Source organism: Mucilaginibacter sp. GW821-FHT07G05 (assembly GCF_059418565.1).
The window spans coordinates 1-57,671 of record NZ_JBWKQC010000009.1 but is presented as its reverse complement, the minus strand read 5'-3'; the positions used below and the strand labels follow the sequence as shown (position 1 = coordinate 57,671).

Annotated in this window: 47 protein-coding genes and 5 tRNA genes (1 of these 52 running past the window's edge); 9 read left to right on the top strand and 43 right to left on the bottom strand. The window is 42.2% G+C overall.

Going from position 1 to position 57,671, the window contains the following annotated elements:
- Positions 1 to 379, bottom strand: partial view of a polysaccharide biosynthesis/export family protein gene (locus AC07NA_RS20520; RefSeq protein WP_494899354.1) — the 5' end (the start) only. It extends 404 nt beyond the left edge of the window; the window shows 379 of its 783 coding nt (coding positions 1–379); the start codon lies at positions 377 to 379; its stop codon lies beyond the left edge, outside the window.
- A 572-nt stretch (positions 380 to 951) separates the two neighbouring features.
- On the opposite strand from AC07NA_RS20520, the gene AC07NA_RS20515 reads away from it, so the two are divergent.
- The 4 genes from AC07NA_RS20515 (at position 952) to AC07NA_RS20500 (ending at position 4,848) form a co-directional block, all read left to right on the top strand.
- Entirely contained in the window at positions 952 to 2,115 is a 1,164-nt protein-coding gene (locus AC07NA_RS20515; RefSeq protein ID WP_494899353.1) for a glycosyltransferase, read from the top strand.
- A 39-nt stretch (positions 2,116 to 2,154) separates the two neighbouring features.
- The gene (locus tag AC07NA_RS20510; RefSeq protein WP_494899352.1) at positions 2,155 to 3,180 is read left to right on the top strand and encodes a glycosyltransferase family 4 protein; all 1,026 of its coding nucleotides are present in this window, start codon (positions 2,155 to 2,157) and stop codon (positions 3,178 to 3,180) included.
- A gap of 18 nt (positions 3,181 to 3,198) precedes the next feature.
- Positions 3,199 to 4,347, top strand: a complete 1,149-nt coding sequence (locus AC07NA_RS20505; RefSeq protein WP_494899351.1) for a glycosyltransferase family 4 protein — start codon at positions 3,199 to 3,201, stop codon at positions 4,345 to 4,347.
- A 69-nt stretch (positions 4,348 to 4,416) separates the two neighbouring features.
- The gene (locus AC07NA_RS20500) at positions 4,417 to 4,848 is read left to right on the top strand and encodes a universal stress protein (RefSeq protein ID WP_494899350.1); all 432 of its coding nucleotides are present in this window, start codon (positions 4,417 to 4,419) and stop codon (positions 4,846 to 4,848) included.
- A gap of 60 nt (positions 4,849 to 4,908) precedes the next feature.
- On the opposite strand, the gene AC07NA_RS20495 is transcribed toward AC07NA_RS20500, so the two are convergent.
- Positions 4,909 to 6,318 (bottom strand): UDP-glucose 6-dehydrogenase, encoded by a 1,410-nt coding sequence (locus tag AC07NA_RS20495; protein ID WP_494899349.1) that lies wholly within the window; start codon positions 6,316 to 6,318, stop codon positions 4,909 to 4,911.
- A 440-nt stretch (positions 6,319 to 6,758) separates the two neighbouring features.
- Here AC07NA_RS20495 and AC07NA_RS20490 point away from each other — a divergent pair, with 440 nt between their 5' ends.
- Entirely contained in the window at positions 6,759 to 7,841 is a 1,083-nt protein-coding gene (locus AC07NA_RS20490; protein ID WP_494899348.1) for an endonuclease/exonuclease/phosphatase family protein, read from the top strand.
- Between the two features lie 115 nt (positions 7,842 to 7,956).
- On the opposite strand, the gene rpoC is transcribed toward AC07NA_RS20490, so the two are convergent.
- The 20 genes from rpoC to AC07NA_RS20390 all read right to left on the bottom strand — a co-directional run bounded on the left by rpoC (position 7,957) and on the right by AC07NA_RS20390 (position 28,048).
- The gene (gene rpoC, locus AC07NA_RS20485) at positions 7,957 to 12,246 is read right to left on the bottom strand and encodes a DNA-directed RNA polymerase subunit beta' (RefSeq protein WP_494899347.1); all 4,290 of its coding nucleotides are present in this window, start codon (positions 12,244 to 12,246) and stop codon (positions 7,957 to 7,959) included.
- 103 nt (positions 12,247 to 12,349) lie between these two features.
- Positions 12,350 to 16,153, bottom strand: a complete 3,804-nt coding sequence (gene rpoB / locus AC07NA_RS20480; RefSeq protein WP_345212650.1) for a DNA-directed RNA polymerase subunit beta — start codon at positions 16,151 to 16,153, stop codon at positions 12,350 to 12,352.
- Between the two features lie 147 nt (positions 16,154 to 16,300).
- Positions 16,301 to 16,684, bottom strand: coding sequence for a 50S ribosomal protein L7/L12 (gene rplL / locus AC07NA_RS20475; RefSeq protein ID WP_345212649.1), 384 nt, complete (start codon positions 16,682 to 16,684; stop codon positions 16,301 to 16,303).
- 57 nt (positions 16,685 to 16,741) lie between these two features.
- Positions 16,742 to 17,260, bottom strand: a complete 519-nt coding sequence (rplJ, locus tag AC07NA_RS20470) for a 50S ribosomal protein L10 (RefSeq protein ID WP_345212648.1) — start codon at positions 17,258 to 17,260, stop codon at positions 16,742 to 16,744.
- A gap of 2 nt (positions 17,261 to 17,262) precedes the next feature.
- Entirely contained in the window at positions 17,263 to 17,961 is a 699-nt protein-coding gene (gene rplA / locus AC07NA_RS20465) for a 50S ribosomal protein L1 (protein ID WP_345212647.1), read from the bottom strand.
- A gap of 23 nt (positions 17,962 to 17,984) precedes the next feature.
- On the bottom strand, positions 17,985 to 18,428 hold the full coding sequence (gene rplK, locus AC07NA_RS20460; protein ID WP_345212646.1) for a 50S ribosomal protein L11: 444 nt from the start codon (positions 18,426 to 18,428) through the stop codon (positions 17,985 to 17,987).
- 180 nt (positions 18,429 to 18,608) lie between these two features.
- Positions 18,609 to 19,151 (bottom strand): transcription termination/antitermination protein NusG, encoded by a 543-nt coding sequence (nusG, locus tag AC07NA_RS20455; protein WP_345212645.1) that lies wholly within the window; start codon positions 19,149 to 19,151, stop codon positions 18,609 to 18,611.
- A gap of 12 nt (positions 19,152 to 19,163) precedes the next feature.
- Positions 19,164 to 19,358, bottom strand: coding sequence for a preprotein translocase subunit SecE (secE, locus tag AC07NA_RS20450; protein ID WP_345212644.1), 195 nt, complete (start codon positions 19,356 to 19,358; stop codon positions 19,164 to 19,166).
- A 20-nt stretch (positions 19,359 to 19,378) separates the two neighbouring features.
- Positions 19,379 to 19,449, bottom strand: a tRNA-Trp gene (locus AC07NA_RS20445).
- A gap of 100 nt (positions 19,450 to 19,549) precedes the next feature.
- Positions 19,550 to 20,737, bottom strand: coding sequence for an elongation factor Tu (gene tuf, locus AC07NA_RS20440; protein WP_345212643.1), 1,188 nt, complete (start codon positions 20,735 to 20,737; stop codon positions 19,550 to 19,552).
- Between the two features lie 61 nt (positions 20,738 to 20,798).
- Positions 20,799 to 20,870: transfer RNA gene (locus AC07NA_RS20435), tRNA-Thr, on the bottom strand.
- An 86-nt stretch (positions 20,871 to 20,956) separates the two neighbouring features.
- Positions 20,957 to 21,029, bottom strand: a tRNA-Gly gene (locus AC07NA_RS20430).
- A gap of 92 nt (positions 21,030 to 21,121) precedes the next feature.
- A tRNA-Tyr gene (locus AC07NA_RS20425) sits at positions 21,122 to 21,202 on the bottom strand.
- Positions 21,203 to 21,287: 85 nt separating this feature from the next.
- Positions 21,288 to 21,360, bottom strand: a tRNA-Thr gene (locus AC07NA_RS20420).
- Between the two features lie 253 nt (positions 21,361 to 21,613).
- Positions 21,614 to 21,961, bottom strand: a complete 348-nt coding sequence (gene hpf, locus AC07NA_RS20415) for a ribosome hibernation-promoting factor, HPF/YfiA family (RefSeq protein ID WP_345212642.1) — start codon at positions 21,959 to 21,961, stop codon at positions 21,614 to 21,616.
- 12 nt (positions 21,962 to 21,973) lie between these two features.
- On the bottom strand, positions 21,974 to 22,870 hold the full coding sequence (locus tag AC07NA_RS20410; RefSeq protein ID WP_494899346.1) for a tyrosine-type recombinase/integrase: 897 nt from the start codon (positions 22,868 to 22,870) through the stop codon (positions 21,974 to 21,976).
- A gap of 90 nt (positions 22,871 to 22,960) precedes the next feature.
- Positions 22,961 to 23,152 (bottom strand): 30S ribosomal protein S21, encoded by a 192-nt coding sequence (rpsU, locus tag AC07NA_RS20405; protein WP_345212640.1) that lies wholly within the window; start codon positions 23,150 to 23,152, stop codon positions 22,961 to 22,963.
- Between the two features lie 106 nt (positions 23,153 to 23,258).
- Complete coding sequence (locus tag AC07NA_RS20400) at positions 23,259 to 26,651, bottom strand: DEAD/DEAH box helicase (protein WP_494899345.1); 3,393 nt, start codon at positions 26,649 to 26,651, stop codon at positions 23,259 to 23,261.
- 9 nt (positions 26,652 to 26,660) lie between these two features.
- Positions 26,661 to 27,188: an adenine phosphoribosyltransferase gene (locus tag AC07NA_RS20395; protein ID WP_494899344.1), complete on the bottom strand. Its 528-nt coding sequence runs from the start codon at positions 27,186 to 27,188 to the stop codon at positions 26,661 to 26,663.
- Positions 27,185 to 28,048, bottom strand: a complete 864-nt coding sequence (locus AC07NA_RS20390) for a ComEA family DNA-binding protein (protein WP_494899343.1) — start codon at positions 28,046 to 28,048, stop codon at positions 27,185 to 27,187. Before AC07NA_RS20390 ends, AC07NA_RS20395 begins: the two co-directional genes overlap by 4 nt.
- Positions 28,049 to 28,137: 89 nt before the next feature.
- Between AC07NA_RS20390 and AC07NA_RS20385 the strand changes: the two genes are divergently transcribed.
- Complete coding sequence (locus tag AC07NA_RS20385; RefSeq protein WP_494899342.1) at positions 28,138 to 29,895, top strand: bifunctional lysophospholipid acyltransferase family protein/GNAT family N-acetyltransferase; 1,758 nt, start codon at positions 28,138 to 28,140, stop codon at positions 29,893 to 29,895.
- A 134-nt stretch (positions 29,896 to 30,029) separates the two neighbouring features.
- Here AC07NA_RS20385 and AC07NA_RS20380 read toward each other — a convergent pair whose 3' ends face one another.
- The 10 genes from AC07NA_RS20380 to rpsT form a co-directional block, all read right to left on the bottom strand.
- On the bottom strand, positions 30,030 to 31,532 hold the full coding sequence (locus AC07NA_RS20380; protein WP_494899341.1) for a beta-helix domain-containing protein: 1,503 nt from the start codon (positions 31,530 to 31,532) through the stop codon (positions 30,030 to 30,032).
- Between the two features lie 86 nt (positions 31,533 to 31,618).
- Positions 31,619 to 34,402, bottom strand: a complete 2,784-nt coding sequence (locus AC07NA_RS20375; RefSeq protein ID WP_494899340.1) for a TonB-dependent receptor — start codon at positions 34,400 to 34,402, stop codon at positions 31,619 to 31,621.
- A 105-nt stretch (positions 34,403 to 34,507) separates the two neighbouring features.
- A complete protein-coding gene (locus AC07NA_RS20370) occupies positions 34,508 to 35,044 on the bottom strand; it encodes an Mpo1-like protein (protein WP_494899339.1) in 537 nt (178 codons plus the stop codon).
- Between the two features lie 45 nt (positions 35,045 to 35,089).
- Positions 35,090 to 36,652, bottom strand: a complete 1,563-nt coding sequence (gene rny / locus AC07NA_RS20365) for a ribonuclease Y (protein ID WP_345212632.1) — start codon at positions 36,650 to 36,652, stop codon at positions 35,090 to 35,092.
- Positions 36,653 to 36,874: 222 nt separating this feature from the next.
- Positions 36,875 to 37,165, bottom strand: coding sequence for a cell division protein ZapA (locus tag AC07NA_RS20360; RefSeq protein ID WP_345212631.1), 291 nt, complete (start codon positions 37,163 to 37,165; stop codon positions 36,875 to 36,877).
- A gap of 21 nt (positions 37,166 to 37,186) precedes the next feature.
- Entirely contained in the window at positions 37,187 to 37,477 is a 291-nt protein-coding gene (locus AC07NA_RS20355) for a hypothetical protein (protein ID WP_345212630.1), read from the bottom strand.
- A 154-nt stretch (positions 37,478 to 37,631) separates the two neighbouring features.
- On the bottom strand, positions 37,632 to 40,031 hold the full coding sequence (gene pheT, locus AC07NA_RS20350; RefSeq protein ID WP_494899338.1) for a phenylalanine--tRNA ligase subunit beta: 2,400 nt from the start codon (positions 40,029 to 40,031) through the stop codon (positions 37,632 to 37,634).
- Between the two features lie 373 nt (positions 40,032 to 40,404).
- Positions 40,405 to 40,626 (bottom strand): hypothetical protein, encoded by a 222-nt coding sequence (locus AC07NA_RS20345; protein WP_345212628.1) that lies wholly within the window; start codon positions 40,624 to 40,626, stop codon positions 40,405 to 40,407.
- Positions 40,627 to 41,112: 486 nt separating this feature from the next.
- On the bottom strand, positions 41,113 to 41,811 hold the full coding sequence (gene radC / locus AC07NA_RS20340) for a RadC family protein (protein WP_345212626.1): 699 nt from the start codon (positions 41,809 to 41,811) through the stop codon (positions 41,113 to 41,115).
- A gap of 268 nt (positions 41,812 to 42,079) precedes the next feature.
- Positions 42,080 to 42,334, bottom strand: coding sequence for a 30S ribosomal protein S20 (gene rpsT / locus AC07NA_RS20335; protein WP_345212625.1), 255 nt, complete (start codon positions 42,332 to 42,334; stop codon positions 42,080 to 42,082).
- Between the two features lie 181 nt (positions 42,335 to 42,515).
- Here rpsT and AC07NA_RS20330 point away from each other — a divergent pair, with 181 nt between their 5' ends.
- Complete coding sequence (locus AC07NA_RS20330; RefSeq protein WP_494899337.1) at positions 42,516 to 43,490, top strand: zinc dependent phospholipase C family protein; 975 nt, start codon at positions 42,516 to 42,518, stop codon at positions 43,488 to 43,490.
- Between the two features lies 1 nt (position 43,491).
- On the opposite strand, the gene AC07NA_RS20325 is transcribed toward AC07NA_RS20330, so the two are convergent.
- The 10 genes from AC07NA_RS20325 to AC07NA_RS20280 form a co-directional block, all read right to left on the bottom strand.
- Positions 43,492 to 44,148 (bottom strand): DedA family protein, encoded by a 657-nt coding sequence (locus tag AC07NA_RS20325; protein ID WP_494899336.1) that lies wholly within the window; start codon positions 44,146 to 44,148, stop codon positions 43,492 to 43,494.
- Between the two features lie 39 nt (positions 44,149 to 44,187).
- Positions 44,188 to 44,919, bottom strand: coding sequence for a DUF4397 domain-containing protein (locus AC07NA_RS20320; RefSeq protein ID WP_345212622.1), 732 nt, complete (start codon positions 44,917 to 44,919; stop codon positions 44,188 to 44,190).
- Between the two features lie 9 nt (positions 44,920 to 44,928).
- Positions 44,929 to 45,594: a DUF4397 domain-containing protein gene (locus tag AC07NA_RS20315; protein WP_494899335.1), complete on the bottom strand. Its 666-nt coding sequence runs from the start codon at positions 45,592 to 45,594 to the stop codon at positions 44,929 to 44,931.
- Positions 45,595 to 45,707: 113 nt separating this feature from the next.
- Positions 45,708 to 46,832, bottom strand: coding sequence for a DNA polymerase III subunit beta (dnaN, locus tag AC07NA_RS20310; protein ID WP_345212620.1), 1,125 nt, complete (start codon positions 46,830 to 46,832; stop codon positions 45,708 to 45,710).
- A 34-nt stretch (positions 46,833 to 46,866) separates the two neighbouring features.
- On the bottom strand, positions 46,867 to 49,272 hold the full coding sequence (gldG, locus tag AC07NA_RS20305) for a gliding motility-associated ABC transporter substrate-binding protein GldG (RefSeq protein WP_494899334.1): 2,406 nt from the start codon (positions 49,270 to 49,272) through the stop codon (positions 46,867 to 46,869).
- A gap of 612 nt (positions 49,273 to 49,884) precedes the next feature.
- The gene (locus AC07NA_RS20300) at positions 49,885 to 50,892 is read right to left on the bottom strand and encodes a lipid A deacylase LpxR family protein (RefSeq protein ID WP_494899333.1); all 1,008 of its coding nucleotides are present in this window, start codon (positions 50,890 to 50,892) and stop codon (positions 49,885 to 49,887) included.
- 262 nt (positions 50,893 to 51,154) lie between these two features.
- Positions 51,155 to 51,661 (bottom strand): putative outer membrane beta-barrel protein, encoded by a 507-nt coding sequence (locus AC07NA_RS20295; protein ID WP_494899332.1) that lies wholly within the window; start codon positions 51,659 to 51,661, stop codon positions 51,155 to 51,157.
- A gap of 340 nt (positions 51,662 to 52,001) precedes the next feature.
- A complete protein-coding gene (locus AC07NA_RS20290) occupies positions 52,002 to 52,517 on the bottom strand; it encodes an outer membrane beta-barrel protein (RefSeq protein ID WP_494899331.1) in 516 nt (171 codons plus the stop codon).
- A gap of 131 nt (positions 52,518 to 52,648) precedes the next feature.
- Positions 52,649 to 53,152, bottom strand: coding sequence for a hypothetical protein (locus tag AC07NA_RS20285; RefSeq protein ID WP_494899330.1), 504 nt, complete (start codon positions 53,150 to 53,152; stop codon positions 52,649 to 52,651).
- Positions 53,153 to 53,160: 8 nt separating this feature from the next.
- Positions 53,161 to 53,868: an ATP-binding cassette domain-containing protein gene (locus AC07NA_RS20280; RefSeq protein ID WP_494899329.1), complete on the bottom strand. Its 708-nt coding sequence runs from the start codon at positions 53,866 to 53,868 to the stop codon at positions 53,161 to 53,163.
- Positions 53,869 to 54,098: 230 nt separating this feature from the next.
- Here AC07NA_RS20280 and AC07NA_RS20275 point away from each other — a divergent pair, with 230 nt between their 5' ends.
- Together AC07NA_RS20275 and AC07NA_RS20270 are read left to right on the top strand one after the other, a co-directional pair.
- Positions 54,099 to 54,530, top strand: a complete 432-nt coding sequence (locus AC07NA_RS20275; RefSeq protein ID WP_494899328.1) for a hypothetical protein — start codon at positions 54,099 to 54,101, stop codon at positions 54,528 to 54,530.
- An 88-nt stretch (positions 54,531 to 54,618) separates the two neighbouring features.
- Positions 54,619 to 56,100: a glycine--tRNA ligase gene (locus tag AC07NA_RS20270; RefSeq protein ID WP_494899327.1), complete on the top strand. Its 1,482-nt coding sequence runs from the start codon at positions 54,619 to 54,621 to the stop codon at positions 56,098 to 56,100.
- Between the two features lie 195 nt (positions 56,101 to 56,295).
- On the opposite strand, the gene AC07NA_RS20265 is transcribed toward AC07NA_RS20270, so the two are convergent.
- Positions 56,296 to 57,405: a Gfo/Idh/MocA family protein gene (locus AC07NA_RS20265; RefSeq protein WP_494899326.1), complete on the bottom strand. Its 1,110-nt coding sequence runs from the start codon at positions 57,403 to 57,405 to the stop codon at positions 56,296 to 56,298.
- Positions 57,406 to 57,671 lie beyond the last annotated feature (266 nt).

The window sequence follows — 57,671 nt, the reverse complement described above, 5'->3', positions numbered from 1 at the left end:
CTTCATCCCTGATTATTTTACCAAGCTGAATTACTGTTAAGCCTTCGGCTTTGATCTTACCGATAGTTTGGATATATATATTACCATCACCATCAACCTGCGAACCCGCGTTTTGACTCGCTGTGGTAACGCTGGCCTCTGAAGGCAGGGTACCGAACAAGGTTTGAGTAGTCTCACTACCCGAGCTGATGTAGATACCTAACAGGTCGTTTTTAACGATAGTAGGCTCGTGATAAGCAGAGGCAACCATTGAGGTTTGTGCAGAATCTAAATCTTGAAAGTAAGGGACACTTTTGTAAGAAACACAAGAACTGGCGCTTAATACTACATAAAGACTTAAAACGCTAAGCGCTAAGCCGGAAAGTTTTTTTAATACCATAAAAATTTATAAGGTGAAATATGCATATATGCTTACGCATAATATAAAAAAAATTTAAGAATATAAATTTAGCCCCTTTAACAGTACCACAAAAGAATGGAAAATTTTTAATATTTTAAAAAATATTTATTTTTTTTAGCATATTAACAATCAATCAAATAAAATATCTTGAAGTTTATAATTAATATACTTTTAACAGTAACTATTTACAATACAAATACGTTTTATAATATTACCCAAATTGAAAACCTTTGCTATTAAAAACACTTATCATTACAAGCAAATAATTTTTGAAAAACTATAATAATGGCTATTTTTGGCACGGCTCAATAATTTAATAAAAAGCCCTTAAGTTAACCCCCTTAAAACTTAAGTACGTAATTCAGAGAAAACAATTGTTACTTCTTTGGATATGCCAACATAGCTGAATACCTATATTGATAATTGAATTTTTTGTCAGTATTTTTCTTTAAAGATTGTTTTTATAGTTATTTTAAGCACAAATCGGATATGAATATGACCGCTCTTTTTTTGCGTATAGCCGCTACTCTTGTACCACCTGATATTTGTTGATGAAAGTAATAATGATTAGTGGTGATCCTTTTATACTGGATCCGGAGAGTAATGTACGAAAAAGAATACTTGAATATGGCGCTTTAACATCTGAACTGCATATACTGGTATTAAGCAAAAAGATCCCCACTGAATCAAACGGCGGCTGTGTACAATTGTCTTCAAACATTTGGGTATACCCTATACGATCAACATACAGGGTAATGGCATTGTTATCTGGCTTAAAGTTGGGCTATCAGATAATCCGCAAATTACATACTAACAAATCGGAAAGCTTAATCACCGCCCAAGACCCATTTGAAATAGGTTTTTTATCATGGATGCTGGCCACATTTTTCCGGTTGCCGCTACAGCTGCAAGTTCACAACGATTTTTATAACCCCCATTTTGTACACGAATCCAAGGTTAGTAACATTCGCCAGTGGCTTGCCAAGTTCCTTCTGCCCAAAGCCACAGCTGTGAGAGTGGTAAATAATACCATTAAGGAGTTACTAACAGACACCGCATTAGCGATCCCTGTAGAAAGGGTAACCTTATTGCCAGTATTTGTAGATACCGGATTTATAAAAGAAAAGCCCCCGTTGTTTAGTCTTAAACAAAAATACCCGCAGTTTTCACACCATATTATTATGGTAGGCCGTTTGGGCAAACAAAAGAATTATCCCATAGCGTTTAAGGTATTTCAGGAAGTACTGAAGACCATACCCAATAGCGGCCTCATTATTTTGGGAGAAGGAAGTGAAGAGCACCGCTTAAAAAGGTTGGTCACAAAATACAAACTGACTGACAACGTAATTTTTGAAGGCAGAAAAAATGACGTAGTATCTTACTACAAAGGCGCCGATATATTCTTACACACCGCAAATTACGAAGGCTACGGGATGGTGTTTGTTGAAGCGGCAGCAGCTGGTGTCCCTATGGTTTCCACATCAGTTGGTATAATGGGAGATGTTTTCATTAACGAGGAAAGTGCACTAATATCAAGAGTTGAAGATGTTGGAGCTTTAGCCAATAATACTGTAAGGCTTTTAACAGATATTCTTCTACGCCAAACCCTTGTAAAAAATGCCTACACTGCATTAACTTTGCATACTTACCCCAATAAAAAGGAATATCTAAAGAAATATGCAGAGTCTTGGGAAAAGTGTTTGTATAAGAAATAAATTTATTGAAGGGTGAATTTATTGATAATTAATTATGTGATGGATACGGAATCGCAGGTATTATCCTGGCAAATACGTGTTGCATATGCTTTATCTAAAAAATTTAATAATATAACAGTAATCACTCACAGAAAACAGAACCTTGGTATTCTTCCATCCAATGTCAAGATAATTGAGTTCCCATTTCTTGCAAAGGCTCCCTACAGATGGTTTGGAGGTGAATACGTGCTTAACCTTTGGGTGTGGAATCTTCATCGCCAATATCAATTTGACCGCTGTTTCATGCACATGAACTATCGTTGGGCATATCGTTTCGCACCTTTTTTTAAGATTACAAAGATTTCTGTAACAATTTGGTATGCACATGGCACGGTAACGAAATGGCTAAAACTGGCTCATCATTTTGCCGACAAAATAATTACATCAACAGAAAAAGGGTTTCGAATCCCATCAAATAAAGTAGTATATATTGGTCAAGGTATTGATACTGATCTTTTCAAACTTAAAAAAACAACTAAAAAATCATTTAACATATTATATGTTGGGCGTATATCAAAAGCAAAAAGAATTGATCGATCCATTGAGATTCTCGCAATACTTATACATCAAGGCCTATTACCACAATGTACCTTTACCGTCATTGGAGCCCCACTAAATAATGACGATAAATTATATTATAATGAGCTACAAGAGTCGATCTTACAAAATAAATTGGAAAATCACATATATTTTAAAGGCTCATTGAATAATAATGTTATTCCTGCCTTTTATGACGACTCTTTTGTACACTTAAGTTTTAGCGAGACTGGTAGCATGGATAAATCATTAATGGAATCCTTGTCTACAGGATGTCCTATTCTAACCTCTAATTCAGCACTATTCGATTTGATAGACATTGAATACAAGATAGGTAATGAAACTAATGAACAAATTGCGAGACGCATTATTAATATACATAACAATCAGTTAAATATTAATAAGCAATATTTAAGAAACATCGTAACAAGCAATCATGGATTTGATATATTTATAGATAAAGTGGCGAATGAGATTAATATAGCTTGACTCAATTTTTGCTAAAAAATGAATATATCCTATGTTACATTTGCGCTATTCCCCGCCTATTCGGCGCATACCATTCACATTATGAAAATGTGTGAAGCATTTGCAGACAATGGACACAATGTCAAACTGATTCTACCGAACAATGAGGATAAGCGCTTTTCGGGAAATATAGCAATAAACATTCCTGATATATTTGAATTTTATAACGTAAAGAAAAATTTCGAGTTAGTTTTTGTAGCATTACCCCAATATCGCGGTTGGAAATACATCTTCCCGTATTTAGCCCTGAAGCATATAAAAAAAACTACAGACACATTAATATATACCCGTCATACAGAAATTGCAGCGGTAGCTTGCTTGTTTAAAATAAGCACTATAATTGAATACCATCACTCTGATATAAATGGGAAAAAGATACAGAAATTCTATTCTAAATTACTGTACAGTTCCAGCCATCTACAAAAAATCATCTTAATAACAAATTCTTTAAAGCAAGCCTTTCTTAAAAAAGGGTTCTCTGCCGATAAACTATTCGTTGCACCGGATGCTTCTAATAATCCTAAGAATACTGACAAGGCCAGTTTAAGTTCGGATCCTAATCAAATTCACATAGGTTATGTTGGATCTTTGTATGAAGGCAAGGGTATGGAAATAATAGTAAAGGTTGCTAAAGCGATGTCGCATGCTAAATTTCATGTAATTGGTGGCTTGCCTGCCGATATTGAAAAATGGATGCACGTTGTAAATGATACCGGATTAGATAACATCATCTTCCATGGTTTTATACAACAAAATTCGCTATCGCCTTACATTAACGCATTTGATATTTGCTTACTGCCTAATCAAAAAAAAGTGTTCTTTTTGGGAGGTTCATCGATTAATATAAGTGATTATACTTCTCCCCTGAAAATGTTCGATTACATGGCTCATGGTAAGGCTATTGTCGCGTCTGACCTTCCCGTATTGAGAGAGGTTTTGAACGAGGACAACGCGATACTATGCGATCCGGAGGATGTGCAGGCTTGGGTGGATGCGCTTACCACGCTTGCTAAGGACCCTGCTTTGAGGGAGCGACTTGGACAAGCTGCTTTTAAAGATTTTGAAGAGCACTATACCTGGCAAAAACGTGCTGAGAATATATTAAACAGCATAAAGAAAGATATTTAGCCTTCACTCCTTACAACTATTCTTTATCCTCATTGTTAATCAGGATACAACACTTAAACTTTGTATCCTATGGAAAATATTCTAATCGCTGTCGATATTGATGACAATGTAAACCACATACTTGACAAAACCACCGAGCTGATCTCCATAAATAATGCAAAACTATGGCTGATACATATCGCAGCTCCCGACCCTGACTTTGTTGGCTACAGTGTGGGGCCGCAGTACATACGTGACGACGTCGCTCATAACCTGCAAAAAGAGCATCATGCATTGGCAACATTAGTTGCAGGATTAAAACAGGCCGGGCATAATGCCGAAGGACTATTAGTACAGGGAGCAACCATCGAAACAATTCTCGATGAATCAAAAAAATTTTCGATTGATCTTATCGTGATGGGACGCCACGAGCATGGCTGGTTATACAAACTATTCAACAGCCCAACATCTGTAGATGTTGCCAATCAGTCAAAAATACCACTGCTGATAATTCCGCTTTAAAGCAAAAAAGGTTCCGCTGATTAGCGGAACCTTTTTATATATTCTATATTTTGGTAATGCTTATTTTGTAGCTTCTTTACCTATAACATATACTTTGAAACCAATTTCAGACAATTTTGCCTGATCAAGCAAGCTTCTTCCGTCGAATACGAAAGCAGGTTTCTTCATGTTGTCGTAGATCTTTTTCCAGTCGTAATCTTTAAACTCATCCCACTCTGTTAATACAGCAATGGCATGGGCATCTTTACAAGCTTCGTACGGATCTTCAACCACAGTAAGATATTGTTTGTTTTTTTCAGAGCTACGTGTTTCCAAATAGTCCAAATCTGAATATACCTGGCTTGCCGGTACTTTCGGATCGTAAACTGTGATACCTGCCTGCTCGTTCAACAAGTCATCAGCTACATAAATAGCGGCCGACTCACGGGTATCGTTAGTATCCTTTTTGAACGCCCAACCCAGGAAAGCGATCTTTTTGCCTGATACAGTATTGTAAAGTGTTTTTACAATGTTGTTGGCAAAACGACGTTTTTGGTGATCATTCATGATAATTACTTGTTCCCAGTAATCAGCAACCTCTCTCAAACCATAAGATCTGGCAATGTAAACCAGGTTCAAAATGTCTTTTTGGAAACATGAACCACCGAAACCTACTGATGATTTCAGGAATTTAGGGCCGATACGGCTATCGGTACCAATTGAACGGGCTACCTCTGATACATCAGCACCGGTGCGCTCGCATAACTCAGATAATGAGTTGATAGATGATACACGTTGTGCAAGGAAAGCGTTAGCGGTAAGTTTTGATAACTCAGATGACCAAAGATTAGTGGTTAACACTCTTTCTCTCGGTACCCAACGTGAGTAAATATCTACTAATGATTGTACCGCGTCCTGACCTTCAGGAGTAGTATCACCACCGATTAATACGCGATCAGGCGCATGTAAATCTTCAACAGCAGTACCTTCAGCCAAAAACTCAGGGTTTGAAAGTATCTGATAGTTTACACCGTTACCGGTATTTTGAAGAATATTTTTCACAGCTTCAGCAGTACGTACAGGCAACGTTGATTTTTCAACTACTATTTTATCAGTGGTTGAAACACGGGCTATCTGACGTGCGCAAAGCTCAATATATTTAAGATCGGCAGCCATACCTTTACCTGAACCATAAGTTTTGGTTGGGGTATTTACCGAAATGAAGATCATTTCAGCTTCGTCAATGGCTTTGTCAACTTCAGTAGAGAAGAAAAGGTTTCTTCCGCGGGCTTCAGCCACGACTTTATCTAAACCTGGTTCGTAAACCGGGATCTTTTCAGTATCCGGGTCATTCCAGGCATCAATACGGGCCTGATTTAAATCTACTACAGTTACCTGAATGTCAGGGCATTTTTGTGCAATAACAGCCATAGTTGGGCCACCTACATAACCGGCGCCGATACAGCAAATCTTCGTTATTTTTTTACTCATAAAAAATTAATGATCAAATACTCTGTTTATATTTTTTACTATAATTAACTAATGAAAACTATATTGATTTTCCGGCTCTTAGCAACCCTTCGCCTATTTTTCATGCTGTATAGCAATTTTTTACCTGCAACTATACAAATTTAACTTTCACAGCCAGCAAATGTATATATTTTAAATATGGCACTAAAATATTAAAAAAAATATAAATTAATCATTTTGAAATTGTTTTTTTTAAAAATATTTTAAAAACAATCACAAAAGCTATACCTTGTACTTAGTTAGCTAATTTACTGTACTATTGATGATGGGTTCTTTTCGCACATTCGCTGACTGATGAGCCCGAAACAGATATTGGTTTATAACTGCGCTAAATATAACCTAAAACCACAAGTAATTTTTACAATTATTTTATTGCCTTTTAAAAGACAATTACGCCCAAAATGAAGATGTTCAGGTGGCTTACCGCACCAACAAATAAATTAAAAGCTATTAACTGGAGTATTGTATTCACCGTTGTGCTATCCTTTTGCCTCGGCTGCAGCATACTTGCCTCCTTTACCGATCCTGGCCGACTTTGGATATTCGCGTTCGCGGCATTGGCCTATCCTATACTTTTGGCAATCAACCTGCTTATATTTATATGGTGGAGTGTTAAACGTCGTGCGCTGTTATTTATACCTGCTGCTATTATTTTATTGGGCTTATGGTTGGTACCGCAACATATCAAATGGTCTGGCGCAGGTAAATTAGTGCCGAAGGACACCTCGGCTATACGGATCATGAGTTGGAATGTACACCACTTTCAACCGGCTAAGGGCATATCAAAAGCATTAACCAACCGGATGCTGAAAATGATAGACAGCATTAAACCCGATATCCTGTCATTACAAGAGTACTACGATGAAACCAATGGCAAACGCAACCTTACCGATTCTATTAAAAAAATCCTCGGTACTCCTTATTACTACTTTCAACCTATTAAATTCCGGTATTCGGGTATTGCCATTTTTTCGAGATACCCTATCGTGAATACCGAATATTTAGGGTTAAAGAAAACGAAAAGTTGCAACCAGTGTATTTTTGCCGATGTAATGATGCACGGCAAAGTAAAGCGGGTTTATTCAGTTCACCTGCAATCGTACTTTTTACCGAAAAAGTTACCGGGCGAATCAAATCTTAACTACGCGGCCAGCATAGGTCATTTGTTAAAACTGGGTTTTATTAAAAGAAGCCGGCAGGTTAACCAGTTAAGTAAAGAGATCCGCACAAGCCCCTACCCTATTATACTGACGGGTGATTTTAACGATCCGCCGGCCTCATATACTTTCCATAAATTATCGAAAGGGCTAATTAATACTTTTAAAGAGCAGGGCTCGGGCTACGGCTCTACCTATGCCGAATCATTATTACCTTTCCAGATAGACTACATATTGGTGCCTAAAAACACACAGGTACAGCATTACCGTGTGGTTCGTCAAAAGCTGTCTGACCATTATCCGGTTGTTGCCGACATCAGCAAATAAGATCCATATTCTATTTCAAAGGCAAATTACCTCATCCACAAAAAAATATCAACCACAAAAAAACCCGGCAAATTGCTTTGCCGGGTTTGTATTTTACTCTTTTCAGAATAGCTTATTAAGCATCTACTTCTTCTGTTTTAGAAGCCATCAGCCTGTCAAACTCTTCCTGAGAACCTACACGGATATTTTCGTATTCGCGTAAACCTGTTCCTGAAGGAATTAAGTGACCTACGATAACGTTCTCTTTCAAACCAAGCATGTTATCTTTTTTACCTGCTATAGCTGCTTCGTTCAGTACTTTAGTTGTTTCCTGGAACGATGCCGCAGAGATAAACGATTTGGTACCTAACGATGCCCTGGTGATACCTTGCAGTATCGGGCTTGAAGTTGCAGGGATAGCATCTCTTACTTCAACCAGTTTCAAGTCGCGGCGTTTAAGTGCCGAGTTCTCTTCACGCAGTCTTCTAAGTGATACGATCTGACCTGATTTTAATGTAGATGAATCGCCCGGTTCAACAACAACTTTCTTGTCGAAGATCTCGTCGTTCTCTATCATGAAATCCCATCCGTCAACAGCTTCTCTTTCAAGGAAACGGGTATCACCTGCATCCTCTATAGCTACTTTCTGCATCATCTGGTGAACGATAACCTCAAAGTGTTTATCGTTGATCTTCACACCTTGCAAACGGTAAACCTCTTGTATACCATTTACCAGGTATTCCTGTACCGCGGCCGGGCCTTTAATAGCCAGGATATCGGCAGGAGAGATAGAACCATCTGATAACGGCATACCGGCTTTCACAAAGTCATTATCCTGTACCAAGATGTGCTTAGAAAGTGGTACAAGGTATTTTTTAACCTGGCCGTCTCTCGATTCGATAGTGATCTCGCGGTTACCACGTTTCACACCACCTAAGGTTACCACACCATCAATTTCGGTTACTACAGCCGGGTTAGATGGGTTACGTGCTTCAAACAACTCTGTTACACGTGGTAAACCACCCGTAATATCTCGCGTTTTACCGGTTGAACGAGGTATTTTAGCAATAACCTGTCCGGTTTGTAGTTTTTCACCTTCATCAACAGCGATGTGGGCACCTACCGGAATGTTATATCCTTTTATTATGTTTCCTTTATTATCAGCAACCTGGATAGAAGGGTTTTTGGTTTTATCCCTTGTATCGATAATTACCTTCTCGCGGTGACCGGTTTGCTCATCAGATTCTTCACGGAACGTGATACCTTCTAATACAGCCTCAAACTTGGTAACACCTGCAAATTCAGAGATGATTACCGCATTGTACGGATCCCATGAACAAATACGATCGCCTTTAGAGATCTTAGCGCCATCTTCAACGTACAGGTAAGCACCGTAAGGAATATTGTTAGTTACAATAACCTTGTTAGTACCTGCCTCAACAATGCGGAACTCACCAGAACGGCCTAATACTACATCAACATCGCCATCTTCAGCAGTGGCATATTTAACGGTACGTACGTTCTCAAACTCAATAACACCATCAAACCTCGCGTTAATTTGTGATTCTGCCGCGATGTTCGAGGCCGTACCACCCACGTGGAATGTACGAAGTGTTAACTGTGTACCCGGCTCACCGATTGACTGTGCTGCAATTACACCCACAGCTTCACCTTTTTGCACGCGTTTACCGCTTGCAAGGTTACGGCCGTAGCATAAAGCGCATACGCCACGTTTGCTTTCGCAAGTTAATACCGATCTTATTTCGATACCCTCTAACGGAGAGTTCTCAATCTTTTTGCCAATCTCTTCAGTAATATCCTGACCTGCCAGTACCAACACTTCGTTAGTAATAGGATCATGCACTTCATGCAGAGAGGTACGGCCTAAAATACGATCGTATAAAGGCTCAACGATATCCTCGTTGTCTTTAAGCGCGGTTGTGTAGATACCTCTTAAAGTACCGCAATCAACTTCACCAACAATCATATCCTGGGCAACGTCATGTAAACGACGGGTTAAGTAACCCGCATCAGCCGTTTTCAACGCCGTATCCGCCAAACCTTTACGGGCACCGTGAGTAGAGATAAAGTACTCTAATACCGAAAGGCCTTCTTTAAAGTTTGAAAGGATCGGGTTTTCGATGATCTCGCCACCTGAACCTGATTTTTGAGGTTTCGCCATCAAACCACGCATACCTGCAAGCTGACGGATCTGCTCTTTAGAACCACGTGCACCTGAATCAAGCATCATGTACACCGAGTTAAAGCCCTGGTTATCGTTAGACAGGATATCCATCACATTCGCGGTTAAGCGGTTGTTGATACGTGTCCAGATATCGATGATCTGGTTGTAACGCTCGTTGTTGGTGATGAAACCCATGTTATAGTTATTCATTACCTCTTCCACTTCTTTTGAAGCTTGTTCGATAAGCGTAACTTTTTGCTCAGGGATGTTAATATCTTTCAGGTTAAATGATAAACCACCACGGAATGCCATTTGGAAACCTAACTCCTTAATATCATCAAGGAACTGGGCAGCGCGTGCCATACCGGTGATCTTTACTACCTCACCAATGATATCACGAAGTGACTTCTTGGTAAGCAGCTCATTGATATAACCTACTTCTTCAGGCACGTGTTGGTTAAACAATACGCGGCCTACAGTAGTATCAATCAATTTAGTAACGATGCTGCCATCGCGTTCTTTGATCCTGCCTTTTACTTTAATAAATGCGTGCAGGTCAAGTTTCTTCTCGTTGTAAGCGATAATTACCTCTTCGGCAGAGTAGAAAATTAAATCCTGACCTTTAACCACACGTGTTTCATCTGTTTTACGGCCTTTGGTTATGTAGTACAAACCAAGCACCATGTCCTGTGATGGTACTGTAATTGGGGTACCGTTAGCAGGGTTAAGGATGTTGTGTGAGGCAAGCATTAATACCTGGGCTTCCAAAATCGCCGCGTTACCAAGTGGTACGTGAACGGCCATCTGGTCACCGTCAAAATCCGCGTTGAAAGCCGTACAGGTTAACGGGTGCAATTGAATCGCTTTACCTTCAACCAGTTTTGGCTGAAACGCCTGGATACCTAACCTGTGCAGCGTAGGCGCACGGTTTAGCAATACAGGGTGTCCTTTCAATACGTTCTCTAATATATCCCAAACTAATGGGTCTTTACGGTCAACAATCTTTTTGGCAGATTTTACTGTTTTAACCACACCACGCTCAATCATTTTGCGGATGATAAATGGTTTGAACAGCTCGGCAGCCATATCTTTTGGTAAACCGCACTCGTGTAATTTAAGGCTTGGGCCTACAACAATTACCGAACGGGCAGAATAATCCACACGTTTACCTAATAAGTTTTGACGGAAACGGCCTTGTTTACCTTTCAGGATATCTGAAAGTGATTTCAAAGCACGGTTACCTTCAGTTTTAACCGCGTTAACTTTACGTGAGTTATCGAATAACGAATCTACAGCTTCCTGTAACATACGTTTTTCGTTACGTAAAATAACTTCCGGCGCTTTAATCTCGATCAAACGTTTTAAACGGTTGTTACGGATAATTACACGACGGTAAAGGTCATTTAAATCTGAAGTAGCGAAACGGCCACCTTCCAGTGGTACCAACGGACGCAATTCGGGCGGGATAACCGGAACGATCTTAACGATCATCCATTCAGGGTTATTCTCGATCCTGGTTTTAGCATCGCGGAAAGCTTCAACAACCTGTAAGCGTTTTAAGGCTTCGTTTTTACGTTGTTGTGAAGTTTCATTAGCAGCCTGGTGACGCAGGTTGTATGATAATTCATCAAGGTTAAGGCGTTTCAATAATTCTTCAAGAGCCTCAGCACCCATTTTAGCCACAAATTTATGTGGATCCTTGTCATCAAGGTACTGGTTCTCTTTTGGTAATGTATCCAATACATCAAGGTATTCTTCTTCAGTTAAGAAATCCATTTTCTGGATGCCGTCACCTTCTTTAATACCCGGTTGAATAACTACATATCTTTCGTAATAAATGATCAGGTCTAACCTTTTAGTTGGAAGGCCTAATAAGTAACCAATTTTATTTGGTAACGAACGGAAGTACCAGATATGCGCAACAGGCACCACCAGATTGATGTGGCCCATACGCTCACGACGTACTTTCTTTTCAGTAACCTCAACACCGCAACGGTCGCACACGATACCTTTGTAACGGATACGTTTGTATTTACCGCAATGGCACTCATAATCTTTCACCGGACCGAATATACGCTCGCAGAATAAACCATCACGTTCAGGTTTGTAGGTCCTGTAGTTAATGGTTTCCGGTTTTAAAACTTCACCGCTTGAACGCTCAAGGATAGACTCCGGAGAGGCTAAACTGATAGTAATAGTGGTAAAATTACTTTTGATTTTATTATCCTTTTTGTAAGACATAGTCTCCTTTTGTTTTATTGTTGTTGAAAGGTTATAAAGTTGGAATGTTGTAACGTTGACTTAACTTTTCAACCTTACAACCTTCCAACATTACAACAACCCCTTATTCTAACGTGATATCCAAACCTAAACCTCTTAATTCATGAACCAATACGTTGAATGATTCAGGAACTGATGGTGTAGGCAGGTTTTCACCTTTAACAATAGCCTCATAAGTTTTAGCACGGCCGATAACATCATCCGATTTAACGGTTAATATCTCTTGCAGGATATTTGAAGCACCGAATGCCTCTAATGCCCAAACCTCCATCTCACCAAAACGCTGACCACCAAACTGGGCTTTACCACCCAATGGCTGTTGTGTAATTAATGAGTATGGCCCGATAGAACGCGCGTGCATCTTATCATCAACCATGTGACCTAATTTCAGCATGTAGATAATACCTACAGTAGTTTGCTGATCAAAACGGTCACCCGTTAAACCGTTGTACAGATAAGTACGGCCTGACTCTGGTAAGTTTGCCTTTTTAACCCACTCTTCAACCTCTTCGTGGCTTGCACCATCAAATATCGGCGTAGCGAATTTCATACCCAGCTCTTTACCTGCCCAGCCTAATACTGTTTCGTAGATCTGCCCAAGGTTCATACGTGAAGGTACACCCAGCGGGTTCAACACGATATCAACCGGAGTACCGTCTTCAAGGAAAGGCATGTCTTCGTCACGTACAATACGTGCAACAATACCTTTGTTACCGTGACGACCGGCCATTTTATCACCCACTTTAAGCTTACGCTTTTTAGCGATGTATACTTTAGCCATTTGTACGATACCTGATGGCAGCTCATCACCCACGCTGATAGCGAACTTATCCCTGCGGTAAGCGCCCAGTTCTTCGTTAACTTTAATGTTATAGTTATGAAGAAGTGTTTTTATCTGGTCGTTCTTATCATCATCAGTGGTCCATTTAGTTGGGTTGATGTTTTCGTAGTTCAGTTCGGCCAGTATTTTTTGTGTGAACTTAACACCTTTAGCTACAAAAAGCTCTTTGTAAACGTTGTAAACACCTTGTGATGTTTTACCGTTAACAATTTCGAATAATTTGTCAACCAAAGTATTCTTAAGGTCTTTTATCGCTTTTTCGTGTTTAGTATCCAGTTTCTCAATCTGCGCTTTTTCTTCAGCTTTTGAAGTCTTTTTAGCACGTGAGAATAATTTGGTATCAATTACAACACCCGCAATTGAAGGCGGAGTTTTTAATGACGCGTCTTTAACGTCACCTGCTTTATCACCAAATATGGCACGTAATAATTTTTCTTCCGGTGAAGGATCTGATTCACCTTTAGGGGTGATCTTACCAATCAGGATGTCGCCTTCTTTAACCTCGGCACCTACACGGATAATACCGTCTTCGTCAAGGTCTTTAGTAGCTTCTTCTGATACGTTAGGGATATCCGGTGTTAACTCTTCTTCCCCACGTTTGGTATCGCGCACTTCAAGTTCAAATTCTTCAACGTGTAATGAGGTAAAGATATCTTGTGATACCACACGCTCAGAGATCACGATCGCATCCTCAAAGTTGTAACCTTGCCAAGGCATGAACGCAACCTTTAAGTTACGGCCTAATGCAAGCTCACCATTTTGGGTAGCGTAACCTTCGCAAAGCACTTGTCCTTTTTCAACTCTCTCACCTTTCTTAACGATAGGCTTAAGGTTCATGGTAGTACTTTGGTTGGTTTTCTTGAACTTGGTTAAACGGTAAGTCTTGGTATCGCCATCAAAAGAGATCAGGCGGTCAAGCTCATTACGGTCGTATTTTATTTTAATTTCGGTAGCGTCAACATATTCAACCACACCATTGCCTTCGGCATTGATCAGTGTACGTGAATCTTTTGCTACACGGCCTTCCAAACCTGTACCAACAATAGGCGCTTCCGGACGTAATAATGGTACGGCCTGGCGTTGCATGTTCGAACCCATCAATGCACGGTTAGCATCATCATGCTCCAGGAATGGGATCAATGATGCCGCAATTGATGTGATCTGGTTTGGAGCGATGTCCATATAATCAAGTCTTTCCGGCTCGATGATCGGGAAGTCACCCTCGAAACGTGCTTTTACACGCGGGTTGGCAAATTCACCTTTATCATCATAATAAGCATTAGCCTGACCGATAGTTTTACCGTCTTCATCTTCTGCCGACAGGTAAACAACCGCCTCATCAACCATTACTTTACCATCAACCACACGTTTGTACGGGGTTTCGATAAAACCAAGGTTGTTGATCTTAGCGTGTACGCAAAGTGATGAGATCAAACCAATGTTCGGACCTTCCGGTGTTTCGATAGTACACAAACGACCGTAGTGGGTGTAGTGTACGTCACGAACCTCGAAACCTGCACGCTCACGCGACAGACCGCCGGGCCCAAGGGCTGACAGACGACGCTTGTGCGTGATCTCTGCCAGTGGATTGGTTTGGTCCATGAACTGTGATAGCTGATTGGTACCGAAGAACGAGTTGATCACTGATGACAGTGTACGCGCGTTAATCAGGTCGGTTGGTGTGAACACCTCGTTGTCGCGAATGTTCATACGCTCACGGATGGTACGGGCCATACGTGCTAAACCTACACCAAACTGTGCATACAATTGCTCACCTACCGTACGTACACGACGGTTTGATAAGTGGTCAATATCATCCACCTCAGCTTTAGAGTTGATCAATTTGATCAGGTACTTCACAATAGCGATGATATCCTGTTTGGTTAAAACTTTGGTTTCATCAGAAGTATCCAGTTTCAATTTACGGTTGATGCGGTAACGACCCACATCGCCCAGGTCATATCTTTTATCCGAGAAGAATAAACGATCGATGATACCACGTGCAGTTTCCTCATCAGGTGGTTCAGCGTTACGTAACTGGCGATAGATGTGCTCCACCGCTTCTTTCTCAGAGTTCGAAGTATCTTTTTGTAATGTATTATATATAATAGTATAATCACCGCTGGTTGAAGCATCTTCCTTGTTCAGGATGATGGTTTTAACACCCGCGTCGATGATCATATCGATATGGTCGTCTTCAAGTATGGTTTCACGCTCAAGGATGATCTCGTTACGATCGATAGATACCACTTCACCAGTATCCTCGTCCACGAAATCCTCAACCCATTTTTTAAGCACCCTTGCAGCAAGCTTACGGCCAATAAATTTCTTTAAGCCTGATTTGCTTACTTTCACTTCATCGGCAAGTTCAAATAATTCCAAAATGTCTTTATCTGAATCATAACCAATAGCACGAAGTAACGTGGTAACCGGGAATTTCTTTTTACGGTCAATATATGCATACATCACGTTGTTAACGTCAGTAGCAAACTCAATCCATGAACCTTTGAAAGGTATTACACGGGCCGAGTATAATTTAGTACCGTTGGTGTGGCGGCTCTGGCCAAAGAACACACCGGGTGAACGGTGCAGCTGTGATACAATAACACGTTCGGCGCCATTGATAACAAAGGTTCCTTTCGGTGTCATGTAAGGGATAGTACCCAGGTACACATCTTGCACTATGGTTTCAAAATCTTCGTGCTCTTCATCATTACATGAAAGGCGAAGTTTTGCTTTTAAAGGCACACTATAAGTTAACCCGCGCTCGATACACTCTTGTATATCATAACGTGGCGGATCAATAAAGTAGTCAAGAAACTCCAAAACGAAGATGTTTCTTGAATCGGAAATAGGAAAGTTTTCAGCAAACACCTTGAACAACCCCTCTTTATAGCGGTTGTCTGAAGTAGTTTCCAATTGAAAAAATTCCTGGAAAGATTGTAACTGCACATCCAGGAAATCCGGGTAATCCAATACCTTACGGCTGGTTGCAAAGTTTACTCTTTGATTATTTTTGTTTGCCAAGGGATTATAATTTTAGTTTACTAATAAACTGTGTACTTGTTTGATTAAAGTTTTTCCTGAACTTCAAACAAAAATGGGTGTAATATAAACAGCAATAGACCCCGACCTAAAACGGTCGGAGTCTGATGCTATTGTGTGTGTGGTTAATTATTTAACCTCAACTACCGCTCCGGCTTCTTCTAATTGTGCTTTAAGAGCTTGCGCTTCTTCTTTAGTTACACCAGTTTTTAATTCTTTAGGTGCACCGTCAACTAAGTCTTTAGCTTCTTTCAAGCCAAGGCCTGTAAGGTCTTTTACTAATTTAACTACAGCTAATTTTGAACCGCCAGCTTCTTTCAAGATAACGTCAAATGCAGTTTGCTCAGCAGCAGCTGCAGGAGCATCACCACCATCAGATGGAGCAGCAGCAACAGCAACAGCTGCAGCAGCAGGCTCAATACCATACTCGTCTTTTAAGATTTGAGCTAATTCGTTTACTTCTTTTACTGTTAAGTTAACTAACTGTTCAGCAAAGGCTTTTAAATCTGCCATTTTATTTAATTTTTTACTTTAATACGTTTTGTTTAATATCGAACTTAAGGGTGTTCGTTAACCTCTTTCTTGCAATGTTTTTACAACACCTGCCAGTATATTTCCGCCTGATTGCAATGCAGAAACAACGTTCTTTGCCGGTGATTGCAGTAATCCTATCACTTCGCCTATCAGTTGTTCTTTTGACTTTAGTTTGGTCAAAGTATCTAACTGATTATCGCCAATGAATACAGCTGAATCGATGTATGCTGCTTTTAAAACCGGTTTGTCACCTTGTTTTCTTAATTTCTTGATCAACTTTGCCGGAGCAGTTGCTGATTTTGAAAAGAAGATTGATGAAGAACCTTTTAAAACATCATATATCGGACTGAAATCTCCGCCGGCAGCTTCCATAGCTTTTTTAATCAAGCTGTTTTTTGCTACCTGTATCTTAATGTCGTTTTCGAAACATTGACGACGGATATTATTGATTTTTGCAACCGTTAAATCTGAAGTATCAGTAATATAGAAATTACCGTACTCTTTAATCTGTTCAGTAAGGGCAAGAACAAGATCGTATTTTTCTTCTTTATTCATGATTAAATCCCCGCTACTGTTTTGGTTTCAATTTCAATTCCTGGCGACATAGTTGAAGAGAGATGGATACTCTTGAAATATGTTCCTTTCGCTGCAGATGGTTTTAATTTTGAAATGGTTTGCAATACTTCCAAAGCATTTTCATAAATTTTATCCGCAGGAAAAGATGCTTTTCCTATTGAAGTGTGGATGATACCTGTTTTATCAACTTTGAAGTCGATTTTACCACCTTTAACCTCAGTTACAGCTTTACCAACTTCTGGTGTTACTGTTCCTGATTTTGGGTTAGGCATAAGGTTACGCGGACCGAGAATACGACCCAAACGACCTACTTTAGCCATAACACTTGGCATAGTGATGATAATATCAACATCAGTCCATCCGCCTTCAATCTTGGCAATATAATCATCCAAACCTACAAAATCTGCACCTGCGTCTTTTGCTTCCTGCTCTTTGTCAGGCGTGCAAAGTACTAAAACACGTACAGTTTTACCGGTTCCATGAGGTAATGTTGCTATACCACGTACCATTTGATTGGCTTTACGAGGGTCAACACCTAAACGAACATCTATATCAACTGATGAATCAAACTTGGTTAGAGTAAGCTCTTTTACCAATGCTGACGCAGCTTGTAAACTATAAGATTTGTTAGCCTCAATTTTGGAGAGTGCCGCTTTTTGATTTTTTGTTAATCTAGCCACTGTCTTAAACTGATTTGTATAAATTAATTATTCCAGGGAGCCGTACCAGATACGGTAATCCCCATACTGCGGGCAGTTCCTGCTACCATTTTCATGGCTGATTCTACTGTGAACGCATTCAAGTCAGTCATTTTATCTGTGGCAATTGTTTGAACCTGATCCCAACTTACGTTGGCAACTTTTTTACGGTTAGGCTCAGCCGACCCACTTTTTAAACCTGTAGCTTCCAATAACTGGATAGCAACCGGTGGGGTTTTAATGATAAAATCAAAAGACTTGTCAACGTATACAGTAATAACCACAGGTAACACTTTACCAGGTTTATCCTGGGTACGTGCATTAAACTGCTTGCAAAATTCCATAATGTTCACACCCTTTGCACCCAATGCAGGGCCAATTGGTGGAGATGGATTCGCAGCGCCGCCTTTCACTTGTAGTTTTACTAACGCACCGACTTCTTTTGCCATTTTAATTTACTTTAATTATTACTCAATGTTAGTAAGTGGAAGCTATGTAACATTTTGTTGATGAGTGGTGCTTTGTGAATGGTGAGCCGTAGCCCAGCATAAAAACAATCACCCAACTTCTTTATATATGTGTGGCGGTATGCAAGTGAATCAATAACTCACTATCTACCGCTCACCAAATTATTCTTTCTCTACCTGCATGTAATTCAATTCGAGCGGCGTACGGCGGCCGAATATCTTTACCATTACTTTCAGTTTCTTTTTCTCTTCGTTAACCTCTTCAATTACGCCGCTAAAGCCATTGAAAGGGCCATCCATCACTTTTACGTTTTCACCCACGTAATATGGTACGTTGATGGTTTCGGTTTGTGATGTCATTTCGTCAACCTTACCTAAAATACGGTTAACTTCTGCCTGGCGTAAAGGGATAGCATTACCTGCTTTGTCACCCAAAAAGCCAATTACACTATTGATGTTTTTAATAATGTGCTCAAGCTCGCCATCAAGGGCGGCTTCCATTAAAACATAGCCCGGAAAATAGTTACGCTCTTTAGCTATCTTTTTTCCATCACGCATTTGATAATACTTTTCGGTAGGTATTAACACCTGCGGTATCAAATGAGAAATACCGAGGCGACTAACCTCAGCATCTATATATTGTTTTACTTTCTTTTCTTTACCACTTATGGCTCTTACCACGTACCATTTTAACTGATCACTCATCTATATCAAATATTAAGCCAGTGAACTATAAAACTGTTTAAGCAAGTAACCGATACCTTGATCCATCACGAATATTAAGGCAGCGATTATAATAGCAGCAACCAATACCAGTATAGCACTGTTAAGTAACTCTTTCCATGTTGGCCAGGTTACTTTTTGGGTTAACTCTATGTACGACTCCTTAATATATTCAGTTACGTTAGCCATTTTCTACTTTGCTCTATATGCACGGGAACAAGGATTCGAACCCTGATCAAAGGTTTTGGAGACCTCTATTCTACCGTTGAACTATTCCCGTGTATTATTGTTGTTCATTATGAAACAAAGTACTCAGACTAATCCGAGTACTTTGTTTGTATAATTAACCTAACCTTTAGTGCTTGCGCGTTTAAAGGGGATTATTTTAAGATTTCAGTTACCTGACCGGCACCTACTGTTCTACCACCCTCACGGATAGCGAAACGCAGACCTTTTTCCATCGCGATAGCGTTGATCAACTTTACAGTGATGGTAACGTTATCACCTGGCATAACCATTTCTACACCTTCAGCAAGTGAAATTTCACCTGTTACGTCAGTAGTACGGAAATAGAATTGCGGACGGTATTTGTTGAAGAATGGAGTGTGACGACCACCTTCTGCTTTTGACAATACGTAAACCTCAGCTTTGAAATCTGTGTGAGGAGTTACTGAACCTGGTTTACAGATAACCATACCACGACGGATATCAGTTTTCTCAATACCACGTAACAATAAACCTACGTTGTCACCAGCTTCACCACGGTCAAGGATCTTGCGGAACATCTCAACACCTGTTACGGTTGATTTTAAGTTCTCAGCACCCATACCTAAGATGTCAACTTGCTCACCTGAGTTAATTACACCACGCTCGATACGACCTGTTGCTACAGTACCACGACCAGTGATCGAGAATACGTCTTCAACCGGCATCAAGAAAGGAAGATCAGTTAAACGTGGAGGAATTGGAATGTAGTTATCTACAGCGTCCATCAGTTCCATGATCTTACCAACCCACTGAGGATCTGCGTTAAGACCACCAAGAGCTGAACCTTGAATAACTGGGATATCATCACCTGGATATTCGTAGAATGATAATAATTCACGAATTTCCATTTCTACTAATTCTAATAATTCCGGATCATCAACCATGTCAACTTTGTTCATGAAAACAACAAGTGCAGGTACACCTACCTGACGAGCTAACAGGATGTGCTCACGGGTTTGAGGCATCGGACCATCAGTTGCAGCAACCACAATGATTGCACCATCCATCTGGGCAGCACCTGTAACCATGTTTTTCACATAATCCGCGTGACCCGGGCAGTCAACGTGTGCGTAGTGACGGTTAGCAGTTGAGTACTCAACGTGCGCTGTATTAATAGTGATACCACGCTCTTTTTCTTCAGGAGCAGAGTCGATTGAATCGAAAGAACGAGCTTCAGATAAACCCGCATCAGCTAATACTTTTGTAATTGCAGCTGTAAGGGTGGTTTTGCCGTGGTCAACGTGACCAATAGTGCCGATGTTTAAGTGCGGCTTGCTACGGTCAAACTTTTCTTTTGCCATGATGTATATTAATTTTGTAGGTTAATTTTTATTTAAAAATATTCTTTAATCTCTTAAATTGAGCCAACAATGGGATTTGAACCCATGACCTCTTCCTTACCAAGGAAGTGCTCTACCCCTGAGCTACGTCGGCTGATGTTTAGTTTTCAGTTGCCAGTTTAAAGTTTGCAGTTGTTATGCTGCTTACCGCGAACCTTGCACTGTCCACTATTTTTATTGAGCGGAAGACGAGGTTCGAACTCGCGACCTATAGCTTGGAAGGCTATCGCTCTACCAACTGAGCTACTTCCGCTTTTCTTTAAATTAGTGATTGAGTGAATTATCGCTTAATCTTTTCAGATCAAATCAACAATTCACTCATTCAATCCATCACTAATTAAAATGTGGGGGGAGAAGGATTCGAACCTTCGTAGCCGAAGCAACGGATTTACAGTCCGTCCCATTTGACCGCTCTGGTATCCCCCCGGTTGTTAATTTTAGATTCTCCATGCTCGATGCACCAATAATGGAAGCATCAGTACATTTTGCATCTCAAACCTAAAATAAACAGAGCCTCCTATCGGGATCGAACCAATGACCTACTGATTACAAGTCAGTTGCTCTACCAGCTGAGCTAAGGAGGCTTATTATTTTACCTTTTCTCTATCTCTGTTCACCTTATTAGCGGCCGCAAAGATATAAATGGTTTTATAATTACAAATTTTATTTTTTTCTTTTTAAAGAACGATCCCTTTTCTTCGTTTTTGCGCCGTTAAGCACCTCCCCGAAAGGGACTGCAAATCTACAAAAATTTATACCCGTTCAAAATTTTTTATCAAAAAAAATCGACAGGCTTTTTACCTGTCGATTTTCGCTTTGATTTACTGTATTTTACGTTTAAAATTCCTCTTCGGCCGATGTGAGTATTGCCTTCTTGGCAACGGCATCAGCCGCATTTTTCTTCTGTTTGTGCTTTTCTATCTGCTTGCGGAGGCTCTCGATAGCCAAATCAGTAGCTTCTTCAAAGGTTTTACATTTTTCTTTGGCAAATATGGTATTGCCCGGCAGCTGAAGTTTTATCTCCGATATCTTATTTGCTTCATCTTCAACATTCTCCAGCTTCAAATAAACTTCCCCATTAATTATATGATCATAAAATGTATCGAGCTTATCGGCTTTTTTCTGTATGAAATCCAACAATTTTTTGTCTGCAGTAAAATGAATTGATTGCACTGTGATTTTCATGGTTCCTCCGTTTTATGCCTTTGGATGGGCGAGTTTATAAATAGACTTTAATCGTTCAACTGAGTTGTGCGTATAGATTTGCGTGGCGCTTAAATTGGCATGCCCCAGCAGCTCCTTAATAGAATTAAGATCGGCCCCGTTGTTTAAAAGAGCGGTTGCAAAGGTGTGCCGAAGCACGTGCGGGCTCTTTTTATTTTGGGTAGATATGTAGGAAAGGTATTTATGCACAATTAAATATATAAGTTTCGGGTAAGCGTTTGCTCCTTTATCTGTAACGATCAATATTAAAGAATTGTTATCAAAATTTTGCATTTTCTTTAATTCCACGTAATCAGTAAGTAAACGCTTCAGCTCGGTATTCACCGGGATAATGCGCTCCTTATTGCGCTTGCCTAAAACCTTTACCGTGCCCTCATATTGGTTAATATCGGTTTCTTTGATGCCTAACAGCTCGGCCAGGCGTATACCTGTACCAAACAGCAGTTCTATCACCAGCTTATCGCGCAGGCCCTTAAAATCAGTATTAAATACCGAATCATCATCGAGCATTTTAGCCAGTTTTATATCTTCTACCACCACGGGTAGTTTTTTAGGGATTTTGGGCGTATTGATTTTGGCGGTGGGGTTAACAGTAATTACGCCCTCCTGCACCAAAAACTTAAAGTATTTGCGCAGTGTGGCTATTTTACGGTTAACGGAACGGGCAATAATTTTATCATCCATCATGGTCACCATCCAGCTGCGGATGTCGTGATGGGTAATTTCAGCAGGATCTGTAATAGGGGGAACTTTCGGGTCGCTATTTAGAAAGCTCAGAAACTGGCCAAGATCGGCACTGTAAGCAGCAACTGTATGAGGTGAGTACCGCTTTTCGAATTTAATATATTGTATAAAACGCTCTAAAAACATAAAAACTACTCATACATCCAGGGAAATGAATGTACAAATAGTTTTAATATGTAGTTAGAAAATCTGAAAATTTCTTTTTACAAAGAAAAATTAAGATGGATCTAAGTTTAAGCCTTGTTTGTAGATAGCGTTTTTAACTGTAGTTCTACGAGTGATAGATTTTTTTTCAAAAGCCTGGCGACTGCGTAGTTCTCTTAAAACACCGGTCTTTTCAAATTTCTTTTTAAAGCGTTTCAATGCTTTATCTAATGATTCACCGTCTTTTACGTTTATTATAATCATAATCCTCTAATACCTCCTTTCAGGGACGACAAAGGTAAGCACAAAGTTTTGAAAATCAAACACTAATTTCAAATATGAATATTTATGTTCCGGATAGCTGAAACGGCTAAGAATCAAGCAGTGAAAGCAGGTCGGCTTTCGAGAGGTTTTGCAAATTGAAACTGCCCGAGCGTATCAGGCCGTTGATCAGTACCTTTTTTGATTCCTGGAGCTTCTGCACCTTGTCTTCAATAGTATCGGGGCATATCAGCCTTACGGCTACCACGTTTTTATGCTGACCGATACGGTAACAGCGATCTATGGCCTGGTTCTCTACCGCAGGGTTCCACCATGGGTCAACCAGGTACACATAATCGGCAGCGGTGAGGTTAAGCCCCGTCCCTCCTGCTTTCAGGCTGATCAGGAATACCCGCGTATCGGGGTTGGTTTGAAAATCATTCACCACGTCTTCCCTGTTCCGCGTGCTGCCGGTAAGGTAAGCATGCCTGATAGCACGCGAGCGCAGCTCTTTCCTAACCAGATCGAGCATGGCCACAAACTGCGAGAACACCAGTATTTTATGATGCGGCGCACGCATTTCAATCTGCTCCAGCAGCATATCAACTTTGGATGATTCTTCACCCGGCAGTTTCTCATCGCCTAATAATAGCGGCGAATCGCAAAGCTGGCGCAAACGGGTTAGTCCGCGCAGTACATGTACTGATGAAGCCGGCAGCTCTTCCTGTGTAGTAGCCGATATATATTCGCGGAACTCGCGTTCGTAAGCGAGGTACATTTTGCGCTGCTCTGCCTGCATTTCGCAATACAGTACCATTTCTGTCTTATCGGGCAGTTCCTGCGCTACCTCCTGTTTGGTACGCCTTAATATAAAAGGCGCAATCTTATTTTGCAGTTCGCGGGCGCGTTTGCTTACCCTAAACTTATCAATTGGTGATGAGTAGATGTCCTTAAAATATTGCTTACTGCCCAACAATCCCGGGCAGGTGAAGGATAGCTGGCTGAACAGATCGAAGGTGTTGTTCTCTATCAGCGTACCGGTAATGGCAACACGGTTACGGGCCTGAAGCAAGCGGGCCGCCTTATAACGCTGCGAGCCGGGGTTCTTGATATTCTGCGATTCATCGAGGAAAATATAGTTGAACATATACCTTTTCAAAAAGCCAACATCAGCCAGCAGGGTGCCGTAGGTGGTTAAAACCAGCTCGTAATTATCAAAATCCTCAGTATCCTTTACCCTGCCTGCGCCATGCAGCGTGAGTATTTTTATAGACGGCGCAAACCTTTGCACCTCGGCCTGCCAGTTAAACACCAGCGATGTGGGTACAATTAACAGGTTCACGTTCTTCTCGACTTTGGTGCGCTGCAACAGCACAAAAGCGATGATCTGCAATGTTTTGCCCAGCCCCATGTCGTCTGCAAGGCAGCCGCCAAAATTGAGGTCATCCAGCAGGTTAAGCCAGTTAAGGCCTTCGTGCTGGTACTGGCGCATGGTAGCGTTCAACCCTTCGGGCACCGGCACTTCGTTTATATTTTCGAGCTTGCTTAAGCGGGCTTTATAACCGGCTATTTCCTGCACCACCTGCTCATCAATCATTTCCTTATCGTACAGTGCAGCAATAGCCTCGTAGTTTATTTTGGCGGTGATGAGGGTATCGTCGTCCAGCACTTCGCCGGAGGTAAAATACTTGGTGAATTTTTCTATCCAGTCGTCGGGCAGTATACCCAGGGTGCCGTCGTCAAGCTGTACAAATTTGCTTTTGTTGCGTATGGCTTTATGCAGATGCTTCAGCGAAGCCTTTTTGCGGCCGAACCGCGCGTTTATTTTGGCATTGAACCAGTTTACCCCGCTGATCACCTGTACCGTTATTTTGGCTTTGTGCGCGTTGAGCCTGTTCCCGCTCAATTCGTTAAAACCAAGTATGGTTATGCCCTGGTTTCGCCACTCTTCAAAAGCATTCAGGAACCACCCGGCATCCAAAAAGCGTTTTTTATGGAGGTAGAAGTATTGCAGGTCATCCTCTAACTGCCCTAAAAAATCGGGATGCTGCTTGATGAGCATCGCCATAAAATCCTGCTCGGCCTGCTCATCGCGCTTTACGAGGTACTCGTTGCCCTTATCGTCAGATGTAAATATTTGTTTTGTAGTTCGTATAGAGATCTCTACCTCATCATAGCGCATCACCGGTACTATCATTACATGCCGCCCAAAGTCGGACAGGTAGATGATCCGCTCTTCGTTCTGGTAGATCTGCTGCCTTGCAATAAGTGATTTGGTAGCGGGTTTTATGTGTGTATAGTTCACCTCCATCTGCTCTTCCAGCTTGCCCAATACCTGGCCGCGGAAGTTTTTGTACTGTGTATGATGGATCAGCAGCTCGTATTTATCCCTGAATAACTGGATCAGCCCGAGCATTTGCAGGTCTTTCACCAAATAAAGCGTGTCTTGTAACTCGATGAAGTAGGTAAATTTCAGCATGAGGTCTTTCAACAGGTAGGAAGTATCCCCTATTTTCAGCAAACCTTTTATCTCATAAAACTCTCCCTTGGGCGTTACCGACAGATTGATATTCTTCGTTATCCTTGATAGCTGCACCGGGCTCAAAGCGCTCGCGGTAACCTTTTCACTGGCTTCAGCATTGTGGGCATATATGGCATATTCCATAGGGTTTTTCACTATAGCCCGCAAATGGTTCAATGCCGTAGCAGATCGTTTGGCATCAATAGCCTGCTGAAAATAAGCGGTAGCTGCCAAAAATTTCATGGCCGGTAAATCCTCATTGCCCGCCAGTAATGACAAGATATTGACCGCCGTCAGCGGGTTTTTGATCTTCCCCTCCTTGGTAGCGGCTCCGTCATATAGTTCAATAATGAGGTGCTTGTAGTACTTATGCTCCCGCAATACAATGGCGCGGATAGTATCATCACCCGCAACATCGGCCACCAGCAAATCAGGCTGACCGTTATTGAAAAGCAGCTCATTCACCGTTTTCAAACTTTCGGCAGTCGAGGAAAAAAGCGAAGCTATTTTAGGCTTGGCACTTAAACGCTGACCTATGTACTCCAACTGAAAGTACACATCCAGATCGGGTGCTTCTTCCAGTCCGTAAGCACGGGCAACCTCCAGCAATTTGCGCCTGCGGAGAGAAGGATCAAAGAAGGCCAATACATCTTCCCTCCTTATAATATAGGTAAGCACCTGCACCTGGTGTTCGCAAAGCGTGTTTTCCTGCAAGCCGCAGCCACACGAAAGCACAACACGCCCCGTCTGCTGCACAACCGCCACTTCCGGAAACTGGCTGTATTTAGATGTACTCCCGAACAGCCCCTCGTTAACTGATAACTCAACCGCAACAATACCCGGCAAATAGGAAGAAGCCTGCTCTATGTACAAGCTATGCTTTAACAGCTCGCCCTCGGTAAGTACCGATACCTCTTTATCCAGCACATACGTATGCCGGGGAGCATGGTGGGTGTCGCTATCTTCGTTTATAGTATTCAAGCTGTTTTATTAATACTCGGCCAGCACTATCACGTTATCGCTTACGGGGGTAATGCGTTCTTTCCCGTTTAAAAAACCCAAACCAACCACAAAGGTATAACCGGCCACTACCCCACCCATTTCCTGTATCAACTCGCTCGCCGCGGTAACGGTGCCGCCGGTAGCCAGCAGGTCGTCGTGAATTAATATATGGCTACCCGGTTCAAAGGCATCGGTATGCAGTTCAATAGTGGCGGTGCCGTACTCCAGTTCGTAAACCTTTTGCTTGATGGTATAAGGCAGCTTTCCCGCTTTACGTACAGGTACAAAAGGTACGCCCAGTTTATTAGCCAAAGTTAAGCCGAACAAAAACCCGCGGCTTTCAATACCGGCTACGGCATCTACCTTTATGCCTTTTATCTGCTCAATAAAAGCGTCAACAATACCTTCGCAAAGGTTATGGTCTTTTAATATCGGGGTAATATCTTTAAACATAATGCCCGGCTTCGGGAAATCCGGGATGTCCCTTATGGCCGCTTTTATCTGTTGTTCTATCATTTAAAAATGAGGTATGGTTTTATTCTTTCGATGTCGTGCTTGGTTAAAATCGCTATACCTTCCATATCTGCTGCGCTATTATAATCGCCATGTTGCAGGCGATATTGTATAATGGCATTCATTTGTTTAAAGGTAAGATAAGGCAAGCGCTTAAAATCGTCAAAGGTAGCGGTATTGGGGTTTATATACTGTATATGCGCCGGGTTTATTTTTACCTGGTCGGCTATTTCGTTGTACTTCTTATCGTCTACCCCATACACTTCCTTCAGCTGGGCCTTGCTGATGTATCCACCCAAACGCTGCCTATATTTAATAATGCGCGAGGCAAACACCGGGCCTATACCATGTATGGTGGTCAGCTTTGCCGAATCAGCCGTGTTGATCTCCACCGGTTCGGTAAGCCGGGGCTTGGGGGTATAGTCGCTTTTTTCGGGCAGGGCGATGTAGGCCTCCAGTCGTTGGTAATCGGCTGCCGATAGCGAGTACATCTTCTGTACATCGTGCTTACTAAAGAACCTGCCGCCCTTTGCTTCGTAGTGTTTTATTACGGTGATCTGCCTGTCGGTTAGGCCTAATTGTTTCCATTTTTCGGCAGGTAATCTATTCGGATCAAAGCGGAACAATGTAACGGGGCTATTAACGTTATCATTTGCATGCGAATAGCCTGCATTAACTTTGTTTTTAGCATTATTTACAGCTATGGCATGCCTGTTATTAAATAGGCTATAGTTAATTGTGTTATCTTTGCTAATTGATTGATATACGTAAGGGGCAGCCAAAACCACTGCTATCAATGCAAGCATCAATACCAAACCATTCCACTCTTTTTTAGTGATGGACAGGTCGTTTTTAAGTTTCATGCTTGTTTGAACATATTGATCAGCTAACAAAGTAAATATTTTTTGGCATATTTAAATTTTGATTTACCTGTAACACCCCGAAATAATACATGAAGATAATCACCACCGAGGAGTTTGCCAAGGCCACAAAGCTGGATAAGCTAAAAATGCCCGGACTGGCAGCCCTGTTGATGGAGCTGATGAAAATTAACCAGGTTAACGATCTGTTTGCCCAGGCGCAACCCAATGAAGGCCCTGCCTTTGTTGATGCCATATTAAAAGGCTGCGGCGTTAGCATTGAGTACGATGAGAAAGATCTGCGGAACATTCCGAAATCGGGCGGCTTTATTGCCATTGCCAACCACCCTTATGGTGGTATTGAAGGTATGGTACTGCTTAAACTGCTATGTACTGCCCGTCCCGATGCCAAGATCATGGCTAACTTTCTGCTGAAAAAGATCCCTAACTTGAGCGAGTATTTTATAGCTGTTAACCCTTTCGAAAATGTAGAGCATTCATCCAGTATCAGCGGGTTAAAGAACACACTCGAACTACTAAATAGCGGCACCCCTATCGGTATTTTCCCTGCCGGGGAAGTGTCAACTTTTAAGGTAGATAAAAAAGAAATAACCGACCGCCTTTGGCACCCGGTTGTAGGCAAGATCATCTCAAAAGCCAAAGTGCCTGTTGTACCGGTTTACTTTCATGGCAACAACGGCCTGCTTTTTAACCTGCTTAGTTTGATACACCCTGCATTGCGCACTGCCAAATTACCGTCGGAACTGTTCAATAAACAAGGTCATACTATTAAGGTACGTATAGGTAAGCCGATACAATTTCAGGATATACCTGATAATACCAACAATACCAAACTGCTTAGTTTTTTACGCGCCAAAACGTACGCTTTGGGTGCCGGTTTGGAAGAGGAAAAGAAACTCTTCAGTCCGCGTAACCTGTTCAAGATCCGTAAAACTCCTGAAGAGATAGTTCCTGAAACGGATACTGCCGTACTTGAAAAAGAGGTAGAAACCCTGCGCGAAAACTATCGTGTATGGCAGGAACATCATTACGAGGTATACATCGCCCCACCATCAAGCCTGCCTTGCATTATCCGTGAGATAGGCCGATTGCGCGAGATCACCTTTCGTGAGGTTGGTGAGGGCACCAATAAAAAGATAGACCTTGATGAGTACGATATTTACTACCATCACCTGTTTATTTGGGATACCGATGCCAAACGCATAGTAGGCGCCTACCGCATTGGTCTTGGCGACGAGATTTTTTACAGCATGGGTAAAAGCGGGTTCTACGTAGCCGAACTATTTAAGATACGGCCGCAACTTACCCCGGTATTAAAGAAAAGCCTTGAACTGGGCCGCTCGTTCATCCGTAAAGAATACCAGCAAAAACCGTTGCCGCTTTTCTTACTGTGGAAAGGTATATTCAAGTACCTAATAGATAACCCGCGCTATCGTTACCTTATTGGTCCGGTGAGTATCAGTAATTCGTTCTCTACCCTATCCAAATCGCTCATTGTTGATTATATTAACCGTAACCACTTTGACTATGAAATGGCACAATATGTAAAACCGCGCAAAAAATTCAAAGTTGATTTCTCCAGCGTTGATGCCGATGTATTGAAAGCCTCCGGTGAGGATAGCTTCAAAACGCTCGATGCTATTATATCCGACATTGAGACTCGTAACATGAAGGTACCTGTATTGCTTCGTCAGTACATCGCCCTTAATGCCAAGATCATCTGCTTCAACATCGACCCTAAGTTTGCCGATTCTTTAGACGGTTTCCTGGTGCTTGATCTGGATAAGGTACCGCAGGAGATGTTAGAAAAACTGGGTAAGAATCTTTAATTCCGTTACCACCACATAAAAAAGCTCCGCGACTATTGAAGTCGCGGAGCTTTTTTATTGATAATCTATATCAATAAAAAAGAGGTGGCTCATATGAGCCACCTCTTTTTTATATACTTAACCAGAAGCTGAAATTATTTAACAGCACCAGGAGTAGTGTAAGGCAATACTTGTGGGTTATAGTTAGCCCAACCAGCAGACCAGTCAGTAGTACCGAAAGCACCTTTATAAGCAACTTTCTCGAAGAAAGTATCAGTTACTTTAGCATCAGTAAATAAAGCACCGGTTAAAGCAGGTGAACCAGTTATTTGTACAAAGTTAGGCACACCGGCTCTTGCAGCAGGAGCTACATCAGGGCTGAATTTGTAAGGATCAGTAAAGAATGCTGCAGCGAAAACATCCGGTAAGAAAGTGTTATCTACAGTGATCTTAGCAGTAATTGCAGCTAAAGCAGTTGCATTTGAAGCTTTGATCTGGTTGCTTTTTGAATTACTTGAAGCAATGATGTTGTTAGCAAATACTGATTTACCTGTAAGGTAAGCAGTTGATGAATTATCAGTGCTTGTACCACCCGGCAATGCATCATCAAAGAATACACCTTCAGTATAACCAGCAATAACAGAGTTTAATATGCTGATAGCTGAGTTACGACGAATTTGAGCGCCATGTTGGAAGTTAGCGTTGATGCTTGGAGGAGAAGGTGTACCGCCAGAAGCAATTTCACGTGGACCTAAGATGGTCATGTTTGAGAAAACTGCACTTGTTTGCGGGGTAACGTTAGTACCTGAAGCAAGGTTATCTGATTCGAAACCGTTTGAACCTGATACGTCGGCAGTAGCAGCTAAACGCTGAGCTAAACCAAACTGAATTTTACCAGAGAAACCGTTGTCAGTATCAAAATCATCATCCCAGGTATCGATAGCTAATAAGTGTTTAGCATTTACAGTACCACCAAACCACTCGTAAGCGTCGTCACCTGAACGGTAAACTTCAATGTACTCAATAGTAGTACCTGAACCAACGCTACCAAAAGTTAAACCGTTGATCTCGTTATCAGGGCTCAATGGAATACCTGCATACTCAATACGTACATATTTCAAAGTACCTGAGTTATCAGCTGCGTCAGTACCACCATGTTTACCTTTATCAGTAGCATCAGAAATACCTTCAATTGGCACTGAAGTACCTAAGTTGTTTGGCGCTTTACCCAAAAGAATAATACCACCCCAGTCACCTTGTGAACGGCCACCGGCTGCAATGTTTGAAGTAAATACAATTGGTTTATCAGCAGTACCTGTAGCGTTGATTTTAGCGCCGCGAGTAATGATCAGAGCACCTTTAGTAGCTTTATCACCTTTAATGATAGTACCGGCCTCAATAGTTAAAGTAGCGTTGTTTGTTACAAACACGTTACCTTTTAATAAGTATATTTTACTTGCACTCCATGTAGTAGCGGTAGTAATATCGCCACTTACTGTAACTATGTTACTTGTAGTGGTTGTGTCTTTAGGGGGAACTACAACACCACCATCATCTACAGTGTTTTTAGAACAACTGGCTATAGCAACACTTAAGCCCAATACAGCAAATAATAACTGTTTTTTCATTTTACGTTTATTAGTTAATTTCTTTTTCAAAGATGAGCAACAGGGTTAAACCCAACATTATATTAGATTTAAATAAATGTTAAATGCCAACCCCATTGCTTAATGTTTAGTTAATATTAGAAAGTATATGAGAAGGTGAATGAATAGTTACTTCCCATTTTGTAACGGCTAAGTGTTTCATCAACATCGCTGCCTTCGTATTTTTTGCTCTTATTGCTATCGTAGTATAATACGCTTTGCTGGTTAAGTATATCATTGGCGTTAAACTTGATCTCACCTTTTGATTTTAATACCTTTAAGCTTAATTGCATATCCAATACGTTACGTGGTGCTTCCCATACGCTTGGGAATGCCGCGCCCGCAGCGATGTAAAGCCTTCTGCCCACCCTGTTGTAAAGGGCGTTAAAGTTCAATTTGTTATCCAAAAAGCTGTGTTGTAAACCACCATTGATAACATACGGAGCCTGACCTACAAGCGGACGATCTGTTTCAAGGAAATTAAGGCCAACTTCAGGGTTGCTTACTTTTGATTTTATAATGGCCACGTTAGCATAAGCGGTAGTGTTTTTCATAAAATCGGTAGGAGTGATAAAGTCTAAAGATTTACGAATCTCTAACTCCGCACCGTAAACCTTAGCGTTTTTGGTATTAAAGTAAGTAACAATACGTTGTGAACCTGCATCACTGTTATATGATTCAATAGCATCTGTAAATGCTTTATAGAATGCTGATACCGAAACTATTTGACCGGCTGAAGGGTAGATCTCGAAACGAAGATCGGCGTTGTTGATCGTTGCTCTTTTCAGGTTAGGGTTACCTTGTTGGTTAGCCAGTAACTCATAATCATAATATGATGATTCGGCAAGTTCCCTAAACTCCGGACGGGCAAGTGTGCGGTAGTATGACGCACGCAGGTTCATCTTTTCATTTAGGCTGTAAGTAAAGTTAGCCGATGGTAACACGTCAAGATAATCTTGTTTTACTTTAGATGCCAGTGGATCTAACGAAGCCAGGTCAAGGTTAAATTTCTCTACACGCGCACCCCAAACCACTCTTAATTTTTCGCCTATCTTGTTATCAAGCATAGCGTAAGCTGAGTTAGTCCATGAGTTGGCATTGTAAGAATCTCTCATCGGAGGAATCTCGTCCAGTTTGTATATATTGGCATTGATAAGATCCCTTGAGAACAATTGGCTTAAAGGCCTGCTCCTGATTTCCGGATCATCGTTTCTTAATATCATACCCAAAAATCTGATATCAAAAGTTCTGTCCCGGTGAAATGAGTTTAAGCCGGCTTTCAATGTTGCCGTTTTATCAAATATTTTAAGTGGTAATGAATAGTTAACCGCTCCTGAATAAGCATCCTCATTCATTTTTGAGAACAAGCGGGTATTTTCTTTACCTAAAGTTGAAAGATTGGCCTGGAAAGTAGCATCGGGATTATTTCTGTCAGAAATCAACCTTGTATAACTTACTTTACGTTGATCCGGCTGATCGTTCAGAACGTTGCTGTAGCTTAATGACCAGTTGATCTTTGCATTATTTGGACCTAAAGGATGGTTACCTTCAAGCGTTGATTTAAATAATGATTTTTGGATAAGGTCAAAAGCGTAAAATTTAACATCGCTTGATGTAGCTTCGTTAACACCTGTACGAGACAGGAACTGATCATCATAAATCCTGTTGTAAGTATTTTTGAAAGTGATTTTGTTTTTACCAAAAGTGTAACCAAAGTTAGCCAACGCACCAACATTGGTTGAAAACTTGTAAACATCATCACTATAGTCGTAATCATAATATTTACGTTCAACATTGTTGTAAATATTTTGAGAGTTACGGTATGTTAACGCTACAATTGCACCAAACCTGTTACCTGTTTTTTTCGATTCAGATACGCTACCAATAGTTAATTGGTGGTTTTGCGAAGGCAATGCTTTGTTGGTATAAATATTCCAATCGCTTGGCAAAGCTCTTAAGGCAGCAACGTTCCTATCCGGCGAAAGCACATTGATGATTTCATCAGGTGTAGGGAATTTATTAGGCAACGCTTTTTTTCCGTTATCGAAGCCGAAGTAATCGGTAGCATTTCTCGGGCCGCTCAAGAAGTCTTTAAATGTAGATGCTGTATTATAACCGGCACCAACACCTATGGTAACAAAGTTTTGATCTGGGATATCTTTAGTATTGATCTGGATAGCACCACCGGCAAAGTCACCCGGAAGATCGGGAGTAGCGGTTTTGCTGATAGTCAAACTTTCTACCAAGCTCGAAGGAACAATGTCAAACGAGAATGCTTTTCTGTTTGGTTCGGTACTTGGCAGCGGAGAACCGTCAAGCAGGGCTGTGTTATAACGATCGCTCAAACCACGGATAACCACAAATTTGTTATCCTGAACGGTAGCGCCGCTTACCCTTTTCAATACATCGGCAGTATTTCTGTCCGGTGAACGTTTGATCAATTCTGACGATACACCATCAGATATCGACGCATTGTTTTTTTGCATAGCATATAACGATGCTACTGATGCCTGTCTGTAAGTTGCTTTAATAACTACCTCGTTCAGCGATTGCGAAGAGGCCTCGGCCAATGCAACATCCAAATTGGTAGCGCCACCTGCTTTTACAACAACATCAGATATTGATTTGCTTTGGTAACCTACGTATTTAATAACTACGGTATAGCTACCTGCTTTAAGGTCGCTTAATGAGTATTGACCATCAACGTTGGTAGCCACACCTTTTGTAGTGCCCTGTATCAATACAGTAGCGCCAATTAAGGTCTCGCTCGTTTTTTGATCAATGATCTTACCGATGATCTTACCCGTCGATTGCGCGAATAGATCTGCTGATAATAGGTTTACGACTAACAGCGTAAAAATTAAGGGTAATAGTTTTTTCACTTGATTTCTTTTTATCAAGGGCAAAACTATTAACCTAATGTTAGCTGGATGTTAGCTTGCAATTACCTTAACATAGTCATAATGTTAATTATATGTTAACTACACTTAGAATTTAACACCAAGTTTGTTAACAATCAGGTGCCATAGAAATATTGGCGCTATAGCGAGACTTTTTAATTGTTTGCCAATACCCGGCTTGTAGGTTTCCATATTGTTACCAATTATAAGGCCTGTTAACGCTCCTATTAGTAGCGCTCCACTTATTTGCCACAGCATGGGGCCACCCGCCTTTTGCAATTGCTCCAGTTGGATGATAACATAGCTGAAACCAAATAAGGTGAACAATATAAAGTACGACAGCACGGGCGACAGCTTATAGTAATAATAAATACTTAGCGCTATAAGGAACGATGCCCAGTTGAAGAAACCGTTATACCTGCCCAGTATTTTTATATACGGAAACGGGATTGACCATAATAAACCGAACAGCCCTAAAAAAAATAAGGGTATACATATCCAATGGATAATAATATTCGCAGGATTTTGATGGGATGCGCTGTAGGCGGCAAACTCTTTATCAATGGGGCGCTGCTGTGGTTGCGCCGGTTGGTTTGCCGTGGATGTTTTTTTTAACTGGGCCACTTGTATGTATGAAAAAAGCCCTCTTTTTAGGGAGGGCTGTAATGATTATTTTGCAAACGCTACCGACCTGGTTTCCCTAATCACGGTTACCTTTATCTGGCCCGGATAGGTCATTTCTGTTTGTATTCGGTTGGATATATCTGCCGCCAGTACTTCCGACTGGGCATCGCTTATCTTTTCGCTCTCTACTACTACACGCAGCTCACGGCCGGCCTGTATAGCGAACGTTTTTTCAACACCCGGGTATGACAGCGCCAGTTCTTCCAGCTCTTTCAAACGTTTGATGTAGCTTTCAACCACCTCACGGCGTGCACCCGGACGGGCACCTGATATAGCATCACACACCTGGATGATAGGCGATAACATGGAAGTCATCTCCACTTCATCGTGGTGGGCGCCTATAGCGTTACAAACTTCAGGGTGTTCCTTATATTTTTCGGCCAGTTGCATACCTAAAATCGCGTGTGGCAATTCAGGGTTATCATCAGGCACTTTACCAATATCATGCAGTAAACCTGCACGTTTGGCCAGTTTTACGTTAAGGCCTAACTCGGCAGCCATGGTGGCGCAAAAGTTAGCTACCTCACGCGAGTGCTGTAACAGGTTTTGCCCGTACGATGAACGGTAACGCATACGGCCAACCATACGGATCAATTCCGGATGAAGACCGTTAATACCTAAATCAATTACGGTACGCTCGCCTATCTCAACAATTTCTTCTTCAATTTGCTTCTTGGTTTTGGCCACCACTTCTTCAATACGGGCAGGGTGAATACGGCCGTCGGTTACCAAACGGTGCATAGCCAAACGGGCTATCTCGCGCCTTACCGGGTCAAAACCCGAAAGGATGATGGCTTCCGGGGTATCATCAACGATGATCTCTATACCGGTCGCTGCTTCCAGCGCGCGGATGTTGCGCCCCTCACGACCAATGATACGGCCTTTGATCTCATCATTTTCGATATTGAAAATTGATACCGTGTTTTCTATGGCGCTTTCAGTAGCGGTACGTTGTATGGTTTGTATAACTATTTTCTTAGCCTCTTTGGTAGCGGTAAGTTTAGCCTCATCAACAATATCTTTTATTTGCGCCATAGCCTTGCTACGGGCTTCCTCGCGCAGGTTATCAATCAACTGGTTCTTGGCATCTTCGGCCGACAGTCCCGCGATGGCTTCCAGCTGTTTTACGTGCTCATTTTTAAGCTGCTCAACATCCTCCTGCTTTTTAACAGCGATGTCGGTTTGTTTTTCCAGGTTTTTACGAACGTTATCTATCTCGCTCTCCTTGCGGTTAAGGTTCTCTAAACGCTGGTTTAGCGATTGCTCTTTTTGCTTAATGCCGTTTTCGCGTTGCTGAACGGCATTGTTTTTATTGTTTACCTCCTGCTCGTGCTCGGCTTTTAGTTGCAAAAATTTCTCTTTTGCCTCAAGCATCTTATTTTTCTTTAAGATCTCGGCATTGTTTTCAGCATCCTTTAATATCTTCTTTACTTTGTTTTGCGCTGATACTTCCTGGTCTTTAAATAACTTCCGTAACAGGAAGCGGCCAATCAGCACGCCAATAATGGCGCCTGCCAGGAGGCCGATAATAATATATAATATGTCCATTTTTAAGGTTTATAAATAAAAAAACCGCAACTAAATCTCAAGTCTCATGTATTGAAAAACCTCTTATCAGATTTGGGGATCAAGGGCTATCGTTAAATACACGAAGTAACGTATGCCTCTTACACGATCCGCTGATATTGAAGCGTTAAGTTTTTAATAGTGAAACTTAAGATCTAACTGCGGTTATATCTTAATATGCTCGGTTATGTTTAAAGAACGTTATTACTTCGAGAAAAATTCCGACAGCAGATCGTCAAGCTGATAAACTTTATCGGCCACTTCGGTATCCTCCACCGTGACCCTTTTTTCGGCTTTTAACGTAGATGTAGCATAGTGCAACACACACATTGAAAGCAGATCCTGCTTATCTTTAACTGCATAATTCTCCTGATACTCCTTTATGCGGTCGTTGATCAGTTTGGCTGCCCGTCGTATAATTTCTTCCTCTTCCATGTTTACCTTTAGCGGGTAAACTCTGTCAGCAATGTTTATTTTTATTGAGATTTCTCCCATTTGAGCTTTTCACATTCTGCACTACTTCTTCAGTAATACAATACACTTGTCTATTTCCTGCACAAAGTCGTTAATTTTTTGCTTTATGTCAAGACTTTTTTCATTTGTTTCAGAAAACGACTTGGCCAGTTTCAATACACGAAGCTTTTCTTCTAGTTCCGAAGTCTTATTCCTGCTGGTATTCAGTGCTACCGTTAACGATTGATTTTCCAGTCTCATCAAATCGTTCTCTTCCTGCAAGGCAGCACAAAGTTCTATCAACCTTTCGGTTTTATCAATTATATTACTTAACTGATCTGCTACCTGCGACATTCTTTTTTATTAGTTGACTTTATTGAATTAGTGATTTAGCGCATTATTGAATTAGCGATAGTACAAATGTTTGAACAACTCACTCACTCACTCACTCACTCACTCACTCACTCACTCACTCACTCACTCACTCACTCACTCACTCACTCACTCACTACTTGCGTATCTCCGCTCCTGCTTCTTTGCCTAAATTAATAATTAATTTCTGCATTATGGCATCAATGGCTTTGTCGGTAAGGGTTTTCTCCACATCCTGCAACACAAAGCTCAACGCGTACGATTTTTTACCGGTAGGCAGCTTATCGCCCTCATAAACGTCAAATACATTTACGGCCTTCAATAATTTACGTTCGGTTTTTTGGGCAATTTGTTTTAGTTGCTCAAAGGTAATGGCTTTATCAATCAGCATAGACAAATCGCGCCTTACCGCCGGGAATTTTGACACCTCCTGATACACGATCACGTTTTTACGGGCCAGCGTTAATATCATATCGAAATTAAAGTCGGCATAAAAAACGGCCTTGTCTACATCAACCTTTTTCAATGCATCGGCAGCTACCGCGCCAAACTTAACCAGTTGCTTGTTGCCACGGCTGTATTGCAGGCCATAGGCCAGTTTTGAGCAGGTAGCATCGGTAACGGTTATATCTTTTACGTTAAGGCGTTCAATAATACCGTCAACAATTGCTTTTAGGTTATAGAATGATACTTCTTTGGCCTTTTGATTCCACTGCTCGGCAGCACTGTCGCCGGTAATGAAGATAGAGAAACGCTGGGTCTCGGTATACTTATCTTCGGCCACACTGTACACTTTACCAAACTCGTACAGTTTTAAATCGGCACTGCGGCGGTTTTGGTTATAAGCGATAGCTTCCAGTCCGGAAAACAGTAAACTCTGACGCATCACATCCAAATCGCTACTCAATGGGTTCAATATTTTAACAGCCGCATCCAGGTTATTAGAGTAAGCCGATTTGGTAAGCGAGTTCGACAGAATCTCGTTAAAGCCATTAGCCGTTAACAAATCCGACAGCATATTCTGCACGGTATCTTTTTCGGGCCTTACCGATGTATTTAACGATGCCCTGATCTGCGTAGGAATCTCAATATTGTTGTAACCGTAAATACGCAGCACCTCTTCAATCACATCCACCTCACGGGTTACATCCACACGGTATGGAGGAACTTTTAACGACAGCCCTTCCGCCGTTTCGGCAACCACTTCGATATCCAGCGCCTCGATGATCGATTTGATCTCCTCATGCGGAATATCTTTACCGATCAGCCTGATGGCGTTTTTGTATGAAAACTCAACCTCGAACGGCGCAACGGGCGACGGATACAGATCAACAATATCAGATGTGATAGTACCGCCGGCTACTTCCTGTATTAACAGGGCAGCACGTTTAAGCGCGTAAACCGTCATATCCGGATCGGTACCACGCTCAAAACGGAATGAAGAATCAGTCTTTAAGCCATGGCGTTTTGCCGTTTTACGAACCGATACTGAATTAAAATAAGCGCTTTCCAAAAATATTGATGTAGTCCCCGCTGTTACGCCCGAATCTATACCGCCAAATACACCGGCAATACACATCGGCTCTTCGGCGCTGCATATCATCAGGTCGTCGGCAGATAGCTTGCGCTCTACGTCGTCCAGGGTTTTGAACAGGGTACCCTCGGCTGTATTTTTAACGATTACTTTATTGCCTTTTATTTTAGCAGCATCAAAAGCATGCAGCGGCTGACCCAGATCGTGCAGTACGAAATTGGTTACATCCACAATGTTATTAATAGAACGCACGCCGATAACTGCCAAACGCTCCTTCAACCATTTTGGCGATTCTTTTACCTCTACCCCGCTAATGGTAACGCCGCTGTAACGCGGTGCCGCCTGTACGTTCTCTACCGTTACTTCAATTGGCGAAGTAGTATTATCAATTTTAAATGCCGAAACATCAGGTTTATTAACACCTATCTTTAAAAAAGCGGCAATATCACGCGCGGTACCCAAATGCGAAGCCGCGTCGGCACGGTTAGGGGTTAAACCTATCTCGAACAGGAAATCGTCGTTTATTTTAAAGTGATCTTTGGCGAATGTGCCTATTACGGCGGCATCGTCGAGCACCATAATACCATCGTGTGAGTGACCAAGGCCAATTTCATCTTCGGCACAGATCATACCTTCAGATACCTCACCACGAATTTTTGATTTATTGATCTTAAAAGCGTCGCCTTCCATAGGGTATACCATAGTGCCCACGGTTGCAACAACTACTTTTTGCCCGGCGGCTACGTTAGCAGCGCCGCAAACAATTTGCAGGTCTTCGGTACCGCCTACATCAACTTTGGTAACACGCAGCCTGTCGGCATTGGGGTGCTGGGCGGTTTCTTTTACATAGCCAATCACCAGTCCTTCCAATCCACCGGGGATGGCCTGTACCTTTTCAATGCTTTCCACCTCCAAACCTATACCCGTTAAAATGGTCGAAATTTCTTCGGGGGTTTTATCTGTATGTATAAATTCTTTAAGCCAATTATAAGATATCTTCATTATAGCAAAATGATAATCGGCAAAGATACAATTTAAGCGGAAAGATGAAAGGTTAAAGCAGAAAGGAGAAAGCTAAAAGGCGAAAGGTTAAAGCGGAAAGCTAAAAGGCGAAAGGTTAAAGCGGAAAGCTAAAAGGCGAAAGGTTAAAGCGGAAAGCTAAAAGGCCAAAGCGGAAAGGAGAAAGGCTAAAGGAGAAAGGTTAAAGCGGAAAGCTAAAAGGCCAGAGCAGAAAGGAAAAAGGTTAAAGCGGAACGGAAAGCTAAAAGATGAAAGCGGAGAGCTTTTCCTTTTGATAAAAAGTAAGCTATAATGACGGATGCTGTATCCATCACTATAGCTCGGTTAAGCAGCGAGTTCGCTATGCATTTTGTGATTAGTCTTCGTCATCAAGGTCGTCGCCATCGTCATCCAGGTTGAGGGTGTACGATGATTCGGCCGCGTCATAAGCTTGTTGAGCTTTTTGGGTTTCGTCCGTTTCGCCAATATCTTCGTTTGTTTCGTCAAAGCCATTGGAGTGAATGTCCTGTTGGCTGGCCTGCTCATCATTTTGATCCAGGGAATCGTCTTGTTGTAATTGGTCTTCGGGCTCTATCATGGTATTAAATATTAGTTGTTTAGTTGTAACGCTGTGCCGTAATTGTTGTTTGTGCTAATTTATAATTGTTAATTGTGAAATTAAACATCCAAAATCAGAAAATAACTAAACGTACCTAAAGAATTGTCATTGCCCCCCTTTGGTTGGACTGTGCTGTATTTTACATTAGTCTGCTCTTAGGCGCAGGGCCCCATTACTTTTGAGGGCAAAAGTAACAAAACCCTTGTCCAGCAAAAGGCTTCTTTGCCGCACGAGGCCATGCCCCGCAAAACGATCAGAACTTAGGGCTGGAACTTTTGCCCCGTTGCTCATTCCCTCCCACATGCAACAAGTTCGCTATGCCCGCCTTTGCGCACCATCTCACCAAAGTTCTGCCCGCTTTCGCCCGAAGCTATTTGCTGACGTAAAAGGAGAATTCTTAAAGCCCTCTCCCTTGGAGAGGGTTGGGTGAGGCTGAATCCGAAATCGAACATTCGAAATCCGAAATCACAACAACCCTTCGTCGCCAAAGCTGTAATAGCCGGTATCGGTAATTATAAGGTGATCAAGCACATTGATATCCAGCATGCGCCCGGCTGCGGCTATCTTTTTGGTAAGGTCGATGTCCAGCTGGCTTGGTTTCAGGTTTCCGGATGGGTGGTTATGGATCATGATGATGGCGCTGGCCTGATGCTGCAATGCCATGTGGAAGATGATCTTGGGGTCGGCTACCGTGCCCGATAAGCCGCCTTTACTCACCAGCTCTTTAGCCAGCACTTTTGATGATCGGCTGATGAGCAGTATCCAAAACTCTTCGTGGTTAAGATCTACAAGGTGGCGGCGCATAATGTTATAGGCATCCTTGCTGCCGGTTACCTGATCGCGCACCTTTACTTCGGTATCGCTGCGACGGCGGCCGATCTCCAGCGCGGCAATAATCGAGATGGCCTTGGCTTCGCCTACACCTTTAAACTTGCATAGTTCGCTAATGGAGGCTTTGCCGAGTTTATTCAGGTCGTTTTCGTAATGATGCAGGATGCGTTTGCTCAGTTCTACGGCCGATTCGTCCCTGCTGCCCGAGCCAATAAGAATAGCAATCAGTTCGGCATCGGTAAGGGAACGCCTCCCCTGCCCGCTCAGCTTTTCCCGCGGACGATCTTCCTCGGCCCAGGATTTTATACTGATCTTATTGTCGTAATTATCCATCAGTTGATCAGGATTTTCAAGATTTATGAATTTTCAGAATTGCAGATGCAAAGTACTACAAGGTTTCGCTTTCTGAAAATATTGAGCAGAATTTACTGAATTTGTGAATTTTCAGAATGCCCTTAAGGCACGCGTGCGCCAGCGATCAAGGCGTCAAACCTAAATCAAGGAAATCCTCGCCCCCTGCCCCAATCCTAAAAATCAAGGTACAAAAAAAGGGATAATGCAGTGCACTATCCCTTTCAATATTATTACAAATAAATGTAGCTTATGCTAAACCGTTAACGAATTTAGTAAGTTTTGATTTATTGTTTGATGCTTTGTTTTTGTGAATAACGTTCTTTTTAGCCAAACGATCAAGCATAGAAATTACTTTACCTAAAATTGGAGTTGCATCAGCTTTAGTAGTTGCACCTCTTAACTTTTTGATAGCGTTACGAGTAGTTTTCGCTTGGTATCTGTTACGCAGACGCTTCGCAGCGTTTGATCTGATTCTTTTTAATGATGATTTATGATTTGCCATTGTATAGCTTTGTTATTCTATTATTTTTAAAGAGTGCAAATATAGAATGATATTTTTAATTATGCAAGGCTTTTTAAACTAAAAAACTATCATTACTTATTAACACCTGTGGCTTACGTTGTAAATTCTTATTTATTTGTTTACAAAGTACTTGTTTTATTTACATTTATTATAATTGGGCATGTTTAAATACCGGAACCTCATCGTTTCTTTCACCGGGCTGCTGGTACTGTTACTATGTTCATCGTGGGGTTTCTTTGTACATTACCGGGTAAACAGGCTGGCAGTATTCACCCTGCCAAAAGCCATGAGCGGCTTTTACCAAAGCAATATCGAACTCATTACCGAGCACGCTATTAGCGCCGATAAGCGCCGCTATGTAGATTCGACCGAGATACCGCATCACTTTTTTAACGTCGATGCTTACAGTAGGGTTAAAGATCCATTTAAGACCATCCCTAAAAAATGGAAAGAGGCAGTTGCCAAATACACTATCGATACCCTTAACAAAAACGGCACCCTGCCCTGGACCATCCAATACCAATACTACAAGCTGGTGCGGGCTTTTAAGGAGCACGACACCACAGCCATACTTATTACCTCATCAAACCTGGGGCATTACGTGGCCGACGCGCACGTGCCCCTGCACATGGTGCTTAACCACGATGGTCAACTTACCAACCAAACAGGCATACACGCCCTTTGGGAAAGTCGCCTGCCCGAACTATTGAGCTACAAATTCAATTATTACGCGGGCAAGGCCCATTATATCGACAATCCGCTTACCGAGGCATTCCGCATTTGCCAAAGCTCATTTAGGAGCGCGGATACCGTACTAAAGGCCGAGCGCTTATTGAACAGAACTTTTCCGCAGGATAAAAAATACGCGATGGTAAAACGCGGTAAGCGCACCATAAAAGATTATTCGCCTGCTTATTGCATCGCCTACAATAAAGCGCTCAAAGGCATGGTAGAAAGGCGCATCAGGGCATCAATAGTTGATATTGGCAGCTACTGGTATTCGGCATGGGTTGATGCCGGGCAGCCCGATCTGAATAAGTTAATAGAAAAGCCGCTTTCTGTAAATCAAAAAGCGGCTATATTAAAAGAGGAAGCATTTTACCGAAAAGGCAAAACGCTCTATACCAATCATTAAATTATTGGCCGGTAACCTTTTTAGAGGTCTTGCTTTTTATCGCAGCAAATATCGGCGGAATAATAGAGAACAGGATGATAGCGAATACTACGATAGTAAAATTCTTTTTTATCACTTCTATACCACCAAAAAAGTATCCTAAAAATAAGAAGCTTACCACCCAGGCTAAACCACCTATAATGTTATAAAGGCTATACTGTGCAAAAGGCATGCTGCCTACACCTGCCACAAAGGGCGCAATGGTACGAATGATAGGCAAAAAGCGACTGAATATTACCGCTTTACCACCATGTTTATCAAAAAAGGCTTTGGTTTGCAGGTAGTAATCGAGCTTTAATATCTTGTTGCTTTCCTTAAATACCTTTGGCCCTAAATAGTTACCCAACATATAGTTTACCGTATTACCGGTAAAGGCCGCAACAACAAGCAGAATAGTTAAAATGTAGATATTCAACCCTGTGTTACCACCAGCTATTAACGCGCCTGCTGCGAACAGCAACGAGTCGCCGGGAAGAAATGGGGTAACCACAAAACCTGTTTCCGCGAAAATGATCAGGAAAAGAATAAGGTATGTCCAGGCCTGGTAATCGTGCGTTATTTGTGCCAGGTGCACATCAATATGCAATATAAAATCTATGATGCTTTTTATTATTTCCACGGGTGTTTAATTTGCCGTAAAAATATAAAATAAAATGGCTTAACGGTTAGTAAGTATCGCAAAACCGAAAGCGGCCGTATCAACGCGTCCGGCAAGCCCGTAAGTGTACAAGGTGTACAAGCCGCCATCGTTAATAGTGGTGCGTTTCAGCTCTTTTATTATACCATTAGGCGGGTTACTGCCGCTTACCTGGAAATTGTAAACCCCCGCCGGTATCTCAATATAATTACTTACACTTTTATATTTTTGCTGCCTGAACGCATTAGTGCCATTAGCAGCCAGGTTAAGTCCCTGATCTGAAGTACCGGCCACGGTTGGCGCGGCATTTACAAAACGGATCTTGCCCTTCCCTATCGGTGGTATGGTTGAGGTATCAACGGTAAAGAGATAGCTCAGGTCATTATTCTTTCTTGTACCAACAATATACAGCGAGTATTTGGTATTACGATTTAAGCGACTGCTATCAATACGCAGCAAATTGGTAACAGAAGCAGTAGCCGCCGACCTGATCTGGAACGGTGTATCAATAGTATTCAAATCAAAATATCCCGACGCACTCGGATAGCTGTAAGTATTACCCTGTTTCAAAAAGTTAACGTACAGGTAAACCGGCAATACATCATAACTCAGGTTTAATACCTGGTACTGTATCTTCGATTCGGTAGGGTTAATGGTGCCCTGCTTACCGCACGATGATATGAACGGAATAACCATCATGCTGATGGTAACTAAAAATAACGTAAGTAATACTTTGCTGCTGTTATTGCGCATTTTATAAAATTAATTGTTCGCTACAATGCCTGCTCCATAAGCGGCATCTTCTGTACCCGTTTTAGTTCCCTTTGAAAATATGGTATAAACACGGCCCGATACAAAAGTAACCGAATCAGATACAGCCACACTACCGGCTTGCGATACAGTTAGCAATTTTTTTCCCGGTTTGATGTTTACAAATTCAGTAGCTGTTTTAAACATAATACCATTAAACACTACTGTATCTGTATTTAAGGTTACCTTGTTGCCTGCATTATCTGTTGACGCATTCACAAACCTGATCCTTGCCGTTTTACTGGTATCGGTTGCAAAAGCATCGCTTACCAAAAACGAATTAGCATCGCTTGTGCCGGCAACAAACAGGGTATAATCTTTGGTAACTTCCAAATCCAACGCTTTTGTAAAAAGCACATCGGGCGTGCCACTCTTTTTAAACTGATACGTTTGTGCTCCCGGTGTAACACTCATATAGCCCGATGCGCCAATGGGCGTAATGGAAGCTACGGTGTTAAGCCTGTTACCATTTAAAAACACATTTAGAGAGGTGGTAGACAGGTTGTACACGTTAAGTGAGGCGATATCATTATCCTCCGGAAACACCAGATCTTTTTTATTGCAGGCTGTAAGTGCAGCCATCGCTATTGTAAGAAAAGTAAATGTTTTTAACTTCATAATTTTGGTTTATAATGCTATAACGTTTTTATAACGATTTGTTATAAGGGCTCATAAAAAAAGTCCGGGTGTTAAGCCGGACTTAGGTTGGATCTATAATTTAAGTTTACAACTTAAGCATAACTATTGAGCATTACCGGCATTACCAGCATCAGCACATCTTCATTTTCATCGCCACCTTGCGGCAACAATAAACCGGCACGGTTAGGGGTCGACATTTCCAATACCACCTCTTCGCTGCCCAGGTTTTTCAACATCTCGATCAGGAACCTCGCATTGAAGCCGATCTCGATATCTTCACCTTCGTACTGGCAACCTAAGCGCTCGTGCGCCTCGTTAGCAAAGTCAATATCTTCTGACGAGATATGCAGCTCGCTGCCATTTATTTTTAACCGTACCTGGTGAGTGGTTTTATTAGCGTAAATAGCAACACGGCTAAGTGAGCCTAAAAACGCCAAACGGTCAATATTTAATTTATTAGGGTTATTCAACGGAATTACCGCTTCGTAATCAGGGTAACGCTCGTCAATTAAACGGCAAACCAAATTAATGCTGCCAAATTTAAAGAAAGCACTGGTATTGTTATACTCTACCGCCACATTTACATCATCAGCAGGTAGCGATGATTTTAACAGCGTTAAAGCCTTTTTAGGCAATATGAACGAAGTAGTACCGGCAGCTTTGGCATCTTTACGGCGGTAACGTACCAGCTTGTGGGCATCGGTAGCTACAAAGGTAAGGTGCTGGGTTGATAGCTGGCAGAAAACCCCCGTCATGGCCGGGCGCAACTCATCGTTACTAACCGCGAATATGGTTTTGTTTATAGCTTCGGCCAGTACAGATGCAGGCAGGTTTACCTGCGACGCGTTCTCAACAACCGGAATTTTCGGGAAATCTTCACCATTCTCTCCGCTTAGTTTGTACTTACCATCGCCAGCGCTTATTTCAATAGCGAAAGTAGCATCATCTACCGAAAAAGCTATTGGCTGCTCGGGTAATGATTTCAAAGTATCTAATAATATGCGTGATGGGATGGCTATACGGCCATTCTCTTTAGCTTCAACCGCCAGCGAGGTAGTCATGCTGGTTTGCAGGTCGGTAGCCGAAATGGTAAGGCTGCCTTCTTTGATCTCAAATAAAAAGTTTTCCAGTATGGGCAATACGGTACTGTTGCTCAGCGCGCCGCTAACAGCCTGTAATTGCTTAAGTAATGTTGATGTAGAAACAATAAATCGCATATATAGTTATATTGATCACTCAAAAGTATAAAATTTAACGGGCATACTTTCTCTTGCGGAAATAATGTTGAAAAATAGCAAATATCAACACCATTGCCAACGGAATTACAGTATTTATTATTTGATAGTACAACTTATCGGTACGGATGCGTGCCCTGTCTAACAGGCGCAGTTTTATTTCTTTACCGCGTAAGGCTATCAGCCCCGAATCGTCGGTCATATAGTCGGCTATGTTGAGCAGCAGGTTTTTGTTACCGTAACTTTGCTGTGTGTAATGATCGTAACCCAGCGGATACGGTGAGCCGTCGCTGCCTACCTGGTTCTTTAAAATATCGCCATCGCTAATGATGATCATTTTAGTCGGCTTACTTTCGGGCAGTACCGCGGCATGGCTGCCTGCGCTATCGGGCACCGGGCGGTTACGAAAAGCAGAGGTAAAATTACCCTCCAGCAATACGCCTGTTACTTTAGGTACGCTTTGAAACTCCTTCGGGTTAGGCTCCTGCTCCAGCGCCTGTAATGATAACAGGTGCGGCGCGTTCAGCTTTTTATTGTAGGGCGATGAAGTAAGCAACACGGTTTTGTTAATGTCCTTGGTATCGAGTATATCAATGGTGCTGGCAAACTCACTGCGAATGCCATCTACATTTTTTACTACCGGATGCTTTGATACCGGGATAAATACCGGGTAAAACAACCAGGGCACCATTTGTATCTGCGCCTGCCCGCCCATGTTACCGGCAGCCACCGGGATCTGCGAACAGCTCATGTCGGCTATCAGGTCGTAATTGATACGGATGCCGTAACGGAACAGTTGATCATCGAGGTTCAATTTCTTAGGGAAGGCCAGTTGCTCGCCGCCGTGACCGCGCAGGCTATCAAGCTCGGCGCTTACCTGATCTATCGTCCATAGTACACGCCCACCCTGCATAATATATTGGTCTACCTTAAACTTTTCGGCCTCGGTAAAAGGGGCATCCGGCTTGGGTATCACCAGCAGTCTGATCTTGTTCAGGCTATCCACAGGGATCGTTTCCAGATCGACCCGGCCTATTAAGAAACCATCGGACAGTGATTTAAAAGCGTCATCCAGTTGCAGGTTGGTCAACTCGTTATGGCCTTCGGTAAAACCTACACGCGGCTTGCCATTACTGGTTACTTTTTTTATGGTCGATGAAAATGCGTATTCTAAATTTTGGATAGAATTGTTCAGCACCTCTTCGGGTGATAACCCGATACGGGTTTGCAGCAATTTAACGGCAATATCATGCCCACCCGATGATACCAGCGCGAACGGGAAGATCAGCTTTTGCGATACGCCATCATCGCTTTTTACACTTAGGTTTTGCGGTTCGATACCTTTATCATACCAATCCTGGTAGGCCTGCTTTTGCTCATCTTCCGACAGTCCTTTTATTTTCTCCAGCGGATCTACTAACTCATACTGCAACTTTCGTTTACTGTACGATTGCAGGTCGATCAGCATATCCACCGTAGCGCGCTGCAAACGCTTCATCCCCCCGGGGAAGTTATCGCCTTTTAAATAGATCGTCACATTAACCGGCGCGGCCAGGCTGTCCATCAGGTTGCGGCTTACGTCGGATATGGTGTATCTCTTTTCTTTAGTAAAATCAAAACGGGTAAAAGCGAATTGCGATAACAGCCCGAGCGAGATCATAATCGAGATCAAACTCAGCATAATGGTACCGCGGATACTTTTTTGCTGCTGCCTGATGAGCATGAACAGGGTAAACCATATAAAAAAGCCGGCCAACAGGATGAAATATACCAAATCGCGCGTATCCAAAACGCCCCGGCTTACCGACTGGTAGTGCTCGGTAATTCCCAGCGATTGCAGGCCAAGGTTTTGCAGGGAAAGGAGCTGGCTCAAAGAATCAAACCCGCTATAAAAAAAGAAGCACAGGAACACCGCCACGGTAAACGCGATGATCTGGTTTTTGGTGATTGACGAAGCGAACAAACCAATCGCAACAAATCCGCCGCCCAATAAAAACAAACCGATGTACGAACCTATTACCGCGCCGGTATCTATATTCCCCTCGGGCAAACCCAATGTATAAACCGAAAAGTAATACACCAAGGTGGGCAACAGCGCGAACAGCACCAACAGTAACGCAGCTAAAAACTTACCCAGCACAATTTGCCAATCGGTAAGCGGACGGGTAAGTAGCAGCTCAAAAGTACCTTCGCGGCGCTCTTCGGCCAGCGAGCGCATAGTGATAGCCGGTATTAGGAACATGAACAGGTATGGCGCGGTACTGAACAGGCTATCCAGCCCGGCATAACCGTATTCGAGGATGCTTGATTCTGGAAATACCCACAGGAAAAGCCCCAGCACCAACAGGAACACCCCGATGGTAACATAAGCAACCAATGAGCTTAAATAAGCGGTTATTTCTTTTTTTAAGATACTTAACACAGATAATTACGTTAATGGCCGAAATTACAATATTAAACAGCCTAACGCAATTTGATTTTTGGATTTCGAATTTCGGATGTTCAATTTCGAATTTATCGCCCTAACTAAATACAACAAAGCAATCTTTCGGCCTCACCCAGCCCTCTTCAAGGGAGAGGGCTTTAGAAAATGCTTCGTTTTCCGTCAGCAAACAGCTTCGGGCGAAAGCGGGCAGAACTGTGGAGGCCAGGAGCGCAATGGCGGGCATAGGAACTTGTTGCACGTGGGAAGGAAGTGAGCGGCGAAGCATGGGGCAAAAGTTCCAGCCCTAAGTTCTGCCCGGTTTGCAGGGGATGACCTCGTGCGGCAAAGAAGCCTTTTGCTGGACAAGGGTTTATTCGCTGTTTGTTTGTTTTTTATAGGTGCTCATGAGATCGCTTCGCTCAGTCTGTTACTTGCCCTCAAAAGTAATGGGGCACTGCGCCCAAGAGCAGACTGACGTTAATCACAGCAGAAGCATAAACCTACGTAGAGAGATTGCTTCGTTCCTCGCAATGACAAAAGTGATAAAAACTCGCAAACCACGACAGAATTGCTTTGCACATTACAATAAGAAAGCTTAAAACAAACCAATTACAAACCATCAAAACTATACCCCACACTTAAAGACCCATATTGACTACCTGCCGCGCGGCTTTGCACTTCTTTAGTGCGCAAACTAACCGCATACGTGGCGCTCCAGCGGGATGTGGCAAACTGCACACCCATTTTCTGCTCGTATACAAAAGGCTGTACGCCAAAAGTTATAGGGCCCTTATTATTACGGAACATGCCGCCTTCAATAGTAGCATCGTACGCTACATAGTTAAGCTGGGGGGTTAAATAAACGTATAGCTCTACCTTGCGGTGTCTGTCGCTGCCAAAACTCAGGCGACTATTGGTAGCGGCCGACTGAAAAAGTTTATCCAGCAACCCGAACCTCAATTGCAGGCCTGCCTGCGCCCCGGTAAAGGTATTGCCTACTAATGCTGATGGACTTACAGTAACATCAAACCATTTGGAGGCATTACGATACAACAACCGCTGATAATCAAACCGGGCATTTAAACCGGGCTCGTTACGGAGTTGGTAGTCCCAACCTTTTACCTCGTGAAGTTTAAAGGCGGAGTGAAACCAGCTTTGCACCTCTTTACCCAAAGCCGCAGGGCCTATAACCCCTACCTGCGCGCTCACTTTTATGGCGCTTTCATTTTTGTACAACCAGTTCATTGATGCGCCTGCAAACAGGTAGCCAGTAAATGGCCGGTCGATAGGTCGCGATTTTTTGAGGGTGGCTGAGTATGGATTAAAGATCTGCTGACCGCCTTCTATCTCTATTATCTTTTTAGCGAGATTGGGGTTGGTGATCTTATCGCGGTTGAGCGCGTGGGTATATTTTAAAGAAGCGCCGTTGGTATAATACCTGTCTTTCATGCGTGATATATAGGCATCGTTATCAGAGGTAATTCTGATCTGGCTTTTAAAGTTTTGCGCGTGTAAGGCGGCCAGCCCCAGGCAACAAAATACGCCTGAAAACAGTGCTTTTTTTAATATTTCTCCTGGGTTAAAAAAAACGCCTTTGATGTGATTTGGTGATAGCATAGCCTAATTTTTTAATATTGGGTTAATTGCTATCGCAAAATAATTAAATCGTAGGTTAAATAAGTTTCTTTAGGCTATTATGAACAAAACGAACAACCTGTAGTTGTAATGCTATAAAATGAACATATTGTATAAAGCACACTAACACTACCATTTAGCATAATTACCGGCTGTATTTTATGGCGCAGCTCAGTATATAATAAAAGAGGCAGTACCTCAAGCTGATGTACTGCCTCTTTTATTAAGATTATGTTGATTAAGCTTAGAACTTATAAGCCAAACGCAGGCCGAACTGACCGATGGTGCCGTCTTTTGACCATGCTTCGTAACGGATACCCGCTTCAACATTATCGGTAAAGGAATAACCTATACCCGGTGAATAAGCAAAGGCGGTGCCCATACCTTCTTCGGTTGAAAATACTGCGCCAAATTGAGCCTCACCAAAGAAACATTTTTGGAAGTAGTATTTACCACCCACCTTTACAGGGATGAAACCAAAGCCCGATTTGCCGCCTTCAACTTTATAATCGCTTTTAATACGGAAGTTGGAGTAACCTGCCGAACCTGTAAGGAAGAAATTTTCAGCTACAGGATGTTCATATTTAAGGGATGCGCCAATAACAAAAGAGAAACCTTCGCTGGCATCGCCAACCGGGGCGCCTAACTCTAAACCAACATTGAACCTGCCTTTATCGGCCGGAGTAGTTTGCGCGAATGAACTGAATACTGTGCCGCCTAATACGGCTAATGAGAATAAGATTTTTTTCATTTTAATTATTGTGTAATGTTTAGCGCGACGCCACAGGGTACCATCTGTTTTGCCGCAGTTTGATGACATTGACGCACATTATCGGCAGGATGCTACAGCCGGTCATCAAAAAAATTAAAATAAAAAACACTTAGTGTATCAGCGTTTAAACATTATTAGGTTAACAATTTATTCAAATCAAGTTAACAATCATAACGACAAACTTTAGCAGTAGTGTATTGAAATAACCCGTAAAAAAAGTATACTTTTTTTGTGATGCGTTGACAGAACATCGGATAACTAAACAAAAAAAGGCCCGGGTAAATACCCGAACCTCTGTAACAATTGTGAATTTTTGCTATTAAAATTTGTACGCCAAACGTAAAGCTACCTGGCTTGTAGTGCCATTTTTTGACCATGCTTCGTAACGTACACCTGCTTCAAAACCACCGGCAAAGGCATAACCAACACCAGGAGCGTAAGCGAATGCAGTACCGCCGCCATCTGATAAAAACGCCGCGCCTAATTGGGCCTCACCAAAGAAACCTTCGTCAAAGAAATATTTAAGACCCGCTTTTACAGGGATAGCGCTAACTTTTGGTTCTTCAAGACCAAGCGCTTTATAAGCGTCTTTAATATCGCTTTTTAACAAAAACTTTTGATAACCGGCAGAAAGTGTAGCAAACAGGTTTTCGGCGATAGGATGATCGTATTTTAACGAACCACCAATTACAAACGACGAAACGTCTTTTGAATCGCCTAATGGTAATCCTGCGTCAACACCGATGCTGAATTTGCCGCCTTCGTCAGAAGTTTGTGCGTAAGAACTGAACGTCGCTGCGCCCAGTACAAGTAATGATAAGATAATTTTTTTCATGTGAAACTGTAAATTAGGTTAATTTTTCGAAGACAAACTTATGAGAATTTATGATACAAGCAAATTTTCATCGAAATAATTAACTTCCAATTAATACAGACAAACAATAAATAATAAATATATTTTGGTGCTTACCAACCTATCCTGTAAGCTACGCGAATGCCGGTTTGGGTTAGCTGGTTTCCCCATTTTTCGTAGCGGAAACCAAGGTCGACGTTTTGTTTTTCACCAACCGGGATCAGAAACCCGGGACCGATGGAATAGGCGAATAATTTATCTTTTTCATAGTTCAGCCCGATGGCCGCGCCCAGCTCTCCTTCTATATAAAACCCCGAACTGGCAAAGTACCGCACCCCTGCTTTTACAGGCGCAAACTTAGCCGCCTCCTGGCTGATATTGCTGCCAATACGTGTACGTTTAAAGCCGAAACTGCTGTAGCCACCTGTTATGCTCAAACTTAAAGGATCGCTAAGCGGTATCTCTACTTTGCCCGACAGCGAAAATCCAACTTTATAAATGCTCATGGTAGGTATCCCAAGTTCAGGCCCTATACTGAAAGCGGCGGTTGGTGTAACTGTTTGGGCTTTGGCGGTGAGCGCATAACAAAATAACAGGGCCAGTAAAAGCTTCTTCATAGAAGGGTTTAGTTGTTGGTGAGTTGTATAAAAATATTTTCCAGCGTTTTGTCGCCGTTCTTTTGGCGCAAACCCTGCAAGGTATCGTTGGCGGCTATTTTCCCTTTATTAATGATGATCACATGATCGCACACGGCTTCTACCTCCTGCATAATGTGGGTGGATAGCACAATGGTTTTGGTTTTACCCAGATCAAGTATCAGCTGGCGGATGCCGATCAACTGGTTAGGGTCGAGGCCGGAGGTAGGTTCATCCAGTATCAGCACTTCGGGGTTGTGCAATATGGCTTGCGCCAGCCCCACGCGTTGTTTATAGCCCTTTGATAGCTGGCCAATCTTTTTATGCTGCTCGGGGCCAAGGCCGGTTTGTTCAATTATGGCAGCTATCCGCTGTTCGGGGGCATGGAGTTTATGAATCCCCGCTATAAAACCCAGCGACTCCTTCACATACATTTCCTGGTAAAGGGGGTTGTTTTCGGGCAGGTAACCGATGTGTTTTTTAACATCGAGCGGCTGCTTAATCACATCAAACCCGCATACCAACGCGTTGCCCGATGTTTGCGGAATAAAACCCGTAAGTATTTTCATGGTGGTTGATTTACCCGCCCCGTTTGGGCCTAAAAACCCCAGCACACCGGGTTTGGCCGTAAACGAGATATTATCAACCGCCTTTTGTGTACCGTATATCTTGGTCAATCCTTCTACCGAAATACTCATGGCGGTAAAATTATGGTATAGATTTTAAATGTGACATAGAGATATGATAATTATGTATGTTTATGATTTATTATCACCTTTATTCAAACCTTAACTTAACCTTTATCATGAAGTACGCTTACATTTTTTTAATCTGCACGTTATTTACAGCCTGCCAAGAAAAGCCAAACAGTAACACAAAATCCCTTTCAGATTCGTCATCTTTAAAAACCACACAAACACCGTATAAGTTGACAAATATTGTCACCCACGCTTTTTCTGATCAGCAAAAGCAAGATACATTCAAATTATTCTTATCAGGCCCAACCATACTTAACAGTAAGATAAGCTTTAAGATAATCAGCTTTAACAATAAACAGATCTTTACAGATGATTTTAATGGCAAGGATTTACTTGGTGACTTTGAGGGCAGTGAGCAGCAACAAAAAGATACCATCAATGTACGATTTAAAAGATTCTTCCATCAGTCGGCATTCAAAACACCCGCTATTAACAAAACGGACAAGATAGACAAGGATTATATTATACAATCTGCCTTTGATGCTATTAAAGACGATGCCACCTCTATAGGCTTTACCTATTATAAAGGATACGAAGGTGTATATCCAATTGCTTACGCTAAAAAGAAAAAAGAAACTGTACTGTATTTCGCGTTCGATTAAATATACCTAAACTACTTATTGCGAGATATAAATATCTCGCACTTCAAACTTTCGCACTTTCATAGTAAAAACTATCTTTGCCACTATTATGAGTAAAGCGACCGACGAACTTTTTAAGAACGTAATATCACACGCTAAGGAATACGGCTTTGTATTTCAGTCAAGCGAAATATATGATGGACTAAGTGCTGTTTACGATTACGGACAAAATGGTGCCGAGTTAAAGAACAACATTAAAACTTACTGGTGGAAAGCCATGGTGCAAATGCACGATAACATTGTGGGTATTGATTCTGCAATTTTCATGCATCCTAAAATATGGAAAGCAAGCGGCCACGTTGATGGCTTCAGCGATCCGATGATTGACAACAAGGATTCAAACAAACGCTATCGTGCCGACCAGTTACTGGAAGACAAGATAGCTAAATATGAGGCCGACGGTAAAACCGACAAAGCTGCTGCTTTGCAAACCGCTATGGACGATGCCCTGAAAGCTGAAGACCTGCCGCGTTTAAAAGAGCTGATCATTGAGCAGGAAATTGCCTGCCCCGTTAGCGGCACCCGCAACTGGACAGATGTACGCCAGTTTAACCTGATGTTCAGCACACAGGTTGGCGCTATTGCAGATGAATCGGATACTATTTACCTGCGCCCCGAAACCGCGCAGGGTATATTTGTGAACTACCTGAATGTGCAAAAATCGGGCAGGATGAAAATCCCTTTCGGTATCGCGCAAATTGGTAAGGCTTTCCGTAACGAGGTGATCGCGCGCCAGTTCATTATCCGTATGCGTGAGTTTGAGCAAATGGAGATGCAGTTTTTTGTACGCCCCGGCACGCAAAAAGAGTGGTTTAACAAATGGAAAGAAACCCGCCTGAAATGGCACCTTGCCCTGGGCACCGACGAAGCTAAATACCGTTACCACGAGCATACCAAACTGGCACACTATGCCGACGCGGCCTATGACATTGAATTTAATTTTCCGTTCGGGTTTAAAGAGGTAGAAGGGATCCACAGCCGTACCGATTTCGATTTGAGCCAGCACCAAAAGTTCTCGGGCAAAAAAATGCAATACTTCGATCCTGAGCTGGGTGAAGACGGCAAGCCTTACGGTAACTATATCCCTTATGTAATTGAAACATCAATAGGTTTAGACAGGATGTTCCTGCTTACCATGATCAACGCTTACGAGGAAGAAGACCTGAGCACCGAGGACAAGCAAGACAGCCGTACCGTGTTGCGCCTGCATCCTGCCCTCGCGCCGGTAAAAGCCGCTATTTTCCCGCTGACCAAAAAAGATGGTCTGCCTGAAAAAGCACGCGAAATAATGGACAAACTGAAGCTCGACTTCAACCTGCAATACGAAGAAAAAGATGCTATCGGTAAACGCTACCGTCGCCAGGATGCTATCGGTACACCTTTCTGTATCACGGTAGATCACCAAACACTGGAAGACGATACTGTAACCATCCGCTACCGCGACACCATGGCACAAGAACGCGTACCGGCCAGCCAATTAGAAAAAATAATCGGCGACCAGGTAAGCTGGAAGAACCTTTTGAAAGCGTAATTTAGCGGAAAGCTAAAAGACTAAAGCAAAAAGCCTCATTTAGGTTAAAGCTAAAAGACGAAAGGTGCTCTAAGCTGAAAGGAAAAAAGGCGAAAGGTTAAAGGTGGATTGTCCGCTTTTAACCTTTCGCCTTTTTTGTGCAGTATCTTTACGTTGTCAAAATACCTTTCAGCTTTTACCTTTATCCTTTCACCTTTACCCTATTTTCTCTCTCTTCCCCGATGCAATGCTGCGGTAAATGGCATCTATCACCAGCATATCCTTACGTCCTTCTTCGCCGGGAACTATGGTTGGTTTCTTGTTGATCACGCAGCGGGCAAAATCATCCATTTGCAGGGCCTGCTGGTTCACCTGCGGAAAGTTCATGGGCCCGGCAGAGGTGCTGCCATGTATACCACCATAGCCAAAAGCTGGTTGTAATTCGAAAGTCCCCTTTTCGGCAGTCACCTTGAGGTAGCCCCAGTTGTTATTATAGCTCGATCTGCCTTTGGCTTTTAAACCATCCGGAAATTCCAGTTCCCAGAAGATGGTTTCATCTACATCTTTAAACAGGTCGGGTTTGGTTTTTTCTTCGGTAGCGGTTACGTACAGTGGCTCTTTACCCACGCTGTATCTTGAACCCTGAATAGAGTACACGCCCATGTCCATCAACGCGCCGCCGCCTGATAACGCCTTTTTTAAACGCCAGGCATTCGGGTCGCCGCCATAAACAAAGCCGTTAGCGGTATCAATCGCGGTCACTTTGCCCAACACCTTTTGCTGACCAAGGCGCATTACCTCCTGGTTATGCGGCTCGAAATGCAGGCGATACCCTATCGATAGCATCCGGTTGGCTTTCTTACAGGCTTCTATCATTTCGGCACAGTCGGCTGCGTTTAGAGCCATCGGCTTTTCGCATATTACGTGTTTGCCTGCTTTAGCCGCACGTATGGTAAACTCCTTATGCAGGGCAACCGGTAGCACTATGTAAACAATATCAATAGCAGGGTTATCCTTTATCGAATCGAAATTGGCGTAGTTATAAATATTTTTCTCGGGGATGTTATATTTTTTGCTCCAGTCATCGGCTTTTGATGGTGTGCCCGTAACAATGCCGGCAAGGTAACAATTGGTGGTTTGCTGCAAGGCCGGGGCTAATTGCCCGCCTGCGTAACCGCCCAAACCTACCAACGCTATGCCCAGCTTTTTATCGGCAGGCAAGCCCAGTGAAAACGCGTTTAAAGTTGGAGCCAGCGCCAACGCACCTGCGCCATAGCTTAAACTTTTCAGGAAATTTCGTCTGCTAAAGGAATCGTTTAGTTTCATAAGTATCGATATTGTTTAAGTATATTGATTGATAGAAACATACATTACTGAAGCCGGGGTTGCTCCTGTTACAACCTTAACAACAGGGAGTTAAAAAATGTTGTGGCTTTTTTGAATTTAGTTATAGATGTGGGGTAAAAGCTAAGTCCTGAATTTAGAAAATGTGTCATTGCGAACGTAGTGAAGCAATTGTCTTGTCCTGAAAAGGGTTTACGTTAAAGTAAATCAAATGAAAGGAAAAGAATTAAAAGAAAAGCGTCGGTCAC

Excerpts from the sequence above, each read along its gene's own strand:
- rpoC (WP_494899347.1), bottom strand. The coding sequence starts at position 12,246 with ATGTCTTACAAAAAGGATAATAAAATCAAAAGTAATTTTACCACTATT.
- AC07NA_RS20345 (WP_345212628.1), bottom strand. The coding sequence starts at position 40,626 with ATGATAGAGCCCGAAGACCAATTACAACAAGACGATTCCCTGGATCAA.
- AC07NA_RS20320 (WP_345212622.1), bottom strand. The coding sequence starts at position 44,919 with ATGCGCAATAACAGCAGCAAAGTATTACTTACGTTATTTTTAGTTACC.
- AC07NA_RS20410 (WP_494899346.1), bottom strand. The coding sequence starts at position 22,870 with ATGTTTTTAGAGCGTTTTATACAATATATTAAATTCGAAAAGCGGTAC.
- AC07NA_RS20295 (WP_494899332.1), bottom strand. The coding sequence starts at position 51,661 with ATGAAAAAAATCTTATTCTCATTAGCCGTATTAGGCGGCACAGTATTC.
- rplL (WP_345212649.1), bottom strand. The coding sequence starts at position 16,684 with ATGGCAGATTTAAAAGCCTTTGCTGAACAGTTAGTTAACTTAACAGTA.
- AC07NA_RS20315 (WP_494899335.1), bottom strand. The coding sequence starts at position 45,594 with ATGAAGTTAAAAACATTTACTTTTCTTACAATAGCGATGGCTGCACTT.
- AC07NA_RS20285 (WP_494899330.1), bottom strand. The coding sequence starts at position 53,152 with ATGAAGAAGCTTTTACTGGCCCTGTTATTTTGTTATGCGCTCACCGCC.
- secE (WP_345212644.1), bottom strand. The coding sequence starts at position 19,358 with ATGGCTAACGTAACTGAATATATTAAGGAGTCGTACATAGAGTTAACC.
- AC07NA_RS20355 (WP_345212630.1), bottom strand. The coding sequence starts at position 37,477 with ATGTCGCAGGTAGCAGATCAGTTAAGTAATATAATTGATAAAACCGAA.
- AC07NA_RS20300 (WP_494899333.1), bottom strand. The coding sequence starts at position 50,892 with ATGCTATCACCAAATCACATCAAAGGCGTTTTTTTTAACCCAGGAGAA.
- AC07NA_RS20395 (WP_494899344.1), bottom strand. The coding sequence starts at position 27,188 with ATGATAGAACAACAGATAAAAGCGGCCATAAGGGACATCCCGGATTTC.
- AC07NA_RS20510 (WP_494899352.1), top strand. The coding sequence starts at position 2,155 with ATGGATACGGAATCGCAGGTATTATCCTGGCAAATACGTGTTGCATAT.
- AC07NA_RS20385 (WP_494899342.1), top strand. The coding sequence starts at position 28,138 with ATGAAGATAATCACCACCGAGGAGTTTGCCAAGGCCACAAAGCTGGAT.
- AC07NA_RS20290 (WP_494899331.1), bottom strand. The coding sequence starts at position 52,517 with ATGAAAAAAATTATCTTATCATTACTTGTACTGGGCGCAGCGACGTTC.
- rplK (WP_345212646.1), bottom strand. The coding sequence starts at position 18,428 with ATGGCAAAAGAAGTCGGTGCGTTAGTAAAACTACAAGTGAAAGGCGGC.
- rpsT (WP_345212625.1), bottom strand. The coding sequence starts at position 42,334 with ATGGCAAATCATAAATCATCATTAAAAAGAATCAGATCAAACGCTGCG.
- AC07NA_RS20500 (WP_494899350.1), top strand. The coding sequence starts at position 4,417 with ATGGAAAATATTCTAATCGCTGTCGATATTGATGACAATGTAAACCAC.
- hpf (WP_345212642.1), bottom strand. The coding sequence starts at position 21,961 with ATGAAAATCACAGTGCAATCAATTCATTTTACTGCAGACAAAAAATTG.
- AC07NA_RS20505 (WP_494899351.1), top strand. The coding sequence starts at position 3,199 with ATGAATATATCCTATGTTACATTTGCGCTATTCCCCGCCTATTCGGCG.
- AC07NA_RS20495 (WP_494899349.1), bottom strand. The coding sequence starts at position 6,318 with ATGAGTAAAAAAATAACGAAGATTTGCTGTATCGGCGCCGGTTATGTA.
- radC (WP_345212626.1), bottom strand. The coding sequence starts at position 41,811 with ATGGATAATTACGACAATAAGATCAGTATAAAATCCTGGGCCGAGGAA.
- nusG (WP_345212645.1), bottom strand. The coding sequence starts at position 19,151 with ATGAGTGATCAGTTAAAATGGTACGTGGTAAGAGCCATAAGTGGTAAA.
- rny (WP_345212632.1), bottom strand. The coding sequence starts at position 36,652 with ATGGACATATTATATATTATTATCGGCCTCCTGGCAGGCGCCATTATT.
- rpsU (WP_345212640.1), bottom strand. The coding sequence starts at position 23,152 with ATGATTATAATAAACGTAAAAGACGGTGAATCATTAGATAAAGCATTG.
- AC07NA_RS20270 (WP_494899327.1), top strand. The coding sequence starts at position 54,619 with ATGAGTAAAGCGACCGACGAACTTTTTAAGAACGTAATATCACACGCT.
- AC07NA_RS20390 (WP_494899343.1), bottom strand. The coding sequence starts at position 28,048 with ATGAAACTTAAAAACGACCTGTCCATCACTAAAAAAGAGTGGAATGGT.
- AC07NA_RS20515 (WP_494899353.1), top strand. The coding sequence starts at position 952 with ATGAAAGTAATAATGATTAGTGGTGATCCTTTTATACTGGATCCGGAG.
- dnaN (WP_345212620.1), bottom strand. The coding sequence starts at position 46,832 with ATGCGATTTATTGTTTCTACATCAACATTACTTAAGCAATTACAGGCT.
- AC07NA_RS20490 (WP_494899348.1), top strand. The coding sequence starts at position 6,759 with ATGAAGATGTTCAGGTGGCTTACCGCACCAACAAATAAATTAAAAGCT.
- AC07NA_RS20330 (WP_494899337.1), top strand. The coding sequence starts at position 42,516 with ATGTTTAAATACCGGAACCTCATCGTTTCTTTCACCGGGCTGCTGGTA.
- pheT (WP_494899338.1), bottom strand. The coding sequence starts at position 40,031 with ATGAAGATATCTTATAATTGGCTTAAAGAATTTATACATACAGATAAA.
- rplJ (WP_345212648.1), bottom strand. The coding sequence starts at position 17,260 with ATGAATAAAGAAGAAAAATACGATCTTGTTCTTGCCCTTACTGAACAG.
- AC07NA_RS20280 (WP_494899329.1), bottom strand. The coding sequence starts at position 53,868 with ATGAGTATTTCGGTAGAAGGATTGACCAAGATATACGGTACACAAAAG.
- tuf (WP_345212643.1), bottom strand. The coding sequence starts at position 20,737 with ATGGCAAAAGAAAAGTTTGACCGTAGCAAGCCGCACTTAAACATCGGC.
- AC07NA_RS20265 (WP_494899326.1), bottom strand. The coding sequence starts at position 57,405 with ATGAAACTAAACGATTCCTTTAGCAGACGAAATTTCCTGAAAAGTTTA.
- AC07NA_RS20360 (WP_345212631.1), bottom strand. The coding sequence starts at position 37,165 with ATGGGAGAAATCTCAATAAAAATAAACATTGCTGACAGAGTTTACCCG.